The organism is Wenjunlia tyrosinilytica, from assembly GCF_014646055.1.
Taxonomy (GTDB): domain Bacteria; phylum Actinomycetota; class Actinomycetes; order Streptomycetales; family Streptomycetaceae; genus Wenjunlia; species Wenjunlia tyrosinilytica.
In genome coordinates, this window is record NZ_BMMS01000026.1 from 1 (window position 1) to 57,671 (window position 57,671).

Annotated in this window: 33 protein-coding genes; 19 read left to right on the forward strand and 14 right to left on the reverse strand. The window is 71.3% G+C overall.

Translation table 11 applies throughout. The annotated features are described in order from the left end of the window. From IEY86_RS26130 to IEY86_RS26140, 3 genes are all read right to left on the reverse strand, one after another. On the reverse strand, positions 1-518 hold a 518-nt coding region (locus tag IEY86_RS26130), incomplete at its 3' end, for a methyltransferase family protein (RefSeq protein ID WP_308425177.1). A gap of 45 nt (positions 519-563) precedes the next feature. Then, positions 564-1,664, reverse strand: a complete 1,101-nt coding sequence (locus tag IEY86_RS26135; protein WP_229698768.1) for a class I SAM-dependent methyltransferase — start codon at positions 1,662-1,664, stop codon at positions 564-566. Between the two features lie 165 nt (positions 1,665-1,829). Next, the gene (locus IEY86_RS26140) at positions 1,830-2,210 is read right to left on the reverse strand and encodes an antibiotic biosynthesis monooxygenase family protein (RefSeq protein ID WP_189134312.1); all 381 of its coding nucleotides are present in this window, start codon (positions 2,208-2,210) and stop codon (positions 1,830-1,832) included. 361 nt (positions 2,211-2,571) lie between these two features. On the opposite strand from IEY86_RS26140, the gene IEY86_RS26145 reads away from it, so the two are divergent. Continuing rightward, entirely contained in the window at positions 2,572-3,465 is an 894-nt protein-coding gene (locus IEY86_RS26145) for a universal stress protein (RefSeq protein WP_189134313.1), read from the forward strand. A gap of 27 nt (positions 3,466-3,492) precedes the next feature. Here the strand turns inward: IEY86_RS26145 and IEY86_RS26150 are convergent, their stop codons facing one another. Then, the gene (locus IEY86_RS26150; RefSeq protein ID WP_189134314.1) at positions 3,493-4,518 is read right to left on the reverse strand and encodes a 6-phosphofructokinase; all 1,026 of its coding nucleotides are present in this window, start codon (positions 4,516-4,518) and stop codon (positions 3,493-3,495) included. Between the two features lie 486 nt (positions 4,519-5,004). Between IEY86_RS26150 and IEY86_RS26155 the strand changes: the two genes are divergently transcribed. Together IEY86_RS26155 and IEY86_RS26160 are read left to right on the forward strand one after the other, a co-directional pair. After that, a complete protein-coding gene (locus tag IEY86_RS26155) occupies positions 5,005-6,219 on the forward strand; it encodes an MFS transporter (protein WP_373287096.1) in 1,215 nt (404 codons plus the stop codon). Further along, entirely contained in the window at positions 6,216-7,292 is a 1,077-nt protein-coding gene (locus tag IEY86_RS26160; RefSeq protein WP_189134315.1) for a glycoside hydrolase family 88 protein, read from the forward strand. The genes IEY86_RS26155 and IEY86_RS26160 overlap by 4 nt, the downstream gene beginning before the upstream one ends. 35 nt (positions 7,293-7,327) lie before the next feature. Here the strand turns inward: IEY86_RS26160 and IEY86_RS26165 are convergent, their stop codons facing one another. After that, positions 7,328-8,512, reverse strand: coding sequence for an acyl-CoA dehydrogenase family protein (locus IEY86_RS26165; protein ID WP_373287095.1), 1,185 nt, complete (start codon positions 8,510-8,512; stop codon positions 7,328-7,330). 143 nt (positions 8,513-8,655) lie between these two features. Here IEY86_RS26165 and IEY86_RS26170 point away from each other — a divergent pair, with 143 nt between their 5' ends. Together IEY86_RS26170 and IEY86_RS26175 are read left to right on the forward strand one after the other, a co-directional pair. After that, positions 8,656-10,437 (forward strand): CoA transferase, encoded by a 1,782-nt coding sequence (locus IEY86_RS26170; RefSeq protein ID WP_189134317.1) that lies wholly within the window; start codon positions 8,656-8,658, stop codon positions 10,435-10,437. Further along, complete coding sequence (locus IEY86_RS26175; RefSeq protein WP_189134318.1) at positions 10,434-12,116, forward strand: class I adenylate-forming enzyme family protein; 1,683 nt, start codon at positions 10,434-10,436, stop codon at positions 12,114-12,116. Before IEY86_RS26170 ends, IEY86_RS26175 begins: the two co-directional genes overlap by 4 nt. Positions 12,117-12,216: 100 nt before the next feature. Here IEY86_RS26175 and IEY86_RS26180 read toward each other — a convergent pair whose 3' ends face one another. From IEY86_RS26180 to IEY86_RS26195, 4 genes are all read right to left on the reverse strand, one after another. Further along, entirely contained in the window at positions 12,217-13,014 is a 798-nt protein-coding gene (locus tag IEY86_RS26180; protein ID WP_189134319.1) for a metal ABC transporter solute-binding protein, Zn/Mn family, read from the reverse strand. Further along, positions 12,972-13,838 (reverse strand): metal ABC transporter permease, encoded by an 867-nt coding sequence (locus tag IEY86_RS26185; protein ID WP_189134320.1) that lies wholly within the window; start codon positions 13,836-13,838, stop codon positions 12,972-12,974. Before IEY86_RS26185 ends, IEY86_RS26180 begins: the two co-directional genes overlap by 43 nt. Beyond that, complete coding sequence (locus IEY86_RS26190; RefSeq protein ID WP_189134321.1) at positions 13,835-14,470, reverse strand: metal ABC transporter ATP-binding protein; 636 nt, start codon at positions 14,468-14,470, stop codon at positions 13,835-13,837. Before IEY86_RS26190 ends, IEY86_RS26185 begins: the two co-directional genes overlap by 4 nt. A 358-nt stretch (positions 14,471-14,828) precedes the next feature. Continuing rightward, complete coding sequence (locus tag IEY86_RS26195) at positions 14,829-15,239, reverse strand: Fur family transcriptional regulator (protein WP_189134322.1); 411 nt, start codon at positions 15,237-15,239, stop codon at positions 14,829-14,831. Positions 15,240-15,302: 63 nt separating this feature from the next. Between IEY86_RS26195 and IEY86_RS38200 the strand changes: the two genes are divergently transcribed. The 3 genes from IEY86_RS38200 (at position 15,303) to IEY86_RS26210 (ending at position 19,535) form a co-directional block, all read left to right on the forward strand. Next, on the forward strand, positions 15,303-15,770 hold the full coding sequence (locus IEY86_RS38200) for a transcriptional repressor (RefSeq protein ID WP_189134393.1): 468 nt from the start codon (positions 15,303-15,305) through the stop codon (positions 15,768-15,770). Between the two features lie 149 nt (positions 15,771-15,919). After that, the gene (katG, locus tag IEY86_RS26205) at positions 15,920-18,151 is read left to right on the forward strand and encodes a catalase/peroxidase HPI (RefSeq protein ID WP_189134323.1); all 2,232 of its coding nucleotides are present in this window, start codon (positions 15,920-15,922) and stop codon (positions 18,149-18,151) included. 253 nt (positions 18,152-18,404) lie between these two features. Then, a complete protein-coding gene (locus IEY86_RS26210; protein WP_229698776.1) occupies positions 18,405-19,535 on the forward strand; it encodes a PP2C family protein-serine/threonine phosphatase in 1,131 nt (376 codons plus the stop codon). A gap of 565 nt (positions 19,536-20,100) precedes the next feature. Here IEY86_RS26210 and IEY86_RS26215 read toward each other — a convergent pair. Next, complete coding sequence (locus IEY86_RS26215) at positions 20,101-21,462, reverse strand: MptA/MptB family glycosyltransferase (RefSeq protein WP_189134325.1); 1,362 nt, start codon at positions 21,460-21,462, stop codon at positions 20,101-20,103. Between the two features lie 730 nt (positions 21,463-22,192). Here IEY86_RS26215 and IEY86_RS26220 point away from each other — a divergent pair. Beyond that, the gene (locus IEY86_RS26220; RefSeq protein WP_189134326.1) at positions 22,193-23,218 is read left to right on the forward strand and encodes a class I SAM-dependent methyltransferase; all 1,026 of its coding nucleotides are present in this window, start codon (positions 22,193-22,195) and stop codon (positions 23,216-23,218) included. A 475-nt stretch (positions 23,219-23,693) separates the two neighbouring features. On the opposite strand, the gene IEY86_RS26225 is transcribed toward IEY86_RS26220, so the two are convergent. The 3 genes from IEY86_RS26225 to IEY86_RS26235 all read right to left on the reverse strand — a co-directional run bounded on the left by IEY86_RS26225 (position 23,694) and on the right by IEY86_RS26235 (position 26,646). Beyond that, the gene (locus IEY86_RS26225; protein ID WP_189134327.1) at positions 23,694-25,010 is read right to left on the reverse strand and encodes an MFS transporter; all 1,317 of its coding nucleotides are present in this window, start codon (positions 25,008-25,010) and stop codon (positions 23,694-23,696) included. A gap of 55 nt (positions 25,011-25,065) precedes the next feature. Further along, positions 25,066-25,749 (reverse strand): alanyl-tRNA editing protein, encoded by a 684-nt coding sequence (locus IEY86_RS26230; RefSeq protein WP_189134328.1) that lies wholly within the window; start codon positions 25,747-25,749, stop codon positions 25,066-25,068. Positions 25,750-25,836: 87 nt separating this feature from the next. Further along, a complete protein-coding gene (locus IEY86_RS26235) occupies positions 25,837-26,646 on the reverse strand; it encodes a 2OG-Fe(II)-dependent halogenase WelO5 family protein (protein ID WP_189134329.1) in 810 nt (269 codons plus the stop codon). 458 nt (positions 26,647-27,104) lie between these two features. Between IEY86_RS26235 and IEY86_RS38515 the strand changes: the two genes are divergently transcribed. The 10 genes from IEY86_RS38515 (at position 27,105) to IEY86_RS26285 (ending at position 55,390) form a co-directional block, all read left to right on the forward strand. Next, positions 27,105-38,702, forward strand: a complete 11,598-nt coding sequence (locus IEY86_RS38515; protein ID WP_189134330.1) for a non-ribosomal peptide synthetase — start codon at positions 27,105-27,107, stop codon at positions 38,700-38,702. 156 nt (positions 38,703-38,858) lie between these two features. Next, on the forward strand, positions 38,859-46,238 hold the full coding sequence (locus IEY86_RS38520) for a non-ribosomal peptide synthetase (protein WP_189134331.1): 7,380 nt from the start codon (positions 38,859-38,861) through the stop codon (positions 46,236-46,238). Between the two features lie 48 nt (positions 46,239-46,286). Beyond that, the gene (gene gntD, locus IEY86_RS26250; protein WP_189134332.1) at positions 46,287-47,387 is read left to right on the forward strand and encodes a guanitoxin biosynthesis L-enduracididine beta-hydroxylase GntD; all 1,101 of its coding nucleotides are present in this window, start codon (positions 46,287-46,289) and stop codon (positions 47,385-47,387) included. A gap of 6 nt (positions 47,388-47,393) precedes the next feature. Further along, the gene (vioD, locus tag IEY86_RS26255) at positions 47,394-48,635 is read left to right on the forward strand and encodes a capreomycidine synthase (RefSeq protein WP_189134333.1); all 1,242 of its coding nucleotides are present in this window, start codon (positions 47,394-47,396) and stop codon (positions 48,633-48,635) included. 305 nt (positions 48,636-48,940) lie between these two features. Then, positions 48,941-50,191 (forward strand): helix-turn-helix domain-containing protein, encoded by a 1,251-nt coding sequence (locus IEY86_RS26260; protein ID WP_189134334.1) that lies wholly within the window; start codon positions 48,941-48,943, stop codon positions 50,189-50,191. Between the two features lie 357 nt (positions 50,192-50,548). Continuing rightward, entirely contained in the window at positions 50,549-50,755 is a 207-nt protein-coding gene (locus IEY86_RS26265) for an MbtH family protein (RefSeq protein WP_189134335.1), read from the forward strand. A gap of 94 nt (positions 50,756-50,849) precedes the next feature. Next, on the forward strand, positions 50,850-51,884 hold the full coding sequence (gene dpgA / locus IEY86_RS26270) for a 3,5-dihydroxyphenylacetyl-CoA synthase DpgA (RefSeq protein WP_189134394.1): 1,035 nt from the start codon (positions 50,850-50,852) through the stop codon (positions 51,882-51,884). A 41-nt stretch (positions 51,885-51,925) separates the two neighbouring features. After that, the gene (gene dpgB / locus IEY86_RS26275; protein WP_189134336.1) at positions 51,926-52,603 is read left to right on the forward strand and encodes an enoyl-CoA-hydratase DpgB; all 678 of its coding nucleotides are present in this window, start codon (positions 51,926-51,928) and stop codon (positions 52,601-52,603) included. A 39-nt stretch (positions 52,604-52,642) separates the two neighbouring features. Then, positions 52,643-53,977, forward strand: a complete 1,335-nt coding sequence (gene dpgC, locus IEY86_RS26280) for a (3,5-dihydroxyphenyl)acetyl-CoA 1,2-dioxygenase DpgC (RefSeq protein WP_189134337.1) — start codon at positions 52,643-52,645, stop codon at positions 53,975-53,977. A gap of 48 nt (positions 53,978-54,025) precedes the next feature. Next, complete coding sequence (locus IEY86_RS26285; protein ID WP_189134338.1) at positions 54,026-55,390, forward strand: aminotransferase-like domain-containing protein; 1,365 nt, start codon at positions 54,026-54,028, stop codon at positions 55,388-55,390. A gap of 180 nt (positions 55,391-55,570) precedes the next feature. Here IEY86_RS26285 and IEY86_RS26290 read toward each other — a convergent pair whose 3' ends face one another. Beyond that, complete coding sequence (locus IEY86_RS26290) at positions 55,571-57,007, reverse strand: leucine-rich repeat domain-containing protein (RefSeq protein ID WP_189134339.1); 1,437 nt, start codon at positions 57,005-57,007, stop codon at positions 55,571-55,573. Between the last annotated feature and the right edge of the window lie 664 nt (positions 57,008-57,671).

Sequence of the window (57,671 nt, forward strand, 5' to 3'; positions counted from 1 at the left end):
CCGTAGCGGCTCCAGTCCACGCACCGGGCCAGTTCCTCGGCCAGCCTGCCGTTGACGGCGTCCATCGAGGACAGGAACCGGCGCACCCGCCCCGGGTCCTGGTAGGTCCGGGCGAAGAAGTCCCCGTCCTTGGGCTGCTCGACCTGCGGTTCCCCGCTGCGCAGCCCCTCGGTGAGCCTGGTCCATGCCGGGAACAGCGCGGTGCCGGACAGCTCGGCGAACCCGCCGACGTAGCTCGGTCGGCCACGGTCGAGGTACCGCGCCGCGAGCGCGCTGTTGCGGTACCGGTCGTCGCCGGTCCGTTCCAACATGCCCAGCGCGGTCAGCGCCTCGAGGAAATCACCCGCCGCGCGGCGGTGCAGGCCCAGCCGTTCCCGGATCTCCTCGAGACCGGCCGGCCCCTCGGCCAGCGCGGTGAACAGGTCCAGCTCCACGGCGCTCATCAGCGCCCGCGACGCAAAGTAGGCGGTGCCCAGTTCCAAGATCGGGTCAGGGCTCAGGACGTCGTCATCAGCCACGACGGATTCTCCTCCCTCAACGGTGAAGGGTCGGTGGAATGCGGCTCAGCGGGGCGCGGGAACCTCGGCGGCCGCCCGCCCGGTGCCGGCCGCGGACTCCTCCTCGGGCTCACCGGTCGCCGAGCGCTCCGCCAGCAGCACCCGCAGCGGGAGTCCCTTCGGCGCGTGGGTCTGGATCGCGGTGAAGCCGCCGGCCGTCAGAATGCGCTGGTACGCCTCGGCGGAGTGCACCTCGCCGTTCGAGGTCCACGCGAGCATCAGAACCGAGAACAGGTGCGGCAGCGGATCCTGTGCCGGGGACTCCCCACCGGTGACGAAGCCGACGATCGCCAGCCGGCCGCCCGGGCGCAGCGCCTTGGCCGTCCGGCGCAGCAGCTCGGTCGCCTTCTCCTCGGAGAAGTGGTGCAGCACGTTGGTCACCATGGCCAGGTCGTACGGACCGCCCAGCGGGACCTCGAACATGTCCCCGGGCAGGGCGTGCATACGAGCCCGAACGCCCATGCGCTCGGCGTGGCGTGCCGTCACCTCCAGCACGTTCGGCCAGTCCAGCGAGTACACCTCGGCCGCGGGATGACGCTGTGCGAAGGTGAAGCCGTAGTACCCGTGTCCACAGGCGACGTCCAGGACATCGAGCCGGGACCGCCCCCGGGCCCACGGGTCGAGCGCGTCCGCCATGGTCACCGCGGTGGGCGCGGCGACCGCGGTGGCGTACTCGGCGAAGTCCTCCCAGTAGCGGTAGCCCGGAGTCTCCGCGTTCTCCGGCACCACGACGCCGCCGTGCCGCACCGCCTCGCTCAGGCGCCGCAACGCCTCCCACTCCCAGTCGCCGGCCATCACATGGACCATGTCGCCGAGGTATCCGGGCCGGCCGGGGACGAGGCACTGCGCGGCGCCGGATACGAGCCGGAACGCGTTGCCGTCCAGGTCGAGCAGCCGGACGGCGACGAGCGCGTTGAGAAGGATGCGCATGCCACGTGGATCGGTTCCCAACCGGGCGGCCAGCGCCTCGGCGCCCTCCGGCCCGGCGGCGAGTCCTTCGAAGACGCCCAGTTGGACCCCGGTGCGCAGAAGGGAGGTCGTCTTGTACGCCTGCATCATCGTGAGCACATCGTCGCGAGTGAGCTCCTGGCCATGGATGTCGTTCACGTGTTCCACCTTCGGTCGAGGGGACCTGGGATGTCGGGCCGACCGAGCGGACCGGGCGCGGATGCCAGGCGCACCGGGTATGCGGGCGGCGCGTGCGGGTCGTCCTGAAGCCCGGCTGATCGGGGCGGGGAGGCATGGCGTGGACCGATCCGCGGCGGGCGTCCTTCAGAGCGGCGGGCGCCCTGAGCGTGTCGGCGCGGGGAACGGCCCCGCGGCCGAAAGCCGTTCCGTTGCCTGGAGCAGGATCATCGTCACGAAGGAGCCGGCCGACCGGTACGGATGCAGCTTGCTGCGATGCTCGATGTGCGCATCGCTGTGCTCGAAGTCCCGGAACCCGGCCTCGTCGCGCCAGTCGCTGACGATGTAGTAGACGCCGGGATCGTCGTCGGCGCGCAGCAGGGCCTGTCCGAGGTTGGCCTCATGTCCGGCGACCACATCCGTGGTGGCGCGCCAGACCTCTTCGAACTCGCGCTCCCTCCCCGGGAGGATCTCCATGCGCAACTGCACACGGTACGGCTGTGGTCTCTCCTCGGCGCTCGGCTGCATTGTCGTCTCCTCGTCGCTGGTGCGGCGTTGCTGTCGGCCCTTTCGCCACCTTGGGGACCGGCGAGTTGCCCGAGGGTAGGTCGACCGGCGTGGAGGAAGCGTTGAGCAGATCGTGGAGCGGATGCGACGGCACGGCGGTCATCGGCGCGGAAGCGCGGAAGCGCGGAAGCGCAGAAGTGCGGAAGCGCAGAAGCCCAGAAGCCCAGAAGCCCAGAAGCGCAGAATCAATACGGCTCACCGGCCCGTGGGGCCGCCCGGCTCGGCACGGGCAGCCGGATGAGGCCGACCGTGGAACAGTGGAAGTAGCGGCTCGGGGCGTGCGGCGCGTGCGCGGCATCCGGTGAGGCGAATGGAGGGTGCGATGAGTCTGCCGGTGGTAGCGGGGGTCGACGGCTCCGCGCGAAGCCTGGCAGCAGCCGACTGGGCTGCCCGGGAAGCGGTGCTTCGCCGGGCGCCGCTGCGACTGGTGCACGCCGCACCGTCAACGCCCGGTCTGGTCATGCCGGTGACTGCGGCGGAGGTGTGGTCGCAAGTCGGCGAAAAGGCTCTCCAGCACGGGGTCGCCGAACTCGGTGAGCGGTACCCGGACCTCGTCGTACGGGGCGAGCAGGTGTCCGGGCGTCCCGCCGAGACTCTGCTGTCGGCTGCGGCGAACGCCGGGCTGCTGGTGATCGGAGCTCGGGGTACGGGCGGCTTCGACGGCCTCGTGGTGGGGGCGGTGGCCCTGCGTGCCGCGGCGGCGGCCGCCTGTCCCGTGGTGGTGGTCCCCGAGCAGCCGACTCATACCGGTGACGAGGCGGAGTCCCCGGCGGCGGATGGCTGGGCGTGCGTGGTGACGGGTCTTGACCCGCACGAACCGGTGCACGAGACAGCGGACTTCGCCTTCGCCGCCGCCCGGGCGCACGGCGCCCTCCTGCGGGTGGTGCACGCGTGGGCCCTTCCCGCCACCGCCGTGTCCCCGTTGATGCTGGATGTGACGGAGGAGGACCGTGCCACCTGGGAGGACCAGGAGGTCCAGCTGCTCTCGGACGCCCTGCGGGAGTGGCGGGAGAAATACCCGCAGGTCGCCGTGGAGCCCGATGTCAGGCTGCTCCATCCGGAGATGGCGCTGGTGCACGCGTCCTCGGGCGCGGACCTGCTGGTCATCGGGCGGCGCGCCGACCCCCGGGCGCCCGAGGGACGGCTCGGTCCGGTCGCCCATGCGGTGCTGCACCACGCCCGCTGCCCGGTGGCGATCGTGCCGCACGCCGGATGACCGCGCCCGGAACGGCGGCCCGGCCGGTCAGCCGAAGAAGACTTCGAACTCGTCGTAGAGCGAAGGATCGACCGTCTTGCCCCCGACCGTGGCATCAGCGAGGGGGATGCGGACGATGTCCGTACCGCGTACGGCCACCATCATGCCGAAGGCTCCGTCCCTGACCGCGTCGACCGCGTGCAAGCCGAAGCGCGTCGCGAGCCACCGGTCGTACGGGCTCGGCGTGCCGCCCCGCTGGACGTGGCCCAGGACCGTGGTACGGGCTTCCTCCCCGGTGCGGTCGGTGATCTCCTGGGCCACCCATTCGCCGATGCCGGACAGCCGAACGTGCCCGAACTCGTCGACCGTCCGGTCCTTGAGGACCATGTGGCCCTCCTTGGGCACCGCCCCCTCCGCCACGACGACGATCGGCGCGTAGTTGATTTTGAACCGGCTCTCCACCCAGCCGCACACCTGCTCGATGTCGAACGGCCGCTCAGGAATGAGGATCGCGTTGGCGCCGCCCGCGATGCCGGCGTGCAGGGCGATCCAGCCGGCGTGCCGCCCCATCACCTCGACCACCAGGGCCCGCATGTGCGACTCGGCGGTGGTGTGCAGGCGGTCGATCGCCTCGGTGGCGATGTTGACGGCGGTGTCGAAGCCGAAGGTGTAGTCGGTCCCGGACACGTCGTTGTCGATGGTCTTCGGCACGCCCACCACCTGGATCCCCCGGCGGCTCAACTCGGCGGCAACGCCGAGCGTGTCCTCGCCGCCGATCACGATGAGCGCGTCGATGCCGTGCGCGGTGAGCGTGTCCCGCACCCGGCCTTCCCCGTCCTTCTGCTTGAGCGGGTTGGTGCGGGAGGAGCCGAGGATGGTCCCTCCTCGGGGAAGGATTCCGCGCACGGCGGGGATGCCCAGCGGGACGACCTTGTCCTCGATCGCGCCGAGCCAGCCGTCGCGCAAGCCGATGAAGTCGTATCCGTACTCCTGGACGCCCTTGCGCACCACGCTGCGGATCACGGCATTGAGCCCGGGGCAGTCGCCGCCGCCGGTCAGCACCCCTACCCTCATGGGCTTCTCCTTCGTGCCTGCCTGCGCGGCCACCGACGAGGAGCATCACTGGTGACCGCGGGAGAGATCTCGCCCCTGCCTCCAGCCTCCACCCATTCGATCGGCAGTGCCCACTCAGCCGGTACCGAGCACTGCGCGCTGCGCCTACCGGCGCCGGTGGATCAGCGAGGACAGTGCGGCGAGCAACCTTTCCGCCCGAGGTGCGATCGCTATCACATTGGCTACAATTTGATATTGTATTGATATCTCCTGATTCTGGGAGGCGATGCCGCGATGTCTCCGCTCATCCCCGCGTGTCACCGTGGTGCGCCTGCGCCCGGGATGGGCGCGCCTCGACGATCCTGTGCGGACATGTGTCGCACGCCACAACACGCGCGGGAACCCCTGCCCTGATCGAACCGACTGCTGAGGTGGCCCGGGGGACGCGCGGTTGTGGGGATCGGAGACATCGTGGGGGCGGAGCAGGCGGAGCAGGCGGAGCAGGCGGTGCAGGCGGTGCCGACGGCGTCGGCGGCGTCGGCGGCGTCGGCGGCCGGAGCGGACGGTGGACTGACGGCCCTGCTCACCTGCGCGATGGCGTTCTCGATGATGCAGCTCTTCCTGCTCGGAGCTCTGGGCCCGCGCCTGGTGGACGAACTGGGGATCTCGCCGACGGTGCTGGGCCTGACGACGACGATCGGCTTCGGGACAGCGGCTGTGCTCTCCCCCGCGGGCGGGCGGATCGTGGACCGGATCGGCCCCAGGCGGGCGCTCGTTGTGCTGTTGCTCGTGTCCGCGACGGCGCTCGCGCTGATCGGTGCCGCGCCGGGAGCCGGGTTCCTCCTCTCGGCGGTCGCGCTCGGCGGTCTGCCCCAAGCACTGGCCAACCCGGCGACCAACAAGGCGATCCTGGCCGGCGTCGCACCGGTCCGGCGGGGATCGGTGACCGGGATGAAGCAGTCGGGGGTGCAACTGGGCGCCTTCGTCGCCGGGCTTCCCCTGGCGGCGCTGGCCGCGGGTGTCGGCTGGCGTGGGGCGGTGTGGACGGCGGCCGCGACGGCGGTGGTGGCGGCACTGTGGGCGCTGCGCGCGCTGCCTGCCGATCCCGAGGTGAACAGGGCGGGGCCTCGGTCGTCGTTGGTGCCGCGCGGCGCCATCGCGTGGCTGGCGGTGTTCTCCTTGCTGCTGGGCTGCGGAATCGCGTCGGTCAACACGTATCTGGCGTTGTTCGGGGCACAAAGGCTCGGTCTGGGCCCCACCGCGGCCGGTGCCCTGGTGGCGGTGCTGGGCGTGGCGGGGATCGCCGGCCGGGTGGGCTGGTCGAGGGCCGCCCGGCCGGGGCGCGCGGAATGGCTGCCGGGATGGCTGGCGGCCGGTGCGGTGGTGGCGGCCCTTCTCCTGGCGGCCGCGTTGCTCGTGCACCCGCTGGTGTGGCCGGCCGCGGTGGCGGTGGGCGTGTTCGCCGTGTCGGGCAACGCTGTCTCCATGGTGCTGGTCATGCAGCGTGCCGCACCCGGCCGGGCCGGGCAGGACTCGGCGCTCGTCTCCGCCGGGTTCTTCACCGGCTTCGCCGTCGGTCCGCCGGTCCTGGGCGCACTGGCGCAGGCCGGTCACTACGGGCCCGGCTGGCTGCTGGTCGCGGCTGAGTTCGCGGCGGCGTGCGCGGTCGCGACGACGTGGGCGGTGCGGGAGCGGCGGCACCGCGCGGTGGTTGAGGCGTGACCGAAGCGGACTGGGCCGAACGCGCACTCGCGGAGGTCATCGACCGGGTCGCCGTCACCAGGGCTGAAGTCGGTGATCGCTTCCCCTTGTTCGCCGCCCCGGACACCGGCCGGTGGACGACCACCGGCCGGGGTGCGTGGACCGGTGGCTTCTGGGCCGGGCTGCTGTGGCTGCGGGCCCTGCACACCGGCGACGAGGTGGACCGGGCGGCGGCCTCGGCATGCACGGCGCGCCTGGCGGGCTGGGTGGAGGCCGACACCGCCGCCCGAGGTCTGATCCACTGGTACGGAACCGCTCTGGCCGTCGGCGATGCCGGGGCCGAAGGACTGCGCGAGCGGGCCGCCCGGGCCTGCCTGACCGCGCTGGACCCCGAACTCGGCCTCGTTCCTTGGGGATCCGCGTTCGGCGGACCCAGGCTGGTGGCCCGCGTGGACGCGGTCCCCGGCATGGTGCCGCTGCTGGCCACGGCAGGCCGCGAGGGCGCGCAAGCGGCCGCCTCCCACCTCCACCGGCATCTCGACCTGTGCCACGCAGACGGGCTGCCGGTGCCGGCCCTGCGTTTCGAGGCGGCGACGGGATGGCAGCCGTGCGACGATCCGGCTCCTGGCTGGAGCCGGGGACGTGCTTGGCTCCTGCTGGCAGTGGCCGACGCGCTGCACCGCCCGAGCGCGGCCGGGGCAAGGGCGGCCCGATTGGAGGCCGTGGCGGCCCAGTTGGCCGCCGCGCGGGGGAGGACTGCCGGACAGCTCGTCCCCGTGGCCGACGAGGCGCGGCCCGACGGCCCCCTGGACACCTCCGCCGCCGCGATCACAGCGGTGGCGCTGCTGAAGCTCGCCGCCATCCCGGGGCCCCGGTCCGCGGAATACGCCCACCGCGCCGTGGCGATCCTGAGCCGGTTGGCCACCGGGCACCTTTCCGGCGACGGCGGGGCCCGGCCGATGGGCATGCTGCTCGACGGCTGCTACGACGCCCGGCGGGGCATCGCCCCCCGCCACGAACTGGTGTGGGGCGACTTCTTCCTGGCCCTCGGGCTGGCCTGCCTCACCGGAACGGTCGACGTCCGGGCGGTGTAGCCCGCCGTAGCCGGGCACGGCGGACGAGACCCGCCTCACGGTGAGCGCAGCACCCGGCGTGCGACGGATGTGATGTGCAGCTCGTCCGGGCCGTCGAGGATGCGGGCGGCGCGGCCGGTGCGGAAGAGCGCGGGCAGAGGGGTGTCGGGGCCGAGTCCGGCCGCGCCGTGGACCTGGATGGCCGCGTCCGACACCTGCTGGAGCATGCGGGCGGCGGCGACCTTGGCCAGGCCCACCTCGATGTGCGCGTCCAGCCCGGCACCGATCCGGGCCGCGGCCTCGTGGACCAGTGGCCGGGTGGAGCGCACGGCGAGCAGTGACTCGAAGACGTGCTGCTGAACCAGTTGGTGGCCCGAGAGCGGACCGCGCGACCCGGAACGGGTGTTGGCGCGCTCACACATCAGGTCGAAGGCTCTCTGGGCCTGACCGAGCCAGCGCAGGCACCGCAGGGTCCGTCCCAGCTGGAGTCTTTCTCCGGCGATGGCCAGGGCCCGGCCCCGCTCGCCGATGAGGTGGTCGCCGGGGACGGTGACGTGGTCGAGGGCGATCTCCCATTGGCCGCCGGCGCCGAGGACGGGCAGTTCGCGTACGACGCGGAAGCCGGGGGAGTCGGTGGGGACCAGGAGGAGGGACAGCCCCGCGCGGTCCGGGGGCGCTGCGTCGGTGCGGGCCAGGACCGTGACCAGGTCGGCGTCGGCGGCACGGGAGGTGAACCATTTGCGGCCGCTGACGGTCCAACTCCCGTCCGACTCCCGCACCGCGCGCGTACTGGTCATCGACGGATCCGTGCCCGGGGCGTCCGGTTCGGTCATCGCGTAGCAGGCCCGGAGTTCTCCCGCGACCAGCCGCTCGAGGTACTGGTCGCGTATCCGCGTGCGGCCATGGCGTCGCAGCATCAACACGTCGAGCAGGGGCGCCGAGCCCAGGGCCGCCGGTCCGTGGTCGCTCGCGCCCTCGGCCTCCGCCAGCTGGAGGTACCGCGGCAGCGCGAGGCCCTGCCCGCCGAACTCGGCGGGCAACGGCAGAGCCCACAGGCCCTCGTCCATGGCCCGCGCGCGCAGAGAGCGCATCGCTGCCCTTCCGGCGGTGCCGCCGGAGTCCAGAACGGACTCCAGGGGAACGACCCGGCTGCGTACAAAGTCCGCCACCCGCTCAGTCAACTCCACGGCGTCCGGCCCCGGTCCCGGCCGTCCCCGGCCGGCGCTGCCCGCGCTGCCCACCACTTTCCTCCGCTCTGCCGGGAACCCGGGGGAACGGCAGTCCGACTGCCTCTCCGAGGAACTGGTCGGGTGCGACGGCGCCCTGGTTCCCGTGTTCCGCACATTCCAAGCGCCGGCCACCGCCGCGCCAGGAAGGGAGAGGCATGGCGCCACCAGCCACCACGCAGACGGTCCGGCCACTCGACGGGCTGCGCCTCGACACCTCGGGACCACCCGAGCTGACCGGCCTGGTCAGCGAACACCTGCGGCTCCTGGGAGCCCGGACGCCATCGGCACCGGCGGCTTCGGGCCATGCCGGCAGCGCGCATGTCACGCTGACCGGTGACGGCTTCGAGTGCCTTGAAGCCCGGGCCGCCTGGGCGCAGCCGTCGAGCGGGATCACCGACGAGGCGACCGTGCAGGCTGCCACCGGCATCATGGCGGTGCACGGCCGCCGCGACGGTGAACCGCGCGGCCTGGCAGTCGACTACGCCGCCACCGCGACCGCGGTACTCACCGTCCAGGGGCTCCTGGCCGCAACTCTGGGCCAGGCCCGCGGCGGACCGTGCGGCCGAGTGGTCACCGGTGCCGACCGGGCGGGGCTGCTGGCCGTCTCCCAGTACCTTGCCGCGGCCGGTGCCGATGAGGGCGAGGCGGCCGAACTCGCCCCGGGCGGCCCGCCGTTCATCGCGGGCGACGGCACCCTCTTTGAGCTGGAGACCCTCGACCCCGCCGACTGGGCCGCCTTCTGGCGCGCCCTGGACGCGCCCGCCGACGCTATACGGGCCGGCTGGCGGCCCTTCCAGTTCCGCTACGCCACGGCCTGCGCACCCGTCCCGGCCGCGCTGCACGCCACCGCACGCGCCCGCACATGGCACCGCATCCTTGAGGCGGCATCGGACTCAGGTGCCGAGGTCTGCCCGCTGCATACGCTGGCCGACCGCGCCGCCGAACACGACGGGGCCGCCCCGTGGTCGCTCGCAGCCCAGGGATCCGGACACCGCGCCGCCGCGATCCCCCCGACCGCCGCCCAGCCATTGGCGGGACTGACTGTCCTGGAGGCCGGTCGCCGCATCCAAGCGCCACTGGCCGCCCACCTCCTGGGACTGCTCGGCGCGACCGTGGTCCGCGTCGAACCGCCGGGCGGGGATCCGCTGCGCGCGATGCCCCCGGCCTGTTCCGGCATCTCGGCCCGGTGGCTCGCACTCAACCGGGGCAAGCAGGCCGTGGAGATCGACATCAAGTCGCCGTCCGATCGCCTCCGGCTGCGGGAGATGGCTGCGCAAGCCGACGTCTTCCTCCACAACTGGGCCCCGGGCACAGCCGCCCGGCTCGGCCTCGACGCGGGCGACCTGGCCGCCGTGAATCCGGCTCTGGTCTACGCGTACACCAGCGGCTGGGCCGACCGGATGCCCGAAGCCCCCATGGGCACGGACTTCATGGTGCAGGCACGCACCGCGGTCGGGGAGGCCGCACGCCCGGCGGACGAGCCCCCCGCCCCCTCCTTGATGACCCTGCTCGACCTCCTGGGCGGGCTCCTCGGCGGCGAAGCCGTGCTCGCCGGGCTGCTGCTGCGCGAGCGCACCGGCCAAGGCGTCCGGGTCGACTCCTCACTGCTGGGCGCGGCCGACGTCCTCACCGCCCCTGCCCTGCGCCGGGCCGCGACCGGCGGAAGCGCCCGACGCCCGGCCGGGTTCCGAAGGCCCCTGCGTACCGCGGACGGCTGGGTAGCACCCGCTGACGCCTGCGCGGCTGCCGCGGGAACGCACGAGCTGCGCGAATTGCGCACCGGCGAGGCCCTGACGCTCCTGCGTGAGCACGGCCTGGCCGCGACCGCCGTCACCACCGATCTCGCCGACCTGCACCACGATCCGCGCTTCGCCGGCTCGATCGGCCGCGACAAGCACGGTGCCCCAGCCGTTCCCGACCCCTGGAGCTTCACATGACCGTCGCACTGCACGACCTGCTGCCCGCCGGCCTGCGCCGCTCCTGGGTGATCGACGGGACCTGCCCCGACCTCGACATCTACAGCCTCTTCCGCGCCCGCCAGATCGCGGACCTGCACCGCACCGCGATCATCGACGCCAAAGGCGTACTCTGCTACACCGCACTGGACCGCAAGGTGCGATGTCTGGCCACCGGCCTCAGAGACCTCGGCATACGCCCGGGAGACGTCGTCGGCGTCCAACTGCCCAACGGCCGCAATGCCGTCGTCGCCGATCTCGCCCTGGCCGCTCTCGGCGCCGTGGCGCTACCGTTCCCCGTCGGCCGAGGAAGCCTGGAGGCCGAATGCCTGCTCCGTCGAGCGGAGGCCGTCGCCGTCATCGCCTCCATCGAGCACCGAGGCAACCGCCACGCCGCCGACCTGCACACTCTCGCCCCAGCTCTCCCGGCGCTGCGCCACGTCATCGCCGCCGGACCCGGCACCGCACCAGAAGGAACGATTCCTCTCTCCGGGCTGCTGCGCTGCGACCCGGCCGAGTTCGCCCCCGAACGGCCGCACCCGGACAGCGCGGCACGCATCCTCGTCTCGTCCGGCTCGGAAGCGGAGCCGAAGATGGTCGCCTACTCCCACAACGCCCTGGCCGGCGGACGAGGCAACTTCCTCGCCTCGCTGATGCCCGACCAGGCGCCGCCGCGCTGCCTGTTCCTGGTGCCGCTCGCTTCGGCCTTCGGTTCCAACGGCACCGCGGTCACCCTCGCCCGCCACGGCGGAACGCTCATCCTGATGGACCACTTCACCCCCGAAGCCGCGATCGACGCGGTCCGCGAGCACGGGCCCACGCACATCCTCGGCGTGCCCACGATGGTGCGCATGATGCTCGACCGGCTGAAAACCACGGGAGACGAACTGCCCGCCCCCACGGCCCTGGTCCTCGGCGGCTCGGCCCTGGACGAGACCACGGCGCGCAACGCCGCCCGCGCGTTCGGCTGCCCGGTCGTCAACCTCTACGGCTCGGCCGACGGCGTCAACTGCCATACCGGGCTCGGCAGCACGACCCCGGACGCCGACGGCCGGGGCGTCGTGGCCGGACGCCCCGATCCCCGCGTGGCCGACATCCGCATCGCCGACACCGACACCCATGAGCCACTCCAGGACGGCGCGACAGGAGAGATCATCGCGCGCGGCCCGATGACCCCCATGTGCTACGTGGCCTCACCGGACCTCGACGCCCGATACCGCACCCCCGACGGCTGGGTCCGTACCGGAGACCTCGGATTCCTCGACGACAACGGCATCCTGCACATCGTCGGACGGCTCAAGGACGTCGTCATCCGCGGCGGCGCCAACATCAGCCCCGCCGAGGTGGAACGAGAACTGGCCGCTCACCCCCTCGTACGCGATGTGGTGTGCGTGGGGGTTCCGGACGAGGTGATGGGGGAGCGGCTGGCGGCCTGCGTCGTACCCAGCGCCGCCCGGACCCCCACCCTCGATTCGCTGTGCGCGCACCTGACCCAGCGGGGACTGGAACAGCGCAAGCATCCCGAACACCTGCTGGTGGTCGGGGAACTTCCGCTGACCCCGGCGGGCAAGCCGGACCGGGCCGGGCTGCGGCAGCGCCTGACCGGCAGCCCGCCGCCGAAGCGGGAGCCCGCCGCTGTTCCGTTCGCCCGGACCGGCTGAGTCCGGGGGCCGCGCGGCCGCGCGCACGGCACTCGGGGGGCAGTCCGCACGGACTGCCCCCCGAGTGCGCGGGACGGCGGCGCGCGGTGACGCCACGGGCTCAGGACCCCGACATGGCCTTCTTCAGCTTGGCTGCCGCATCGCGGTACACCGGGAGGAGGTCGAGGTCGCTGTTCGGGTAGTTGACGATCTCCACCTGCTTCGCGCCGGAGTCCGGCAGGACCTTCCCCGTCGACATGTGGACGTTGTCCAGGACCAGGGCGGGCTTCTTCTTCGAGAGCTCGGAGAGCTGCGCCGGGGTGACCGCTTCCGGTCCGTAGGTCCCGACCGACGTGGCGCCCGCCAGCTTCGCCGCCCAGCTCGTGAACACCTGCGTGATCACATCGGGGCTCTTCCCGCCGGGCCACGCCGCTTTGAGGTCCTTGGCCAGCGCGGTGTACTGGGAGTCGAAGCCCGTCTTCCACCTCGCCGCGGCGTCCTCGGTGCCGAAACGCTTCGCCAGCTTGTCGACCTGCGACTTCACCTTGTCGGGGTCGTTGTCGAGGCTGACCTCGACCAGATCGGCTTCGGAACCGGCGGCTTCCTTGATCTTCGCGGCGTACGGCTCGAAGGGCGCGTAGAGCACGAAGTCGGCCTTGGCCACGGCGGCGAGGTCGGAGGGCTTCGGGTCGTAGTCGGGCGCGTGGTGAACGGACCGCGGCACGATGACCGTGACGTCCCGGGCGCCCGCGGCCTTGGCGAAGGCGCCTTCCCAGGTGGTGGTCGCGACCACGACCGGCTTCCCCTTCTTGCCTTCGGTGCTGTCCTTGGACGCCGTGTCGCCGCCGCAGCCGGCGGCCAGGGCCAGTGCCGCGCTCAGTGCGAGGAGGGAAGTGATACGGACGCGGGTGCGCGCCATGAGCTGATTCTCCGTTCGGGGACGAGATGAACCGCGAGGACTGCCGCCCCCGCGGTCAGGACGAGGACCGGCCCGGGCGGCCAGTCCAGCCACAGGGCGATGAGGAACCCGGTCAGGTTCACCCCGACGCCGATGGCGACCGCCCAGAGCGTGATCGACTTCAGCGAGGTGCCCAGGCGCCGTGCGGCGAGCGCGGGCAGCAGGGTGAGCGCGTCGACCAGGAGCGCACCGGTGAGTCTGATCGCTCCGGCGACCGAGATCGCGACCAGCACGAGCAGCACGAGGGTCAGTCCGCGCACGGGTACACCTGAACACTGGGCGAGTTCCCTGTCGTACAGCAGCAGTGCCACATCGCGGCGGCGCCACCAGAACAGGCCGGGAACGATGACGGCGAGGACTCCGAGGACGCTCAGGTCCGCGGTGCCCACGGACAGGATCGACCCCCACAGGAGCGCGAAGGCCCCCGAGGCGTTGACGCCGGAGACGGCCAGGACGAGCAGCGCGGCCGCGATCGCCAGACTCATCAGCAGGCCCATCGCGCCGGACAGGCCGTCCGGAGTGCGGGCGAGCGGCGCGACCCCCGCTCCGGCCAGGGCGCAGGCCACCAGCGCGCACACCATGGGGTCCAGGCCGGTCAGGAGGCCGACCGCGATGCCCAGCAGGGCGACGTGCATCACCGCGAACCGGACCGGCATGATGTCCAGTCCGACGACGACGACGCCGATCACCGGCAGGCCGATCGCGGCCAGCAGCAGGGCGAAGCCGGCCCGCTGCACTGGCAGGAGCCGCAGGAGTTCGCCGATGTCGGCGGTGGCGAGGGTCACCGGACCTCCCGCAGTCGTCCGGCGGCCATCTCCAGGACCCGGTCGCAGCGGTCGGCCAGTGACCGGTCGTGAGTCACGACGATCAGCGTCACCGGCAGTTCGGTGAGGACGTCGGCCGCCTTCTCCTGGCCGGAGAAGTCCAGGGCGGCGGTGGGCTCGTCGGCGAGCAGCACCTCGGCTCCGGCGGCCACGCATCCGATCGCCCGGGCGAGATACATCCGCTGCAACTGCCCGCCGGACAGGGTGTGCAGGGGGCGCTCGGTCAGCGCCCCCACGCCCAGGCGGGCCGCGGCTTGGGTGGCCTCCCTCGGAGCCGCACTGCCGGCCAGCAACTCCTTTCCCAGCAGGGGGAATCGTCCGGTCGCCGGCTTCTGCGGGATCCAGGCGCACACTCGCCTGCGCCACGCCCATTCCGCCGGTGAACGGGTGTCCCGGCCGCCGACCAGGATCGAGCCGGTCACCTGACGGTGCAGGCCCAGGACGGCACGCAGCAGGGTGGTCTTTCCCGAGCCGTTGGTCCCGGTCAGCGCCACGCGTTCTCCAGCGGCGATCTCCAGATCCACGTTCGCGACCGCCTCGACCCGGCCATGGCGGCAGGCGACCTCCCGCATGCGCACATTGAGCCCGCCCATCACACGCCCCTCACTCGCCCGTTGCCGCCGGGGAGAAGGCGGGGTCCGCGCCCTCCCACGCGGCAGTAGTCGGATGACGGGCGTGCCGGGTTCCCGCGAACCCGGATTCCACGGGGCCGCGGCTACCGGTTGCGGCTCGCGCTCGAAGCGGGCTCGAATCACCGCGTGCGCCGTGGGGAATTCCGGCGGACGGGTCGCCGGGCGCGCGCCCCGAGGCCCCCGCGATGGCATCATGAGGCAACCTGGGCGGGTGGTTGTCGAAGCGGAGGTGAGAGTGCTGCACGCAGCGGGATTACGTGGTCCCGCGCCACACGGCGCGGCCTCTGCCCGGACCGGGCAGGCATTGCCTGATGCGGCGTCAGGCGCAGGCTGGGCACAGCCCGCGGTAGGTGACCTCGACGTCGGACACCGTGAAGCCGAACCGTTCCTCCGCGGGGAGGTCCACCAGCGGATCGCCGGTCGGGTGGACATCGCGGATGGTGCCGCAGCTGGAGCACACCAGGTGCTGGTGCGGGTGGTGTGCGTTGGGGTCGTAGCGCTTGGCGCGGCCGTCGGTGGAGACCTCTGTCACCTCGCCCAGGGAAACCAGCTCGCCCAGGGTGTTGTAGACGGTCGCCCGGGAGATCTCGGGCAGCCGCCGCGCCGCGCGGGCGTGCACCTCGTCGGCCGTGAGATGCACGTGGTCGCCGTCGAGGACCTCCGCAACGACACGCCGCTGGGAGGTCATCCGCCAGCCGCGTCCTCGCAGTCGCTCCAGCAGGTCGCTCATATCGGTTCACCTATTCAGGTTCAGTGGGTTACCTGAAGTTTATCAGTGGACGTCCGAGTCTCGATGAGATACGGCTTTGGCCCGCTTCTTGACTTGGACTCTGTCCATTGTAGGATCGGTTCCGGCGATAGCCAAGGGACAGGAAGACTCCAGTACCGCAGGGGACCAAGACGTGACGGGATCATCGCCGAGGAGCCGCGCGGCGCCGGCCTGCGGCCGCCCGCGTGGTGCTGCTCGACGCCGTGCGGACCGTCCGGGACGCGACCACCTCGGCGTCGAGGCGATCGCCGCCGGGGTGCGCGATCACGTGGACCGTATGTGGGCCATATTTGCCTTCACGTCATCGTCCTTCACGTCGTGTGTACGACCCTCGGCGCGCTTACCACAGCGCGACTCGTACGCCGCAGCGAACCGGTCGGCAGTCCGGCCGGGTTCGAGGGACGCGTCGGGGACAACCACCACCATGTCCTGTGCCGGTCGTGCGGTGTCGTCGCTGACGTCGACCGCGCGGCCGGCGCGGCCCGCGGCTGACCGCACCCGACGGCCACGGCTCCTCGATCGGCTTCTCGATCGACGGGGCCGAGGCCATCCACCGAGGTCATCTCCTGGGGCCTGTGCCTCAACTGTTCGACCGCCCGCAGTTCTGAGCACCATGATCCGCCCAGTCCGGAAGGATTCCCATGTCCGAGAACCATGACGCAATCGTCGTAGACGCGAAGACGGAGGGCGGAGGTGGCTGCCCGGTCGCGCACGGGCGAGCTCCGCACCCGACTCAGGGCGGCGGAAACCGCCAGTGGTGGCCGGAGCGGCTCAACCTCAAGATCCTCGCCAAGAACCCCGCCGTGGCCAACCCCCTCGGCGAGGAGTTCGACTACGCGGAGGCGTTCAAGACCCTCGACCTCCCGGCGGTGAAGCAGGACATCGCGCAGGTGCTCACGACCTCGCAGGACTGGTGGCCGGCCGACTTCGGCCACTACGGCCCGTTCATGATCCGGATGGCGTGGCACAGCGCGGGCACCTACCGGATCAGCGACGGCCGCGGCGGCGGCGGGGCCGGCCAGCAGCGCTTCGCCCCTCTCAACAGCTGGCCGGACAACGGGAACCTCGACAAGGCCCGCCGCCTGCTGTGGCCGGTCAAGAAGAAGTACGGCAAGAGCCTCTCGTGGGCCGACCTGATGATCCTCGCCGGCAATGTCGCCCTGGAGTCGATGGGCTTCGAGACCTTCGGCTTCGGCGGCGGTCGTGCGGACGTCTGGGAGCCCGACGAGGACGTCTACTGGGGTCCTGAGACCACCTGGCTCGGCGACGAGCGCTACACCGGCGACCGGGAGCTGGAGAACCCCCTCGGCGCGGTCCAGATGGGCCTCATCTACGTCAACCCCGAGGGCCCCAACGGCAACCCGGACCCGATCGCCGCGGCCCGCGACATCCGGGAGACGTTCCGCCGGATGGCGATGAACGACGAGGAGACGGTCGCCCTGATCGCGGGCGGTCACACCTTCGGCAAGACCCACGGCGCGGGCCCCGCGGACAACGTGGGCGCCGACCCGGAGGCCGCCTCGATCGAGGAGCAGGGACTCGGCTGGAAGAACGCCTACGGCACCGGCAAGGGCGGCGACACGATCACCAGCGGTCTCGAGGGTACCTGGACGAACACCCCGACCACGTGGGACAACAGCTTCTTCGAGATCCTGTTCGGCTACGAGTGGGAGCTGTTCAAGAGCCCCGCCGGCGCGCACCAGTGGAGGCCGAAGGACGGCGCCGGGGCCGGCACGGTCCCCGACGCTCACGACGCGTCGAAGAACCACGCCCCGACGATGCTGACGACCGACCTCTCGCTCCGGTTCGACCCGGCCTACGAGCAGATCTCGCGGCGCTTCCTCGAGAACCCCGACGAGTTCGCGGACGCCTTCGCCCGGGCGTGGTTCAAGCTGACCCACCGCGACATGGGCCCGGTCGTGCGCTACCTCGGCCCGGAGGTCCCCACGGAGACGCTGCTGTGGCAGGACCCCCTGCCCGCCGTGACGCACGAGCTCGTCGACGCCGAGGACATCGCCTCCCTCAAGAGCCAGATCCTCGCCTCGGGCCTGTCGGTGCCCCAGCTCGTGTCCACCGCGTGGGCGTCGGCCTCGTCCTTCCGTGGCAGCGACAAGCGCGGCGGCGCCAACGGCGCGCGCATCCGCCTCCAGCCGCAGAGCGGGTGGGAGGTCAACGACCCCGACCAGCTGGCGACGGTGCTGGGCATCCTTGAGGGGATCCAGAACGCCTTCAACGCCGCCGGGACCGGCGGCAAGCGGATCTCGTTCGCCGACCTGATCGTGCTCGCCGGCGGCGCGGCCGTCGAGCAGGCCGCCAAGAACGCCGGCTTCGACGTCGAGGTCCCCTTCACGCCGGGCCGCGCGGACGCCTCGCAGGAGCAGACCGACGTGGAGTCGTTCGCCGCGCTCGAGCCGACCGCGGACGGGTTCCGCAACTACCTCGGCAAGGGCAACCGTCTGCCGGCCGAGTACCTGCTGCTCGACCGGGCGAACCTGCTGACTCTGAGCGCCCCCGAGCTGACGGTCCTCGTCGGTGGCCTTCGGGTGCTGGGCGCGAACTACCAGCAGTCGGCCGTCGGCGCCTTCACCACGACCCCCGGATCCCTGACCAACGACTTCTTCGTCAACCTGCTCGACCTGGGCACGACGTGGAAGGCGACGTCCGAGGACGCGAACACGTTCGAGGGCCGCGACGCCGCCACGGGCGAGGTCAAGTGGACCGGCAGCCGCGCCGACCTCGTCTTCGGGTCGAACTCCGAGCTGCGCGCGCTCGCGGAGGTCTACGCGAGCGATGACGCCAAGGAGAAGTTCGTGAACGACTTCGTGGCGGCGTGGGACAAGGTGATGAACCTCGACCGGTTCGACCTCGTCTGACCATGACGTCCAGGTCGGCCCCCGCGGGGGCCGACCTGGACGTCCTCGGTGGGAGGAAGGCGTGCTCGGCGTTCCCGGCTTCGCCACACCGGACGCACGCGGCACCCTGGCCGACGCGGAAGCCGTGCTCACGGTCACCGCCGGAGAGGTGGTGCACCGCGCAGGGTGAGCCGGCCCTTGGCCAGGTACCCCTGCCGTCGGCCGCCCCGAGGCTCAATGTCCACTTCGCTCGGATATGATGCGTTTTGTGATCATGCTCGAGCGACTGCGGGGCCGTCGTCCTGCCTCCGGCGGCCGGTGGGATGCTTCCCTGCTGTCACCGGTGGTCCTCACCATCCTCGTCGCCGCACTGGCGTTCTCCACGCCGAGGCAGATCGCCTTCAGCCGCCTCCTGCCGGCAGCACCCGCCCTCGCCGCGGCGATGTGGCCCGTGCTCCCCACGATCCTGCTGGGAACCTTCTGCCTGCTGGTCATGATCGGCCTCGGCTTCATCTACACCGACCTGGGGACGCAGTACACCTCGGCTGCGATCGTCGCGGTCACCTTGGCGGCCGCCTACGCGAGCCATGTCCGACTCCAGCGGGAGGAGACACTCCTCAACGTCCGGCTCGTCGCCGACGCGGCCCAGAAGGTACTGCTGCGTCCCCTGCCGCCCCGCATTGGGGGCGTCGAGATCGAGTCGCTGTATCTGGCGGCCCAGGAGCAGGCCCGGATCGGCGGCGACTTCTACGAAGTGGTCGGCACGCCGTACGGGGTCCGGCTGCTCATCGGTGACGTACGCGGCAAGGGCCTGTCCGCCGTGGGGGCGGCCTCGGCGGTGATCAGCTCCTTCAGGGAGGCCGCGTACGACGAGCCAGACCTGAGCGGCATCACCCATCGGCTGGAGAGCAGCATCATCCGCCACAGCGCTGCCTTCCCGGGACAGGACCTGCCGGAGCACTTCGCCACCGCGCTTGTCGCCGAGATCCCGCCCGGCGGTGGCCGCCTCAAGCTCCTCAACTGCGGGCACCCGCCGCCGTTGCTCGTGCACGGGGGGGAGATCCACGTCCTGGATCCCACCACCGCCTCGCCGCCCCTCAACCTCGCGGCGCTCATCGGAGACCACTACTGCGTCGACAGCGTCTCCTTCGCCCCGGGCGACCAGCTACTGCTCTACACCGACGGGGTGACGGAGACCCGGGACCGCGCCGGCGAGTTCTTCCCGCTGCCGGACTGGCTGCGGAGCCAAGGCCCGGGGTCGCCCCGTGAGCTGCTCGACCGGCTTCACCAGGACCTGCTCCACTACAGCGGCGGAAGGCTCGACGACGACATCGCGGCCCTCGCTGTGACATTCCCGAGCACCGGGAGCACCGGCAGCACCGGGGTCCAGGAGCCTCTCGCATAGGCGGCTGGAAGCGCCGGGCGGGCTCGCCGGACGGCCGGGCACGGCGGTTCGCGGCGCATGGTTCACCCGGCCTTCGCCGGGGCCGAAGCGATTCGAGGTGGAGACCGAAGCATTCCCGCGCGGAGGGCAGTTGCGGGTTGTTGCGCCGCCGCGGCTTTGGTGAGGTTGAAGCGATTCCACATCGCGACGATGGGAATCGAACCTTCACGAGGTGGCCATGCATCCCCCGAACCTTCCGCCGGAATGGCGCTGTTCTCCCATCCCGCCCAATCTCATGTCTCATGCGGCGTTCCTGGACGCGTTCCGGCGCCTTTCCATGGGATCGGCCGAGCGACCCACGCCTGGGAAGGTGGCTTCCCCCAGGAATGTGCGGCACGGCTGACCGCTGCGCGTCACCACTCACCGCGGAGCACTGCCACCGCGCCGCGCACCCGGTACCCGCAGGTGTGGGCCACCGCACGGTGGTTGAAGCACTCGCCGAGTACCACCGCACCACCTGAGCACCCAGCCGGGGCACACTCCCGCCGGCCCGGGCAGTACCTTCACCCCATGGCCGCGAGCGAGGTCACCAGGTCCAGCCGTGGCCGCCGCTGTTGTGCAGGAGGGCGAGGGAGACGGTCGCCACCGTCAGCCAGGGGACCAGTGGGTTGCGGGGCAGCCTCGCGGCCAGGGCCCAGGCCATCGCCGTGTACCAGGGCATGGTCCAGGGCGCCACGAGAAGCCAGGCGCAGTTCAGGACCAGAGGGCCGGTGACAGTGTCCGCCGGTTCCCGCAGGACCCGGCGCCGTATCACCGGTGTCATCGCGAGCATGAGCACCGGCCACAGGGCACTGATGACCGCGGCCACCACCGCCGGGCCGACGACCGTGCCGCCCAGGCTTCGCAGCACCCCCCACGGCGAGAGGTCGGAGACGAGGCCGGAGGCGGCGGACAGCGGCGCCAACGCGTGCAGGCCGTAGGCCCCGTACAGGCCGACCAGCGTGAGAGCGGCGGTCAGTGCCAGCCGGACGACCCGCCACGGCCCGTTGTCGCGAAGCACCGGCCACGCCAGACCGGCGCCGAGCAGCACGGCGCTGACCTTGAACCCGCAGGCCAGGCCGATGAGAACACCGGCGAACACATCGTGCCGCAGCCGTGTGCCCCGGCGGAGCTGGTGGACGGCGCAGACCGCGAGAGCCGCCATATAGGTGTCCAGATGCCCTCCCGCGACCAACTGCCCGATCAGGATCGGATTGGCCACCCACAGCAGCCCGGCTCTGACCTTGTCCTCGCACGTCCGCAGCAGCAACTGCCCCACGGCGAGGAAGACCGCGCCATTGGCGATCATGAGGATCCAGATCGTCACCCAGGGGTGGACACCGCCGATCAGCGCGGCGCCCGCCTGCGCCCATGTCGCCATCGGTCCGTACACCGAGGGTGTGTGCACCCAGACATCGCTCACCAGCGAGGCATAGGCTCCGCCGAGATCAGCCGGGGTGGACACATATGGGTCTGCCCCCATGGCCGCGATCCGCCCGTAGGCGGCGTAGCTGGCCATGTCCGCGGAGCCCACCGGGGTGAGGCCGACGAAGACCGCCACCGCGGCGACGCCTGCACGGCGCAGCGTGCGGGGGCTGGGTGACCAGCCCCGTTTCGCTGCGCCCAGCATTCCGGCCAGCCCCAGCCCCGACAGGACGAGGGCCGAGAACGTCAGGAGCGTGGAGACCAGCCCGGGCATCGGGAACGGCAGGGAGAGCGGCAGCCGCACATCGAGGGTGTGGTTGTTCGGCGCGCACGCGGCTGTCAGCGCGAGCAGCCCCGTTCCACCCACCGACAGGCGCACGGCCACGCGAGGCCGGGTGAGCGGCCCCTCGACGAGTCGGCCGACGAGCGCCGCGGTACGGCTCCCCTCGCCGGCGAACGGAACCAGAGCCAGCGGCGCGGTCACCGGCGGCCGCCGTCGTGTGCCATCGCGGGAACTTCAGTCATGGCACATTCGCTCTTTCGGACGGGACGGACGTCGGCCCTCAGTTGTCCCAGCACCTGATGGCAGCCGTGCGACAAGGAGACGAACGCGCCGCGACCGCGCATCGGAGACAAGGCGACGCGCGGCGCCCCGGCACTCGATCGGTACCGATGGGCGGCGGCGTCGGCCCGATCTCTGCGCAGCTTCGGAACTCGAGTCGTAGTGACCGACGGGTCGGCGATACGGCATCGCCAACCCATCACCTGATCGGCGACCCTGGACCTCCCCGACCATCTGGTTGAGCCCGGGGCCACCGCGGTCATCGACTGAATGAGGGTCGTGACAACGAGCGCTCCATGGTGCTGACAAGCAGAGCCCGTGCCATTGCGGCGGCAGGGACGGGGGGCACCGTCCGACGATCGACTCGATCCTGGATGAATGGGCAGGTAGGGGAGTGGTTTTGGCACCTTCGGCGCGGTCGGGGCCCGCTCGATGACGTCTTGTCATCCACTCGGGCATCATTTGTCATAGCTCTGGACACCATGTGTCATGGATGGCTACCGTGTGACCCGACGTCAAGGTTCGGCCGGGCCACCGGTACACCGCCCGGCGTGCCGCCGGGCGACGTGCGGCGAAACGCTCTACCACCCGTGACCGGCTGGGTGGATCCCGTGTCAGCAGTCAGTGATCGTGGAACGAGGGTGGAAAAATCGTGACATCTGAAAGCGCGAGGCAGCGTCAGCTGACGGACGAGATCGCGGCGAGCGGTGAGGCTCCGGCGATCGCGGCGGCAGCGGCCCTGCTCGAAATGGGAGACCGCCTCGGCGTCCTGGACGTCATCATTCCCGGCAAGGAGTTCACCGTCCGGGAGTTGGCGGAGTACGCCGACCTTCCCGAGACGGGTGTCGCCCACTACCTCGAGGCGATGGAATCCGCGGGAGTCATCATCCACTCGCCGTCCACCGCCGGAAGCTTCGTGACTGCCCCGGACTACGACCGCATTCAGCACCAGGCCGGCTACGTGTCATGGGTGATGAACGCGAACCGGCCGTTCATCGAGAACGCCCGTGAGTACCTCTCCGACCCCGGAAAGGCCAGCGGCGCCTACATCCGCGACGGCCGTCAGGTCGCGGTCAGCTCCCAGTGGATGGGGTCGAAGGCGTTCTACCCCGCCGCTCTCGGGACGATATTCGAGGCCAAGCCGGAGCGGATCGCCGACCTGGGAGCCGGTACCTGCCGTCTGCTCATCGAGGTCCTTCAGCAACTCCCCGGCTGCTGCGGCGTCGGACTCGACCTGGACGCTCCCTCCTGCAACGCCGCGAAATTGGCGGGCGAGCAGGCCGGAGTCAGCGACCGTCTGACGGTCGTCGAGCGGTCGATCCAGTCGATCGCCACCGACCCCTCGCCGGTCGAGGGCAGCGATGTCATCCACGCCGGTTTCGTCTTCCACGACATGATGCCGGAGGAGGAGGATGTCGCCGACGCTGTCTTCGCGAACTGCCGTGAGGCGCTGAGGCCGGGCGGCATCATGGCCATCACCGAAGCGGTTCCCTACCTGCGCAACGAGCGGGAGCGCCGGTTCAGCTCCATCGTGACCTACTACCACCGTGAGTTCATGAAGCGGAAGCTTCTCACCGAGGCGGAGTGGGAGGCCAAGCTGCGGGACGCCGGCTTCAACGACGTCAGGACCGTGGAGCTGGGCTTCCCGACCGGTCGCCTCTTCGTGGCGACGCGGTAGCCGCACCCGACGCGCGACACGGGCGTGGGTTCCGGGCACGAACCGAATGGTTCGGCACGGACCCCACGCCCGTCGTCGTTCCCGAGGGAAGCCGCGGCCGGCGCCACACGCCAAACCCCCGAACCCCCGAACCCCCGAACCCCCGAACCCCCGAACCCCCGAGACCCCGGAACGCCGGACGCCGGACCCCAGAACTCCGGACGCCGGACGTCTGACATCGGACGTCTGACATCGGACACAACAGTGCCCCGGACACAGGCCCCGACACAGTGCCCCGGACGCAGGCCCCCGGGCCCCGACTTCGTACGGCGCCGCGGGACGGTCACATCGCACGCGCACGGCGAAGAGGGGAGCGCACCGCCTTCGTACACCGTGATCGCTGGGCACCCGCGGGATGCGGGGCGCGTGCCCCCGCACAACACCGCGGCCCCGGTGGATTTCCGGGGCCGCGGTGTTCGGGCGATCGGATCAGGCGCTACTGAGGCCAGCGGGCCTGCGCCACCGCGCGATCCGTCAGCCCGTAGAGGGTGACCGCCCCCTGGAGGGCCGCCAGGGCGAGGATCGCGGTGGTGGTGCCGGTGAACTGCAGAAGTAGGCCGGCGCCCATCGTTCCCAGGGCGGGACCGGACTGGAGCACGGTCATCGTGGCGACGATCGTCCTGCCTCGCCGGTCCTCCGGCACCTGGCGCAGGATCATGATGTCGATAAGCACCCGCAGGGCGGGTGTCGTCAGGGTCGAGAACACCAGCACGCCGAAGACCCACCACGAGCCGAACGGCACCGCCAGCAGCGCCATCGCGACGGCCACGGTCACCGAGACCAGCAACAGCAGCCGCCCCGGCGCCATCCAGTCGTGCAACGGCTTGACCAGCGGGGAGCCCAGTAGCATGCCCACCGCGGTGCCGGTGAGGGCGAGGCCCACGGCTCCCGGCGCGGTGCCCTGGGACTGCAGTTTCACGACGACCACCAGCGTGACCGCGGTGATGACGAGATAGAACGTCCCGATCAGCAGCAGGGCGCCGCGCAGCGCGGGCTGCCGCACGAGTTCGCGCACGCCCGCGAGGACGCCCCCGGAATCCTCGGCGGGGGACGGCTCCCCGCCGTCCTCGGGCTCGTCCGCGTCGACGGGCTTCCCGCCGCGGGGCGGGACACGGACGATGAGGGCGCACAGCAGGGAAAGGCTGAACGTGCCCGCGCACGCGATGAACGGCAGCACACGGGAGACGCCGTACAGCGCGCCACCGAACGCCGGCCCGACCAGGCCCGCCGCGCCTTCGCGCACCTCGTCCTGAGTGAGCGCCTGAGTGAGTTGTTCGTCGGGAACCACGGCACGGACCAGCAGCATGCGGACCGGACCGCCGAAGGCCGTTCCCAGGCCCAGGACCAGGGCCACCAGCAGGAGATGCGCGACGGTGAGCGCGTCCATGGCCAGGGCCACGGCGACCGAGGCGGTGGCGCCGGCGCGGGCTCCCTCGGCGCCGATGAGCACGTACCGGTGGTCCCAGCGGTCGGCGAGCGCGCCGATCGGCAGTCCGAGGACCAGGATGACGATGAGCTGGGTGAAGCCGAAGAGACCGGCCAGGGCGGGCGATCCGGTCATGGCGAGCACCAGCAGGGGGTAGGCGATGTCCGCCGCCTCGACGCCGAGCGTGGTGCTGGAGGCGCCGATCCAAAGGAGCTGGAACCGCCAGTTGCGGCGCAGCGGAACGAGCGGGGGCCGGTTCGCGACCGGGTCCTCCTCTGCCGCCGGTGCGGGGGACACCTCGAGTGGCTCGGTCTCGGACTGGCTCATGGCCGCTGGTCTTCCTGTTCGCCGATGGGGACGGATGTGTCTCGGTGCCGGCGTGCTAGGTGGTCGGGGCGTGCTCGGCCTCGTAGCCGACGCGCATGCGTCCGCCCTTCACCTTGATGGACCGGATGCGCACCTCGCGCAGAAAGGACAGATCGGGGACGTGGGTGCCTGCGCAGGGCTCGGTGTGCAGGCCCTCGATGGTGACGTTGCGCACCCCGTCCCGGTGGTCGGCGGTCACGGCGGTCGCCGCGCGCACTGCCTCGTCGAACTGCTTGTTCAACTGCTCGGTGAGCGCGTCGCGGTCGACCTCCCGGTCGTCCAGGGCGTAGTCGACGCGGGCCTGTCCGGGGAAGTGGCTGTTTCCGACGTGGGCGAAGCCGAGTCGGCTGACGAACGCGTGCACCAGATGGCCGGCCGTGTGCAGGGCGGCGTGCAGGCGGCGTACGTCGGCGTCGACACGGGCGACGGCGTCCGTTCCCGGCGCGGGGACCGCGCCGGAGTCCTCAGCGGCTTCGGGCAGGTCGAGGACGACCCACCCGGCGTCGTCCCGGCGCGGCCGGGCGGTCAGGCCGCCCACCGTCCCCCGGTCCGCGGGCTGCCCGCCGCCCTGGGGGTGGAAGATGTTCTCGGCGAGAGCGACCCAGACGACACCGGAGTCATCCCGACCGGACCTCGCCACCGTGGTGGCGACCTCGGTCGCATAGGTGTCGGTGAGGTACAGGTGGTGCTGCAAGACCATTACCTACTTCTGCTGATACGGGCCGCGCCCGGGGACAGGGAGCGGGTGACAACGGCGGGGACGAGCCTCGGGCGCGGGGCCGTGCGCTCACGACCACAGGCACAGGGGGCCGCGGCCCGTGATCCCGATGAAGAAGGAGAGTGTGACCCGGCGTCCACCGCCCTCCACGGGCTCCACCAGGTGGTAGTTGCGCGGGTCGAACAGGACCGCGTCCCCCAGGTCGGCGCGGATGATCGCGGCGGGCTCGCCCTCCACCAGCGCCCGGTCGTACCCGTATCCGTCCCGCTGGTCCTCGTCGCGCGGGCGCCAGCGCCGCCGGTACGCCACGGCCTCACCGCCCTTGAACGGGGTCGAGAGGTGGCAGTTGAAGGCGATCTGCGCGATGGGCGACTGGTCCATGACACCGCCGAACTCACGGATGACCTCGTCGAAGTGCATACGGGCGCCGTTGTTGATCTCCCGGATCATGCCGGCGAACATGTCCCGGCCACCCGACGTGGCGGGCCGGACTTCGTCGCCCCAGACCTCCGCGAGCGTCTTCGCCGCGATGTCCAGCGGGTCGCTGCCGTTCAGCAGCCGGGACCGCACGCGCGTGGACTGTTCCGCGTGCTCCCAGTACGCGTCGTGCAGCTTGCCGTCCCCGTAGAAGTCGTAGGCGGCCGGCCCGAGTTTGGCGATCCTGGGCTGGACGAGCTGCTCGTCGTACGTGCCCATCTCGCAGGTCTCCAGCGCGCGCATGACCTCAACACACTGATCGGAGTCGAAGAAGTTCCTGATCCGCACGGAGCCGACGGATCCCGCGGCGAGGGACGTGATGTGATCCGCGGTCAGCCGGTCGGCTACCTCGGTGGAAAACAGAGTGGGTATGGCTGGAGAGCTGACATGGGCGGTACTCACGGCTGCGGACTGCTCCCTTCCGGCAAGGGTGGGCACGGTCGGTCGGAACTGCTGAGGAGTGGGCCAGGACTGGCCTGCCCGCCCGGTCCCGTCGACCCCGCTCCGTGCGGGCCCTGAGGCCTGGTCGCACTGGCGTCGGGGGACACGCTAGCCATCCGTGACAGGACATGTCCAGCGTCGTGACAATTGGGTGTCAAGGGAATGACAGCACCCTCTCCGTGGGTAACTCCTGGTACCGGCGCGTCCGCGGCCGCTCCGGCGCTGTCCTCTGCGCCCCTTCGGTGATGCGGTCTTGACGGGAATGTCATTGCGCATGCCGCTTGCTGTCATAATTTCTGGACGCGTGATGCCAACCTGACTATGGTGATGCCGGATCAGGATGCAGGACCAGGATGCAAGCAGAGAGATCTTGGACGGCGTCTTCGGGATGCGGCCGACCCCACGATGGAGTAAAGAGAATGCCTGACTCTCGGGACCAGAAGCTGACCCAGGACACTGCGGCCGAGCGCGTCCGGATCCTGGGGGAGTGGAACGACACCCAACGGCCGGTCGAACCCGTGACGTTGCCGGAGCTGTTCCAGGCGCAGGTGGAGCGCACCCCCGACGCTCCGGCGTTGGCCTTCGAGGACGACGAGTTGTCCTACGCGCGGCTCAATGCCGAGGCCAATCGGCTGGCCCGGCTCCTGCTCGACCGGGGCGTGGGCCCGGAGTCGGTCGTGGCGGTCGCGGTGCCGCGCTCGGTGGAGTTGGTCGTCGCGCTCCTGGCGGTGCACAAGGCAGGTGCCGCCTATCTGCCGCTGGACACCGACTACCCCGCCGAGCGCCTCGCGTTCATGCTCGGTGACGCGCGGCCGACATGCGTACTGACCACGAGCGCGGTGGAACTGCCGCAGTCGGCCGTACCGCGGGTGCTGCTGGACACGCCGGATGTCCTGGCGCCCTACGCCGATCACCGCCTCTCGTCCACGCCTGCTCCGGGGAATCCGGCGTATGTCATCTACACCTCCGGCTCCACCGGGCGGCCCAAGGCAGTGGTGATCGCCCACTCCGGCATAGTCAACCGACTGCTGTGGATGCAGAACGAGTACGGACTGACCGCCGCGGACCGGGTCCTGCAGAAGACTCCGTCGAGCTTCGACGTCTCGGTCCAGGAGTTCTTCTGGCCCCTGATCACCGGGGCCACTTTGGTGGTGGCCAAGCCCGGCGGGCACCGCGACCCCGCCTACCTGGCCCGGCTGATCCAGTCGCGGCGGATCACCGCGCTGCACTTCGTTCCCTCGATGCTCCAGGTCTTCCTGGACGAGCCTGCCGCCGCCGGGTGCGCGAGTCTGCGGCTGGTGCTGTGCAGTGGGGAGGCCCTGCCGCAGCGGTTGGCGCAGCGCTTTCACCAGGTGCTCGGTGCCAGCCTGCACAATCTGTACGGCCCCACGGAAGCCTCCATCGACGTGAGCTCGGCGCAGTCCGTTCCCGGCCGTTCCTCCGGATCGGGTCTGGTTCCGATCGGCCGGCCGGTGTGGAACACCCGGCTCCATGTCCTGGATGCCGCTCTGGAGCCGGTGGCGCCGCAGATGCCGGGGGAGCTCTACCTCGCGGGTGTGCAGCTGGCCCGTGGATATCTGAACCGTCCGGGTCCGACCGCGGAGCGCTTTGTGGCCGATCCCTTCGGTGCGGCGGGTGCCCGGATGTATCGCACGGGAGATCTGGTCCGGTGGACGTCGGACGGTGAGCTGGACTTCATCGGCCGGGTCGACGAGCAGGTGAAGATCCGCGGGTTCCGGGTGGAGCTCGGTGAGGTCGAGGCGGTGCTCGCGGCGGATCCGGCGCTGGCCCAGGTGAAGGCGGTGGTGCGCGAGGACCGGCCCGGTGACCAGCGCCTGGTCGCCTATGCCGTCCCCGTCGCCGGTGCCGTCCCCGATCCGGAGGGGCTGCGCCACTGCCTGGCCCGCACACTCCCGGAGTACATGGTGCCCTCCGCGGTGCTGGTGCTGGAGGCGCTGCCGCTGACCCCGAACGGCAAGCTGGACCGCAGGGCGCTTCCGGCGCCGGACTACTCGGCCGAGGTCGACGGCGCGGGCCCGCGCACCCCGCAGGAGGAGATCCTGTGCGGCCTGTTCGCGGACGTCCTGGGCCTGGATTCGGTCGGGATCCATGACAACTTCTTCGACCTCGGCGGCCACTCGCTGCTGGCCACTCGGCTGGTCAACCGCGTCCGCACGGTCCTGGGTGTGGAATTGGGGGTCGGCGGGCTCTTCGAGGCACCCACCGTGGCCGGGATCGCAGCGGTACTGGCCGAGCACGGCGGCGGGGTGGAACGTCCGGTGCTCCGGGCATCCGCCGACCGCGGGCAGCGGGTCCCGGTGTCGTTCGCCCAGCGGCGACTGTGGTTCCTGTCCCAGGTGGAAGGGCTCAGCGCCACCTACAACATCCCGCTCGCCCTTGGCCTCACCGGTGATGTCGACGCCCGCGCGCTGGAAGCCGCGCTGGGCGATGTGGTGGACCGGCACGAGAGTCTGCGGACGGTCTTCGAGGAGGTGGACGGAGAGCCGGTCCAGGTCATCCTGCCCGCCGGTGAGATCCCCGTCGAGCTCAGGCGGCTCGATGTCGCACCCGAGGGGCTCCAGCAGGCCGTGACCGAGGCCTCCCACCGGACGTTCGACCTCGGCGCCGACCTGCCGCTGCGCGCGTGGCTGATGCGGACCGGCGAACATGAGAGCACTCTTCTCCTGGTGCTGCACCACATCGCCGGTGACGGCTGGTCCTTGGGCCCCCTGGCCCGCGATGTCGGCACCGCGTACGAGGCCCGTCTCGACGGCCGTGAGCCGCAATGGCCCTCGCTGCCGGTCCAGTACGCCGACTACGGCCTGTGGCAGCGTGGACTGCTCGGCGACGAGAGCGCCCCCGACAGTGTCGCGGCCCGCCAGATCGACTACTGGCGTGCGACGTTGGCGGGAGCTCCGGAGGAGCTCGAGCTCCCGAGGGACCGTCCTCGCCCGGCGGTGCCGACCAACCGCGGCGCCAGGGTGACCACGCACATCAGCGCCCCGCTCCACCGCAGGCTGACCGCGGTGTCACGAGAGTCCAAGTCCACGCTGTTCATGGCGCTCCAGGCAGGGCTGTCCGCGTTGCTGACGCGCCTCGGCGCCGGCACCGACATACCCATCGGCTCCGTGATCGCGGGTCGCACCGACGACGCGCTCGATGATCTGGTCGGCTTCTTCGTCAACACCCTCGTGCTGCGCACCGACACCTCCGGGAACCCCTCCTTCGGTGAGCTCCTGGCACGGGTCCGGACCACCGATCTGGCTGCCTACGCCCACCAGGACCTACCGTTCGACCGCCTGGTCGAAGCCCTCAACCCCGCCCGCTCCCGCTCCCGCCACCCGCTCTTCCAGGTCGCGCTAGTCCTCCAGAACAACGCCGCCGCCGAGTTCTCCCTGGGCGACGGTGTCACCGTCGGCGAGGGAGAAGTGCCGCTGCCCGGCCCGCACTTCGACCTGTGCCTCAATCTGCGCGAGCAGCGTGACGACGACGGCGGTCCCGGCGGTGTCCGGATTCACTTCGAGTACGCCGCAGACCTCTTCGACCGCGGCACGGTGGAAGCCCTCGCCGCTCGCTTCGTGCAACTGCTCGATGAGCTGTCGGCCCATCCGGATCTGCCCATCGGCAGTGCCGAGATCCTCACCCCGGCCGAACGCGAGCTGATCCTGGGGGAGTGGAACGACACCGCGGTCGCCGTGTCCGGCGGCGGGCTGAACGAGGTGTTCCTGGCACGGGTGGCCGAGGCCCCGGACGCGCTCGCGGTGGCGAGCGACGTCGAGCGGCTGACCTACCGGGAGCTGAACGCGCGCGCCAACCGTCTCGCGCACCGGCTCATCGCCGCGGGCGTCGGCCGGGAGTCGGCGGTGGCGGTACGCCTGGAGCGCTCGGTCGACGTCGTCGTCACGAGCCTGGCCGTCGTCAAGGCCGGTGGCGCCTATCTGCCGCTGCCCGCCGGGTACCCGGCCGAGCGGATACGCCTGGTCATGAGCGACACGGGCGCCCGCATCCTGATCGTCGACCCCGCCAACCGCACCCACGCGGCAGCCGGTGCCGCCGAGGAGCTGGGCGCCGCCGTGCTCGTCGTGGACGGCGAGGAGGGACTGAAGGACCGGCCCACCAGCGACCCGGACCTACCGGCCCACCCCGACGATCTGGTCTGCCTGCTGCACACCTCCGGCTCCACCGGCACACCCAAGGGCGTGGCGATCACCCACCGCAATGTGGCGACCTTCGCCGCCGCGCCGGACTGGAAGGACGCCTCGCAGGAGCGCGTGCTGCTGCACTCCGCGCACGCCTTCGACGCCTCGACGTACGAGATCTGGGTGCCCCTGCTCACCGGCAACCAGATCGTCGTCGCCCCGCCCGGCGTCCTCGACACCGAGACGTACGCACGCGTCATCACCGAGCACAGGGTCACCGGCCTGCTCGTCATCACCACCTTGTTCAACCTGCTGGCCGAGGAGATCCCCGAGGTGCTCGGCGGGCTCGGCAGGATAGTGACGGGTGGCGAGGCCGCCTCACCCCGTGCGATGCGCCGCGTGCTCGAGCACGGCCCCGACCTCAAGCTCATGCATGTGTACGGGCCCACCGAGTGCACGGTGCTCGCCACCAGGGCGGTGGTGGCCGCCACGGCCACCACCGGCACCGCGGTCCCCATCGGCGGACCGATGGACAACACCCGGCTCCTTGTCCTGGACCGGTATCTGCGGCCGGTGCCCGTCGGTGTCACCGGTGAGCTGTACATCGCCGGCACCGGTCTCGCCCGTGGCTATCTGAACCGCCCCGGGGTGACGGGTGAGCGCTTCGTGGCCGATCCCTTCGGCCCCGCGGGCACCCGGATGTACCGCACGGGCGACCTCGTCCGCTGGACACCGGACGGAGAACTCGACTTCGTCGAACGGGCCGACGGGCAGGTGAAGATCCGCGGGTTCCGCGTCGAACTCGGGGAGATCGACGCGGTGCTCGCCGCCGATCCGGCGCTGGCCCAGGCCAAGGTGGTGGTGCGCGAGGACCGGCCGGGCGACAAGCGCCTGGTCGCCTATGCCGTCCCCGCCGCCGGTGCCGCCCCCGATCCGGAGGAGCTGCGCCGCTCCCTGGCGGCGACCCTGCCCGAGTACATGGTGCCCTCCGCGGTGCTGGTCCTGGAGGCGTTGCCGCTGACCCCGAACGGCAAGCTGGACCGCCAGGCGCTTCCGGCGCCGGACTACTCGGCCGAGGTTTCCGGTGCGGGCCCGCGCACCCCGCAGGAGGAGATCCTTTGCGGCCTGTTCGCCGCACTCCTCGGCCTGGAGACGGTCGGGATCCACGACAACTTCTTCCACCTCGGCGGCCACTCCCTGCTCGCCACCCGGCTGGCCAACCGCATCCGAGCGGCCCTGGCCGAGGAACTGGCCGTGGGCAGCATCTTCCAGGCGCCCACGGTGGCCGGGATCGCGGCACTGCTGGCCGGGGACGGCGGCGGCCCGGAGCGTCCGGTGCTGCGGGCGTCGGGTGAGCGCGGGCAGCAGGTGCCGCTGTCCTTCGCCCAGCGGCGACTGTGGTTCCTGGCGCAGATGGAGGGACCGAGCGCCACCTACAACTGCCCGTTGGCCCTGCGCCTGACCGGTGATGTCGATGCCCGCGCGCTGCAATCCGCGCTGAGTGATGTGGCGGGCCGCCACGAGAGTCTGCGCACGGTCTTCCGGGAGGTGGACGGGGAGCCCGTCCAGGTGATCCTGTCCGCGGATGGCACTTCGGTGCAGCTGATGCCGGTGGATCTGGCACCGGAGGAGCTCCAGGAGGCGATGGCGGCTGCCTCCCGTCGGCCGTTCGATCTCGGCGCCGACCTTCCGGTGCGTGCCTGGCTGTTCCGCACGGGTGAGAGCGAAAGCACCCTTTTGCTGGTCCTGCATCACATCGCGGGCGACGGCTGGTCGATGAGACCACTGGGGCGTGACCTCGGGATCGCCTACGCGGCCCGGTTGGAGGACCGGGAGCCGCGGTGGCCAGCCCTGCCGGTGCAGTACGCCGACTACGCGCTGTGGCAGCGCGAACTTCTCGGCGACGAGAACGACCCGGACAGCGTCTGCGGCCGCCAGCTCGCCCACTGGCGCGAAGCGCTCGCCGATCTGCCCGAGGAGCTCGAACTGCCGTGGGACCGTCCCCGCCCGGCGGTGCGCGGCCACGAGGGTGACGTGGTGGCGCTGGAGGTGCCCGCGGACACCCACCGTCGGTTGCTCGCCGTGGCCAGGGACAACCACGCCACCCTGTTCATGGCCGCGCAGGCGGGGCTTTCGGCGCTGCTGACCCGGCTGGGGGCCGGCACCGATGTCCCGATGGGTTCCGTGGTCGCCGGACGCGGCGATGACGCCCTGGACGATCTGGTCGGCTTCTTCGTCAACACCTTGGTGCTCAGGACCGACACCTCCGGGAACCCGTCCTTCGGTGAGCTCCTGGAGCGGGTCCGCGCCACCGACCTCGCCGCCTACGCCCATCAGGATCTGCCCTTCGACCTGCTCGTCGAGGCCCTCAACCCGGTCCGCTCCCGGGCCCGCCACCCCCTCTTCCAGGTCGCGCTCGTCCTGCAGAACAACGCCGCCGGGGACTTCTCGCTCGGCGGCGGTGTCACCGTGGGCGAGGCGGAGAGCCTGCTGCCCGGGGCACAGTTCGACCTCTGCCTCAACCTGCGGGAGAGGTACGACGAGGAGGGCCGGCCCGACGGCCTTCTCATCGAGTTCGAGTACACCGTCGACCTGTTCGACCGGAGCACGGTCGAGGTACTGGCGGCTCGCTTCACGCAGTTGCTGGAACAGGTCTCGGTCCGCCCCGATCTGCCCATCGGCCATGCCGAGATCCTCACCCCGGCCGAGCGCGGCCTTGTCCTCGGGGAGTGGAACGACACCGCCCGGCCCCTGCCCGGGACAACCGTCCTCGGACTCTTCGCGGAGCACGTCGCCCGCACCCCCGGCGCCACGGCCGTCGAGCACGGCGCCGTCCGCCTGAGCTACACCGCGCTGGACCGCTCCGCCGGGCGCGTGGCCGCGCTCCTGCGGGCACGGGGGATCGGCGTGGGTGACGTGGTGGCCCTGGCAGTGGAGCCCTCGACCGACCTGGTGGCCGCCGTCGTCGGTGCGCTCAAGGCGGGTGCCGCCTTCCTGCCCGTCGACCCGAAGATCCCACCGGCGAGACTCCGGACGATCCTGGACGACGTCTCGCCCGCCGCGGTCCTGAGCCAGTCGCGAGTGCTCGACGCCCTGCGTGACGCCGTCTCGGGCCTGGAAGTGATCAGCCTCGACGATCTCGCGGATGCCGAAGGAGCCCAAGGAGCCCAAGGAGCCCAAGCAGCCCAGGGAGCCGAAGGGCCCGACGGGCCCGACGGGGCGGCTTCAACCACGGCTTCGCGGCAGAGCCCGGTGCCGCCGCCCACCGAGCCGGGCCCCGAGGATGTGGCCTGCGTCTTCTACACCTCCGGATCGACCGGACGCCCCAAGGGAGTGATGTTCACCCATGGCGCGCTGCTCAACTACACACTGACCATGGTCGACGCGTTCGCGCTCACCTCGGCGGACCGCATGCTCCAGGTGGCGTCCCCCGGCTTCGACGTCCTTCTCGAGGAACTGCTGCCGATACTCGCCGCGGGAGCGGCCGTCGTGATCCCCGAGACGCCCGTACTCGCCGCCGGAGCCGACCTCGCGGGCTACGTCGAGGAACACGGCATCACCGGGCTGGAGCTCACCACCGCATACTGGCTCGAATGGGCCCATGAGCTGCACACCACCGGCCGCCGACTGCCCAGCAGCTTCCGCTTCGTGGCCACCGGCGGCGAGCGGATTCTCCCCGATCGCCTCCTGATGTGGGAGGAACAGCCGACCGAGCTGATCCACGTCTACGGGCTCACCGAGGTCTCCTGCACCTCCACCGTCTGCCGGCTCGGCTCCGCCGCCGGGAGGGCGGAGACCTTCGCCGCTCCCATCGGCAAGCCCCTGTGGAACACCCGGGTGTACGTCCTCGACCAGCATCTCCAGCCGGTCCCCGTCGGGGTCACCGGTGAGCTCTACATCGGCGGCACCGGCCTGGCCCGAGGCTATGTGAACCGTCCGGGTCCGACCGCGGGACGCTTTGTGGCCGATCCCTTCGGTGCGGCGGGTGCCCGGATGTATCGCACGGGAGATCTGGTCCGGTGGACGTCGGACGGTGAGCTGGACTTCGTCGGCCGGGTCGACGAGCAGGTGAAGATCCGCGGGTTCCGGGTGGAGCTCGGTGAGATCGAGGCGGTGCTCGCGGCGGATCCGGCGCTGGCCCAGGTGAAGGCGGTGGTGCGCGAGGACCGGCCCGGTGACCAGCGCCTGGTCGCCTATGTCGTCCCCGTCGCCGGTGCCGTCCCCGATCCGGAGGGGCTGCGCCGTTCGCTCGCCGGGGCGCTGCCGGAGTACATGGTGCCCTCCGCCGTGGTGGTACTGGAGGCGCTGCCGCTGACCCCGAACGGGAAGCTGGACCGCAGGGCGCTTCCGGTACCGGACTTCTCGGGTGAGGTTTCCGGTGCGGGCCCGCGCACCCCGCAGGAGGAGATCCTGTGCGGTCTGTTCGCCGGGCTCCTGGGCCTGGATTCGGTCGGCATCCATGACAACTTCTTCGACCTCGGCGGCCACTCGCTGCTGGCCACTCGGCTGGTCAACCGCGTCCGCACGGTCCTGGGCGCGGAGTTGGGGGTGGGCGGGCTCTTCGAGGCGCCGACCGTGGCCGGGATCGCGTCCGTGCTGGCGGCGCACGGCGGCGGGATGGACCGTCCGGTGCTCCGGGCGTCGGCCGATCGCGGGAGGCATGTCCCCCTGTCCTTCGCCCAGCGCCGGCTGTGGTTCCTGGCCCAGGTGGAAGGCCCCAGCGCCACCTACAACATCCCGCTGTCCCTGCGCCTGACCGGTGATGTCGACGCCCGCGCCCTGGAGTCCGCGCTGGGTGATGTGGCCGCACGGCATGAGAGCCTGCGGACGATCTTCCGGGAGGTGGACGGGGAGCCCGTCCAGGTGATCCTTCCCTCCGCCGAGGCGCTCGTCGAGCTGACGCGGGTGGAGCTCGCACCCGAGGAGCTCCAGGAAGCGGTGACCGCCGCCTCCCACCGCACCTTCGACCTCAGCGGCGATCTGCCGCTGCGCGCGTGGCTGTTCCGGGCCGGTGCCGAGGAGCATGTGCTCCTGCTGGTCCTGCATCACATCGTCGGTGACGGCTGGTCGATGGCGCCGCTCGGTCAGGACCTCGCCACCGCGTACGAGGCCCGGCTGAAGGGCCGGGAGCCGCAGTGGCCGCCGTTGCCGGTGCAGTACGCCGACTACACCCTGTGGCAGCGCGCACTGCTGGGTGGCGAGAACGAACCGGGCAGCATCGGGGGCCGCCAACTCGCCTACTGGCGGCAGGCATTGGCCGACCTGCCGGAGGAACTGGACCTGCCGAGGGACCGTCCCCGTCCGGCGGTACCCACCTACGCGGGCGACTCGGTGGCAGTGGAGATATCCGCGGACACCCACCGGCGGTTGCTCGCGGTGGCCGGGCAGAGCGGGGCCACGCTGTTCATGGCCGTGCAGGCGGGGCTGTCGGTGCTGCTGTCCCGGCTCGGCGCGGGCACCGACATCCCCATCGGCTCCGTGGTCGCGGGCCGCACCGACGAGGCACTGGACGATCTGGTCGGCTTCTTCGTCAACACCCTGGTGCTGCGCACCGACACCTCGGGAAACCCGTCCTTCGGTGAGCTTCTGCGGCGGGTCCGCTCCACGGATCTGGCCGCGTACGCCCACCAGGACCTGCCGTTCGACCGCCTGGTCGAAGCCCTCAACCCCGCCCGCTCCCGCTCCCGCCACCCCCTCTTCCAGATAGCGCTGGCCTACCAGGACACACCCGAAGTCCGTCTCTGCGTCGACGGGCTCAAGTCCGAGGTGCTCCCCGCAGAGTTCCCGGTGGCCAAGTTCGACCTGACCTTCGACGTCCTCGAGCACAAGGGGGAGGACGGCAGCGCGAGGGGAATCGATCTGGCCGTCGACTACGCGGTCGACCTGTTCGACCGTGACACCGTGGAGGCGCTGGCGGCACGTTTCACGCAGTTGCTCGATGAGCTCTCCCGGCGTCCTGATCTGCCCATCGGCAGCGCCGAGATCCTCACCCCGGCCGAACGCGAGTTGATCCTCGGGGAGTGGAACGACACCGCGGTCCCGGTCTCCCGCGGTTCGCTGACCGGGGTGTTCGGGGCGCGAGTGGCGCAGGCCCCGGACGCGGTCGCGGTGGCGAGCGACGTCGAGCGGCTGACCTATCGGGAGCTGAACGAGCGCGCCAACCGTCTCGCCCACCGGCTCATCGACGCGGGCCTCGGCCGGGAGTCGGCGGTGGCGGTCAGGCTCGAGCGGTCCGTCGACGTCGTGGTGGCGAGTCTCGCCGTCGTCAAGGCCGGCGGCGCCTATCTGCCGCTGCCCACCGGCTACCCGGCCGACCGGGTCCAGGCGGTCATGCGGGACACCGGCGCCCGCCTGCTGGTCGTCGATCCCGCCAACGCGACCCATCCCGCGGCCGAGGCCGCCCGGCAACTGGACGCCGCCGTGGTGGTGGTGGACGGCGAAGCCGGCCTGGAGGGTCGGCCCGGCAGCGATCCGGCCATCCGTATCGAGCCCGACCACCTGGCATGTGTGCTGCACACCTCCGGGTCCACCGGCACCCCGAAGGGGGTGGCCGTGACGCACGACAACGTGGTCGCCTTCGCCGCCGACCGCGGCTGGCGGGACGGTTCACAAGAACGTGTCCTGCTGCACTCCGCCCATGCCTTCGACGCGTCCACCTACGAGATCTGGGTTCCCCTGCTCACCGGCAACCAGATCGTCGTCGCCCCGCCCGGCGCCCTCGACACCACGACGTACGCGCGACTCATCTCCGAACACGAGGTGACCGGCGCGGTCATCACCACCTCCCTGTTCAACCTGCTCGCCGAGGAGATACCGGACGCGATCGGCAGGCTCGGCAAGATAGTGACCGGGGGCGAGGCCGCCTCACCGCACGCCATGCGCCGGGCGCTCGAGCACGGCGCGGACGTCAAACTCATGAACGTCTGCGGACCCACCGAATGCACCGTGCTCGCCACATGGACCCGGGTCACTTCCGCGACCCGCGGGGGAGCCACGGTGCCCATCGGCAGGCCCAGGGACAACACACGTGTCCATGTCCTGGACCGGCGCCTGTCTCCGGTCCCCGTCGGGGTCACCGGAGAGCTGTACATCTCCGGCACCGGACTGGCCCGCGGATACCTCAACCGCTCCCGCGTGACCGCGGAGCGGTTCGTGGCCGACCCGTTCGGCCCCCCGGGCACCCGGATGTACCGCACGGGCGACCTGGTCCGCTGGAGACCGGACGGTGAACTCGACTTCGTCAACCGCGTCGACGGACAGGTGAAGATCCGCGGATTCCGCGTCGAACTCGGGGAGATCGAGGCGGCTCTCGCCGCCGATCCCGCCGTCGCCCATGCCGCGGTCGCCGCCCGCGAGGACCGGCCGGGGGACAAACGCCTGGTCGCCTACGTGGTGCCCGCTCCCGGTGCGGTCCCGGACCCGGACCGGATGCGCCAGGAACTGTCCGGCACCCTGCCCGAATACATGGTGCCCTCCGCGGTGGTGGTGCTGCAGGCGCTGCCGCTGACCCCGAACGGCAAGCTGGACCGCGGAGCCCTTCCGGCCCCCGAGGTCGCCACCGAGGCCTCCGGCGCGGGCCCGCGCACACCCCACGAGGAGATCCTGTGCGGCCTGTTCGCCGATGTCCTCGGCCTGGAGGCGGTCGGGATCCACGACAACTTCTTCCATCTCGGGGGGCACTCCCTGCTGGCCACCCGACTCGTCAACCGCATCCGCACCGCCCTGGCCAAGGAACTGGCGGTGGGCAGCTTCTTCCAGGCCCCCACGGTCGCCGCAGTCGCGGCCCTGCTGGCCGCTTCGGAACCGGACGAACGTGCGCCGGGCCGCAAGCGCACCCCGCCCTCGCGGCCGGTCCTCCGGCCGAGGAACCGGGGCTGAGCCCGTCCACAGCACCGCGACCGGTCGCCTCACCCGCGAAAGGGCAGTGACCGACCCCGTGTCCTGACCGGTCCGGTGCTCCTCCTCCCGCCCCGAACCGCGCCCGTCCGCGGCGCTCCACCGTGCCCGAGGCCCCTTCTCCAGGAGACAGATCCGATGACGGTCCAGCTTTCTTTCGCGCAAGCGCGCCTGTGGTTCCTGCACCGCCTCGAAGGCCCGAGCCCGACGTACAACCTGCCGCTCGCGCTGCGGCTGACCGGCAAGCTCGACCGGGAGGCCCTCAGCGGCGCGCTGGCCGATGTGGTCGAACGGCACGAGATCCTGCGGACGGTGTACCGCGAGGTGGGCGCCGAACCCGTCCAGGTGATCCTCGGCACCGAGGACGCCCGCCCCGAGTTGACCGTCGTCGAGGTGAGCGCCGAGAAGCACCTGGCGTCCGCGCTGGAGGAGAAGGCGGGGCACTGCTTCGACCTGGCCGCCGACGTGCCGCTGCGGACCTGGCTGTTCGAGCTCGGTCCCGAGGAGCATGTGCTCCTCCTGCTGATGCACCACATCGCCGCGGACGGCTGGTCGATGGGGCCTTTGGGACGGGATCTGGGACTGGCGTACGCGGCGCGGCTGGAGGGCCGGCAGCCGGGGTGGGCCGAACTGCCGGTGCAGTACGCCGACTACGCGCTGTGGCAGCGCGAGCTGCTCGGCGACGAGAACGACCCCGACAGCGTGGCGGGTACCCAACTCGCCCATTGGCGCGCGGCGCTGGCGAACCTGCCGGAAGAGCCGGCGCTGTTCACCGACCATCCGCGACCGCCCGTCTTCGGCCACCGCGGGGAGATCGTCGGGTTCGGGATCGACGCGGCCACCCATGCCGGACTCCTCGATCTGTGCCGGGCGACCGGCGCCACCGTGGCCATGTCGGTCCAGGCCGTGGTGTCGGTCCTGCTGTCCCGGCTCGGAGCGGGCACGGACATCCCCATCGGTACCGCCGCCGCCGGCCGCACCGATGAGGCGCTGGACGATCTGGTCGGTTTCTTCGCCAACACCCTGGTGCTGAGGACCGACACCTCCGGCGATCCCACGTTCCGCCAACTCCTCGCACGGGTCCGGGACATCGCCCTGGCCGCGTACGACAACCAGGACCTTCCCTTCGACCGCCTGGTCGAGGCCCTGAACCCGACCCGGTCGCTCTCGCGCCACCCGCTCTTCCAGACGATGGTGGCCCTGCGGACCAACGAGGTCGACGCGTTCGGATTCGGAGGACTCGAGGTCCGCGTCGAGGACATCCGCTCCGGTATCGCGCAGTTCGACCTGTCGATCACCCTCCAAGAGAACCACGGCGCGGACGGCTGCCCGGACGGCCTGACGGGCACCCTCGAATACAGCACGGATCTGTGGACCGAGGACTCCGCCCGGTCGATGGCGGGCCACTTGGCGTCACTGTTCTCCGCGGTGGCGGCCGAGCCGGATCAGGCGATCAGCCGCGCTCGGATCCTGTCCGAGGCCGAGCGTGCCCGGATCCTCGGGGACGGGCACGGTCCGGCCGGTGAGATCCCCTCGGCGAGCATCACCGAGCTGTTCCGGGCGCAGGCCGAGCGGACACCGGACGCGGTCGCCGTGGTCTTCGACGGTGCCCCGGTCTCCTACCGCGAGCTCGACGAGCGGTCCCGGGCCCTGGCCCACCGCCTGATCTCCTCGGGGGTGACGCCCGAGAGCAGGGTCGTGATCCTCCAGGAGCGCTCCGCCGATCTGATCGTCTCCATCCTGGCCGTCCTCGAGGCGGGGGCCGTCTACGCGCCGCTGGACGTGCGCTCGCCCGCGAGCCGGATGGCCTCCGTCCTTGCCGACACCGCCGCCCGCGTGCTCCTGACGGACCGGGCGATGCTGGGCCACGAGTTCCTCGCCTCAACTCCCGCCGATGCGGCGCGGATCCTGGTCGTGGACGATCCCGGGTCCGTCGCGCCGGACCCGGCCGCACCCGGGGCCGCGGCCGTACGGGGTGACACCGGGGGCCCGCTCGTGCGCACGCATCCCGAGCAACTGGCCTATGTGATGTACACCTCCGGGTCCACCGGGACGCCCAAGGGCATCGGCATCACCCACCAGGACGTGGTCGCGTTCGCGCTGGACCAGTGCTGGCGCGGCGTCGACCACCGGATACTCCTGCACTCCCCGGTCGCCTTCGACGCCTCGACCTACGAACTGTGGGTCCCGCTCCTCACCGGCGGGCGCGTCGTCGTGGCCCCGCCCGGTGACCTCGACCCGCACGCGCTGGCGGCCATCATCCGCGAGCAGGAACTCACCAGCGTCCTGCTCACCGCGGGCCTGTTCCGCGTCGTCGCCGAGGAGGTCCCGCAGACCTTCGCGGGCCTTCGGGAAGTGCTCACCGGCGGCGATGTGATCCCGGTGACGGCGGTGCAGCGGGTCCTCGACACCTGCCCGGACACGGCGGTCAGGCCCACCTACGGCCCCACGGAGACCACGCTGTTCGCGACCCAGCATGTGCTGCGGGCACCGCACCGGGTGGGCCGTACCGTGCCGATGGGGCGGCCCATGGACCAGATGCGGGCCTATGTCCTGGACGCCGCCCTGGAGCTGGTCCCGACCGGGGTGACGGGGGAGCTGTACGTGGCCGGTGCCGGTCTGGCGCGCGGCTACCCGGGACTGCCGGGCCTGACGGCCGGGCGCTTCGTCGCCGACCCCCACGGTGCGGCCGGGTCGCGTATGTACCGCACCGGCGACCTGGTCCGCTGGAGCCGCGAGGGCATGCTGGAGTTCGTCGGCAGGGTCGACGAGCAGGTGAAGATCCGCGGATTCCGTGTGGAGCCCGGAGAGATCGAGTCGGTCCTGGGCGGCCTGGAGGATCTGGCCCAGATCGCCGTGGTGGTCCGCGAGGACCAGCCCGGTGACAAACGGCTCGTGGCGTACGCGGTGCCCGCTCCCGGCGCCGAGCCCCCTCGCCCCGAGTCGCTGCGCGAGCGTGCCGCCGCCGTGCTGCCGGACTACATGGTCCCCTCCGCCTTCGTCGTCCTCGACACCCTGCCGATCACCCGGAACGGCAAGCTCGACCGCAGGGCCCTGCCGGTCCCCCGGGCCGCCGACACCAAGGGCCGAGGTCCGCGCACGCCGCGGGAGGAGATCCTCTGCGAGATCTTCGCGGAGGTGCTGGGACGGGCCCGGGTCGGTATCGACGACAGGTTCTTCGACCTCGGCGGCCACTCGCTGCTCGGCACCCGCATGATCAGCCGGATCCGCAATGTCCTCGGCGCCGAACTCGGCATCCGCGACCTCTTCGAGGCGCCCACGGTGGCCGCCCTCGCGGCCAGGATCGAGCAGTCGGGGGCCACCGGGCCCACCGTCCGGCCGCTCCGCTCGCGGGCGAAGCGCCCCGAAGCGCTGCCCCTGTCCTACGCCCAGCAGCGCCTGTGGTTCATGCACCGTCTCGAGGGCCCCAGCGCCGTCTACAACCTGCCGCTGATGGTGCGGCTGACCGGCAGGCTGGAGCGGTCCGCGCTGGATGCCGCGCTGAGCGATGTGGCGCACCGCCACGAGGTCCTGCGCACCGTCCTTCGTGAGGTCGACGGTGAGCCACGTCAGATCGTCCTCGCCGAAGCCCGTATCGAGCTGACCGCACACACCGTCGCGGAGGAGGAGCTGACCGCGGCGGCCGAGGCGGCATCCCGCCGGCCCTTCGACCTGGCCGAGCAACTGCCGGTACGTGCCTGGCTGTTCGAGCTGGGCCCCGAGGAACACGCCCTTTTGCTCGTCCTGCACCACATCGCCGCCGACGGCTGGTCGATGGGACCGCTCGGACAGGACCTGTCGGCCGCGTACGCCGCCCGGCTGGAGGGCCATGAGCCGGACTGGACGGCGCTGCCGGTCCAGTACGCCGACTACGCGCTGTGGCAGCGGGAGCTGCTCGGGGACGAGAAGGACCCCGGAAGCGTCGCCGGCCGCCAACTCGACTACTGGCGGCAGGCCCTGGCGGGTGTGCCGGAGGAGCTGGAGCTGCCGCGGGACCGCCCCCGTCCGGCAGTTCCCAGCCACCAGGGCGACTCGGTGCCGCTGGAGGTCTGCGCGGACACCCACAAACGACTGCTCGCGCTGGCCAGGGAGAGCCAGGCCACCTTGTTCATGGCCGTGCAGGCGGGGCTCTCGGCGCTGCTGACCCGGCTCGGCGCGGGCACCGACATCCCCATCGGCTCCGTGGTCGCGGGCCGCACCGACGAGGCACTGGACGATCTGGTCGGCTTCTTCGTCAACACCGTGGTGCTGCGCACCGACACCTCCGGAGCCCCGACGTTCCGCCGGCTCCTCGAGCGCGTGCGGGACACCGACCTGGCCGCCTACGCGCACCAGGACCTCCCCTTCGACCGCCTGGTCGAGGCCCTCAACCCCACCCGCTCGCTGGCGCGCAACCCCCTGTTCCAGACCACACTCATCCTGCACAACCAGAGCACCGAGTTCGCGATGGCGGGGCTCGAGGTCCGCAATGAGAACGTCGGCGCGTACGTGGCCCAGTTCGACCTCCAGTTCCACCTGGACGAGCGGTACGACGCCGATGGATCAGCGGCCGGGTTGCGGGGCGGCATCATGTTCAGCACCGACCTGTTCGACCGGGAGACCGCGCAGGCCCTGGCCGAGCGGCTGGTCCGGCTCCTGGACATCGTCACCGCCGACCCCGGACTGCCCATCACCGGCGTGGACCTGCTGTCCGAGCAGGAGCGCGAACTCGTCCTCCACACCTGGAACGGCCCCCGGCGGCAGGTGCCCGACCAGGACCTTGCACGGCTGTTCGAAGCGTGCGCCGCGCAGCGGCTCGACGCCGCGGCCGTGTGCGCGGACCGTACGGTACTGACGTACGGCGAGCTGAACACCCGCGCCAACCGCATCGCGCACCGGCTGGCGGATCTGGGCATCGGTCCGGACCGGACCGTGGCCACCCTTCTGGAGCGCTCGCCCGACGTGGTCGCCACCACGCTGGCCGTCGTCAAGGCGGGCGGCACCTACGTCCCCCTGTCGTCGGGCTACCCGCTCGAGCGGATGCACTACGTCATGGAGGGCACCCGCGCGTCCGTTCTGGTGGTCGACGCCTCGACGCGCGGCCACGAGCTGGTCGAGCGGGTACGGCAGGGCGGCACCCGGATCGTCGGCCTGGACGATCCCACGCTGGACGACGAGCCGTCGGACAACCTCGGCGTGACCGTCCACCCCGACCACCTGGCCTATGTGATCTACACCTCCGGCTCGACCGGGGCTCCCAAGGGAGTGGGAGTGACCCATCGCAACGTCGCCGACCTGGCCGCCGACGAGTGCTGGTCCGGCGGTGCGCAGCGGGCCGTCCTGATGCACGCCCCGCACGCCTTCGACGCCTCGACGTACGAGCTGTGGGTGCCCCTGCTCACCGGGGGCCGGGTCGTCGTGGCGCCCGTCGGCTCCCTGGACACACGCGAGTACGCCCGGGTCATCACCGAACACGGCGTGACCTCGGCCCTGTTCACCCCCGTGCTCTTCAATCTCATGGCCGAGGAGGAGCCACGGGCCCTCGGACGGATGCGGCAGGTGTGGACCGGAGGCGACAATGTGCCGGTCAGCGCCGTGCAGCGGGCCATCGACCTGTGCCCCGACACGCAGATCGTCGCCACCTACGGCCCCACCGAGACCTCGGTCATCTGTTCCTGGCACCCCATGCGCGCCCCGCACCGGGTCGGCCGCTCGGTGCCCATCGGGCGGGCCATGGACAACACCCGCCTCTATGTGCTCGACGAAAGGCTCGCCCCGGTGCCGGTGGGTGTCCCCGGCGAGCTGTACATCGCCGGACCGGACCTGGCACGCGGGTACATCGGCCGCCCCGACCTGACCGCGGGCCGGTTCGTCGCCGATCCGTTCACGCGGGAGCACGGCTGCCGTATGTACCGCAGCGGCGACATCGTGCGGTGGGCCGGGGACGGAGTGCTGGAGTTCGTCGGCCGGGCCGACGGCCAGGTCAAGGTCAGGGGCTTCCGCATCGAACTCGGTGAGGTCGAGGCGGCGCTGGCCCAGGACCCCGGACTGGTCCAGGTGGCGGCGATGGTCCGGGAGGACCGTCCGGGCGATCGGCGGCTGACCGGCTACCTCGTCCCCGCCGAGGGGGCGAGCGTGGATGTCGCCGCTGTCCGGGAAAGGCTCGCGGCAGGACTGCCCGAGTACATGATCCCCTCGTCGTTCGTCGTCCTCGACACCCTGCCGCAGACGCCCAACGGCAAGCTCGACCGCAAGGCCCTTCCGGCACCGGCGGCGGCGAGCACACAGGGCCGTGACCCGCGCAACCCCACGGAAAGGGTCCTGTGCGGCCTGTTCGCCGACGTGCTGGGCCTGGAGCGGGTCGGTATCGACGACAACTTCTTCGACCTCGGCGGCCATTCGCTGCTCGCCACCCGGCTGGTCAACCGCGTCCGCGGCGCCGTCAACGCCGAGATGGCGGTCGGCACCCTGTTCGCCGCTCCCACGGTCGCGGCGCTCTGCGCGGCACTGGGCGCGGGGACCGGCGCGGCCGCGGCCGCGCCGGAGGAGGAGACCGACGGCGCGCTGGAGACCGTCCTCCCGCTGCGGCCGTCCGGCCACGGCACACCCCTGTTCTGCATCCACCCCGGCGGGGGCATGGGCTGGTGCTACGCCGGGTTCACCCGGTACGTGGACGAGGACACCCCGGTCTACGCCTTCCAGTCCCGCGGCCTGGCGCGGCCCGTGCGGCTGCCCCGCAGCGTGGAGGAGATCGCGGTCGACTACCTCGCGGAGATCCGGAAGATCCAGCCCGAGGGCCCCTACCAGCTGGCCGGATGGTCGTTCGGCGGCGCGGTCGCGCACGCCGTCGCCACCGATCTGAGGGCAGCGGGGGAGGAGGTCGCCCTGCTGGCTCTGCTCGACGCCTATCCCGGCGGCGCCAACGGCGAGTACGAGGTGATGGACGCCCGGGACGTCCTGCGCCTGGCCTTCGACGGCGTCGACGTGCTCGAGGGCACCGCCGACGCCGACGGAACCGTGACGGCGGCCCGGGTCCTGGAGCTCCTGCGCGAGCGCGGCAGCATCCTGTCCGGCCTCGACGAGCGCGCCGTCGCCGCGTTGATGGAGGTCACCGTCAACAACGTCCAGCTCATGCGGGAGTTCGCCCCGAAGCGGTACGACGGGCAGGTCCTGCTCTTCCAGGCCGGGCGGGAGAGGCACCTGGACGCCACGACCGCGTCCGCCCTCTGGGCTCCCCATGTCGGCGGTCTGGAGCACCACATCGTGGACTCCACGCACGCCGACATGACCAGGCCCGAGGCGCTCGCCGTGATCGGCCCGGTCCTGGCGAGCCGCATCGCGCAGGCGGGCGGGGCCGCCCCGGCCGCCCAAGCGCCTTCCGCCCCCGCCGCCCAAGCGCCTTCCGCCCCCGCCCGGACCCGCCAGGCGCCGACCGGCCAGGCGCCGACCGGCCAGGCGCCGACCGGCCAGGCGCCGACCGGCCAGGCGCCGACCGGCCAGGCGCCGACCGGCCGGGCGCCGGGCGCCACGAGCCGCTGAGCCCCGCCCGCTCCCCGAACGTCACCAACCGACCGGAGGCACCACCGCATGTTCCGCGAGAGCCGCACCACCGCGCCCGATGCCGGGAGCAAAGCGCCGACGTCCGACACCGATCCCGTATCCACCCGGCCGACCGGGGTCCACCGATACCGGTTGAGCCCGAGCGAGTCGGGCGAGGCCTTCGCCCTCGCGAGCAGCCTGGCCAACGAGTACCGGCGGGTGGACAACCCGCGCTTCCTCGCCGACGTGAGTGTGATCGCCCACGATCTGCCCCGAGGGGTCAGACTGGCCGTCAACACCGCTCGCCTGGACGACCGCAAGCACGGACTGGTGATCTGCGGCAACCGGGTGGACCAGGCCGGGCTGGGTCCGACGCCGGCCCGCTGGCAGCTCGCGGACACCCCGGAGAGCAGGGCCCACGGGTTTCTGATCATGCTCTACGGCTCGCTCCTCGGCGACGTCATCGCCTGGGCCACCCAGCAGGACGGGCGGATCGTGACCGAAGTCGTGCCCACGCCCGGCATGGAGGAGAGCCTGGTCAGCTCGAGCAGCCGCAAGGAGCTCGGCTGGCACACCGAGGACGCCTTCTCGCCCTACCGCGCGGACTTCGTGGGCCTGCTGTGCCTGCGCAGCCCGGAGCTGACCGCCACCACGCTGGGCCACCTCGACCCGGCGGCGATGCCCGCGGAGGTGATGGACGTGCTCACCCAGCCCCGTTTCCACATCGTTCCGGACGCCTCGCACGACGCCACGCTCAACTCCTGCCCGGCCGCCGACCGGCGCGCCGAGGCATTCCGCCGACTCGACGAGGTCCGCCGCCGACCGCCGCTGATCCCGCTGGTCACCGGGCACCCCGGCGCTCCGGTGCTGCGCATCGACAGCGACTACGTGGCACCCGCCGAAGGAGACGAGGAGGCGGCGCACGCGCTCAAGTGGCTGATCGACCACCTCGACGGCAGTCTCTACGACTTCCCGCTCGGCCCCGGCGACATGGGCTTCATCGACAACCGGAACGTGGTCCACGGCAGGCGCCCGTTCCGCCCCCGGTACGACGGCACCGATCGATGGCTCAAGAGGATCAACGTCGTCGAGGACTTCAGGCGCACCCGCCCGGGCCGCGCGGACATGACCACACGAGTGATCGGCTGACCCGAGATGCCTTCCACCGACCCGCTACTCGTGCGCACGGTTCTCGACGAGGCCTCCGGCCACCGGATCCCGCCCGTGGGCGATGTCTCCCCCCGCGCACTCGGTGACATCGAGCCGGCCCTGCTGGAGGACTGGTTCCGCACCCGCTACTTCGACGCCCGTATCGATGTGTCCAGTTCGGGTGCCCAGAACTACACCCTCGGCCGGCTGCGCACCATGCTCGGCATCGGGACCGAGGAGCTCGACGCGCTCATGTTCCGCGACAGCCCGTCGCTGGGCTGCGAGCCCCTGCGGGCCGCGGTCGCCGCCCGCTACGCCCCCGACCGGCCCGAGCGCGTCATGGTCACCCACGGCTCGACGGAGGGCATCTTCCTCGCCCTGTCCGCGATCGTGCGTCCGGGGGACGAGGTGGTCGTCCTTCGGCCGGTGTACCAGTCGCTGTCGTCGGTGGCGGCCGCGCTGGGCGCGACCCTCAAGGTGTGGGAGCTGCGGCCGGAGGACGACTTCGAACCGGACATCTCCCGGCTGCGGGACCTGTTGGGGCCGCGGACGCGGGCGGTGCTGGTGAACTTCCCGCACAACCCGACCGGCGCCATGCCGGAGCCCGCCGCCCACCAGGAGCTGCTGTCCCTGGTCGAGTCCCATGGCTGCCATCTGCTGTGGGACGCGGCCTTCGCCGAACTGGTCCACGAGCGCCCGCCGCTGCCCGACCCGGCCGCCTCACTCGACCGCTGTGTCTCCTTCGGCACCCTGTCGAAGGCGTTCGGGCTGCCCGGCCTGCGCATCGGCTGGTGCATCGCGCCCCCGGACGTCCTCGCGGCGATGGTCAAGCTGCGCGACTACGTCACCATCAGCACCTCCCCGCTCAACGAGCTGATCGCCACCAGGGTGATGGAGCGCGCGGACAGGACGCTCCGACCGCTTCGGGAGCAGGCGCGCCGCAATCGGCGGGTCCTCATGGACTGGGCGGCGCAGAACTCCGCTCTGGTCGGCCTGCCGACGCCCCATGGCGGAGTGAGCGCCTTCCCGCTCTTTCCCGACGTGCCCGACATGACGGGGCTGTGCGAACGCCTTCTGGAGGACGACGGGGTGCTGGTCGTCCCCGGCGAGTGCTTCGGGCACCCGAACCGGCTCCGTATCGGGTTCGGCGGTCCGACCGAGGAGCTTCGCGGCGGACTGGACGCGGTGGCCCGTGCGGTGGCGGAAGCCGTGGCGCCGCTGCGTGGATCGCGCCGACCGGAAAGCTGACCGGAATTGCGGTGCCTTTCCGGCATTGCCGCACGTCTCGATGTGGATACTATGACCAGCCGTGGCGGCGTCAGTCACTACGGTGGCATAAACTGTCAATGGCGATGACGTGTTGTTTGTACCGGTGGACCAGGGGGTTCGATCCCAACGGTGGTCGGCGCTGTTTCATCAGCTCGCACCGGCTGCTGAGAATATCGTGGCCACCGACTCCGGCGGGGGCCGGACCATGTGCTGGTCGGCGGAGGTGACCGGGACGACAGCTGATCGGCTCGAACACCGCTTGGCGTGCGCCTCCCATTCACGGCATGGAAAGCAGCGAGACGATGAACTACCTGGCACAGCCGGCATTCGGCCAGCTGCTCGGCCGGCTCCGGCGCGAGAAGGGCCTGTCCCAGGCGGACATCGCCGGTGACGGGGTCTCCTCCAGTTATGTCTCGCGGCTCGAGTCGGGGCATCGCGCACCCACCGCCCAGGCCGTGCGGCACCTGTCGGTGCGCCTGGACGTCCCCGAGGACGCCTTCCTGGCCCGTTCGCCGCAGATGATCCCCGCCCTGCTGGCCGAGGGCGTCGCCGCGCTGGAGGACTCCCGCCACGTGGCGGCGGTGGAGGCGCTGACCGCGGCCGCCGAGGAAGCGGGGGACGTCGCCCCCGAGCTGCTGTGGCAGGTCCTGTGGAATCTGGCCAGGGCGCATGAGCAACTGGGTGAGCACGCGGAGCGGCAGAAGGTGCTGTCCCGGCTGCTCGCCGTCGGCGAGACGCTGAACTCACCCGTTCTGCAGGTGAAGGCCCTCGTCGGGCTGTCCACCTGCGCCCAACTGGCCGACAATCCCGAGGAGGCCGTCGCGCTGGCCGACCAGGCCCTCGCGCTCAGCGAGCGGCATCCGCAGGTCTCCCGCGCCGACGAGGCCCGGATCCTGCTGGCGCTGGTGGCCGCGCAGTCCCAGGCGGGGCGGTGGTCCGAGGCCCAGCGGCATGCCGAGCTGGCGCTGGAGATCCCCTCGGGCGAGCTGGGACCGCTGCGCGCGCAGGTGCTGTGGACCGCCGCCACGGTGGCCGCCCGCCAGGGACACACGGACCAGGGGCTCGCCCGGCTGGAAGAAGCCCTCGGCATCGCCGACCGGAAGGAGAGCCCGCTGCTGTGGGGCCGGTTGAGGCTGGCCGCGATCCCGCTGGCCCTGCGTGTCCAGGAGGAGGTGACCTCCCAGGTGGACCAGTGGTGCCGGGAGGCCGCGAACGTCGTCGACCTGCTCGGCGACCGGGCGGACGAGGCCCGGATGAAGGCCGTTCAGGCGCGAGTGGCCTTCCACCGGGGAAACCTGGAGTCGGCGGCGGAGCTGGCCCGTGACGTCCTGGCGGATCCGGATGCCCTTCCCCACCAGGACCGGATGAGGGTCGAGATCCTGCTGCACCAGGCCGAGATCGGGCTGGGGCGGCCCGACGAGGCCGTGGCGGCCCTGCGATCGGTCGCCGAGCGGCTCCAGGCGTCCGCCAGCCTCGATCTGGCGACGGAGGCATGGAAGGCCCTGGCCGAGGCGCTCGTCCGAGCGCAGCGCTGAGCCGGCCGCCTCCGAGCCGGTCATCCGAGTCGGCCGCCTGAGCCGGCCGCCGGGCCTCGTTCCGCCGTCGGCGCGTCCGTCCAACGGCCCGCGGTCCGGGGCCCCATGGCCGCCCGGTTGGGCCAACTCCCCGGCCCACCAGGGCTGTCATCACTACTGGCAATTCTTGTCATGACGCCTTGACTGAAGTTGACATCGCGTCTAGTGTCGCCTGTGACGTCAGGGTGTGTCGTCGGGCCGCCCCGGCTGTACGCAGCGGCCGCCTCCGGCGTGCCGCCGCACGACGTGCGCGCACCGCGGCACCTCTCACTCGCATCTCATCCGCAGCTCAACTGCTGATCCAACTGGAGGGCGGAAGTGTCCAATCCGTTCGAGGACGACTCGGCCGAGTACAAGGTTCTGATCAACGACGAGGGCCAGCATTCCCTCTGGCCGGCGTTCGCCCGGGTGCCGGACGGCTGGACCGTGGCCCTCGACGACTCTTCCCGGCAGGACTGCCTGGGATACATCGAAGAGCACTGGACCGATCTGCGCCCCTTGAGCCTCATCGCCGCCAGTTCCTGACGGCCGGCCGACGACCACATGCCTGCTTTCCGGCAGCAGATGCACCGAGGTGCGCAGCGTGATCACTGATGTGCGAACTCCGTCCCCTCGTCTGATGGGGCTGGGCACGGCGAATCCCGCGACCAGCTATTCGCAGGAGGACATCCTGCGGATCTTCGGGATCAAGGACCCGCGGGTCACCTCCCTCTTCCTCAACAGCCATATCGACCGGCGGCATCTGCACCTTCCGCCGTTGGACCCGGACGGCTCGCCACGAGTGGAGACACAGGGCGAGCTTCTGCTCAAGCACCGGACCGACGGGATCGAACTCGCCGCGCAGGCGCTCCAGTCCTGCCTCAAGGACATGGGCGCCGATCTCGGGGAGGTCGGCTACCTGTGCTGTGTCACGTCCACGGGAATGCTGACGCCGGGATTCAGCGCGCTCCTCATCAAGGAACTCGGGCTGCCGGTCACCTGCGGTCGGCTGGATGTCGTGGGCATGGGGTGCAACGCCGGACTCAACGGCCTCAATCCCACGGCCGCGTGGGCGAGCAGCAACCCGGGCCGGCTGGCGGTCATGATCTGCGTGGAGGCGTGTTCCGCCGCGTACGTCTTCGACGGGACCCTGCGGACAGCGGTGGTCAACGGCCTGTTCGGTGACGGCGCCGCAGCCGTCGGCGTCATCGCCGCCGACAGCCCGGCCGCCGAGGGGCCCGCGGTGCTCAAGTTCAGCAGCCGTATCATCCCGGACGCGGTCGAGGCCATGCGCTACGACTGGGACGAGGTCCACGGCAAGTTCAGCTTCTTCATCGACCGCGATGTGCCGTACGTCGTCGGTGCGCACGCCGAGGAGGCGGTCGCCAACCTGCTGCGGGGAACCGGTCTTCGGCGCAGCGACATCACCCACTGGATCGTGCACTCCGGCGGCAAGAAGGTCATCGACGCGGTCAAGATCAACCTTGGGTTGGCCTCGTACGACCTGCGGCACACCTCATCGGTGCTCAGGGACTACGGGAATCTCTCCAGCGGATCGTTTCTCTTCTCCTACCAGCGGCTCATGGCGGAGGAGGTCGCCCGGCCCGGCGACTACGGAGTGCTGATGACCATGGGGCCGGGTTCCACGATCGAGACAGCACTCGTCCAGTGGTAGCAAACTCCCTCGAACGAATATCAGGGCGGGCGAATCATCTGATGGCAATTCACCAGGAGACCGACTTCACCGTCGAGATCCGCAGCGCCGACATCCTTGAGGCTTCCACGGTCCGCAGGATCGCCGAGATCTGCGACCGCGTGGAGGACGCCCGGACCGGTGATGTCCTGCTGGTGCAGGTGCGTGGCGACGACGGCGGTGACACGGGGCATCCGCGCTCGCGCGACCTCGACATCCATCTCGTCAACAAGTGGGAGCGGGCGCTGCGCAGGCTGGAGCGGCTGCCTGTGGCGACGGTGGCAGTCGCCACAGGTGAGTGCGCTGGTCCGGCCGCCGAGGTCCTGCTGACGACGGACTACCGTGTGGCGGCTCCGGACCTGGTGCTGCGGCTGCCCTCCTCGGGCGGCGCTCCCTGGCCCGGCATGGCGCTGTTCCGTCTGGCGACCCAGATCGGGGTCCACCGGGCACGTCGGTCCGCGCTGTTCGGCGCCGCGACAACAGCCGAGAAGGCACTCGCCCTCGGGCTCGTCGACGAGATCACCGACGATCCCGAGGAGGCCGTCGGCGTCGCCGTGAAGAACTTCCAGGGCGCCCGGGCCGGCGACATCTCGGTGCGCAGGCGACTGCTGATGGACGCCATGAGCTCGACCTTCGAGGACGCGCTCGGCTCCCATCTGGCCGCGTGCGACCGGGCCCTGCGTCCCGCCGGGCAGCTCTGAACAAGCGGACACCACTGCGACCGGACGGGGATCAAGGCAATGTCACCACCCACTGGAGCCAACGCCCCGCTCCTGACCGGGGACTTCACCGCGGACACCGCGGCGGTCGGCGCACAGCTGAGCACCGCGCGGGAGCAGTTGGCCGAACTGCCCCCGCGCCGGGAGCGATCACCCGAGCAGCACACCCTGGGGGAAGCGGTCCTCGACCGCGCGAGGGCCGCCCGGCTCGGCTTCGTCCGAGCGCACGGGCAAAGGCTCCACGACGAACTCACCGACGCGGGGCGTACGGCGCCGCGGCTGCCCGAACTGGCCTTCGGGGCAGCCGATCTGCTCCCCGGGCTGGCCCCCACTCGTGAGGTGATCGCCGCCGAGCGGCGCAGGATCCAGCCGGACAAGGAGGGGCACGAGGTCGACCAGGGCATTCTGTTCTGGGGTCTGCTGCGTGCGCGAGTGGCCGGCTCCCGGCTCATGGACGCCATGCGCCGGCCGACGCCCAGGGCACTGGCCGCACTCGAGGAGTTCCGCCGCGCGGGTGCCGCGGAGCTCGGCACGGTCACCGTGGAGCGCCGGGACGGAATCGGCCATGTCACGGTCCACAATGTGAGCTGCCTGAACGCCGAGGACAACGCCCTCGCCGACGACTTCGAGACCGCCGTCGACCTTGTCCTGCTCGATGACAGCGTGCATGTGGGGGTCGTGCGCGGGGCCCGGATGACGCACCCCCGCTACGCGGGACGGCGGGTGTTCAACTCCGGCATCAATCTGACTCAGCTGTACAACGGGCAGATCTCCTTGGTCGATTTCCTGCTCCGCCGCGAACTCGGCTACATCAACAAGATCCTGCGCGGAATCCGCACCGAGGCCGGTGACCCCGCCGCTCCCGACGAGTGCGTCGAAAAGCCCTGGGTCGCCGCCGTCGACACCCACGCCATCGGCGGTGGAATGCAGCTGCTCCTCGTGTTCGACCATGTGATCGCCGAGACCGGGGCGTATTTCACCCTGCCCGCGGTCCAGGAGGGCATCGTCCCGGGAGCGGCCAACTTCCGGCTGAGCCGCGTGGTCGGGCACCGCCTCGCCCGCCGGATCATCCTGGGCGGCAGGAAGGTCCGGGCAGCGGACCCCGAGGCCCTGCTGATCTGCGACGAGGTGGTCGAGCCCGGGCGGATGGACAAGGCGGTGCGGTCCGCCGCCGAGCGCCTGGACAACCCTTCGGTGGCCGGCAACCGCCGGATGCTCACCGTCGCGGACGAGCCCGCCGAACGCTTCCGTGAGTACATGGCCGAGTTCTCCCTGGAACAGTCCCGCCGCCTCTACAGCCGCGATGTGATGGACAACCTGGAGAGGACCTGGATCAGCCGCGCACAGCGGCGCTGACCTCGGCCGGGCACCCGGCGTCTCAAAACTTTCGTGAAGGGCGTGAACATGGCCGATCATTCGGTGCTTTCCCGGGAAGCCGTACTCGAGATCGACCGGTCGGCGCTGCATGCCGCCGTCGCCGATCCCGTCATGGAGTCGGTGACCTTCCTGACCGAGGTGATGTCGAAGTTCCCCGACGCCGTCTCGTTCGCACCCGGTGCGCCGCATGAGAGCTTCTTCGGCAGCGTGGACATCGCACGCCACATCGAGAGCTATGTCGGGTACCTGTGCCGGGAGCGGGGGCTGACCCGGGCCCAGGCCGAGCGGCGGGTCTTCCAGTACGGGGCCACGCCCGGTCAGATCAACGAGCTGGTGGCGCGGGCGCTGCGCACCGACGAGGGCATTGACGTCCCGCCCGAGGCGGTGGTGGTCACCGTGGGCTGCCAGGAGGCCATCTTCATCACCCTGCGCGCCCTGCACGCCGGCCCCGAGGACGTCCTCCTCGTGGCCGACCCCTGCTACGTCGGAGTCGTCGGCGCCGCACGCCTGCTGGGCATCGAGATCCGGGGTGTCGAGCAGCCGGCGGACGGGTTCGACGTGGCCGCGCTGCACCGCGAGTGCCTGGCCGTCCGCGCGGAGGGCAAGCGTCCCAGGGCCCTGTACCTGGTGCCGGACTTCTCCAACCCCTCCGGTGCGCGGCTCGACCTGGACGCCAGGAAGGCCCTGCTCGAGGCAGCGGCCGAAGAGGATCTGGTGATCCTGGAGGACAACCCGTACGGCTTCACCGCGGCGCAGGGAACGCGCCTGCCCACCCTGAAGGCACTGGACCGCAACCGCCGAGTCGTCTACCTGGGCACCTTCGCCAAGGTGTGCCTGCCCGGAGCCCGAGTCGGTTTCGCGGTGGCCGACCAGCAGGTGCGCGGGCCAGGTGAGCGGCCACGTCTGCTGGCAGCCGAACTCGCGGCGGTCAAGAGCATGGTCACGGTGAACACCTCCCCGATCGGCCAGGCGGTCATCGGCGGCATGCTGGTCGAGTCCGGGGGCTCGCTGCAGGCGATGATCCGGGAGAAGTCCGAGTTCTACCAGCGCAATCTGAAGCTGCTGATCGACGCCCTGGAACGGCACTTCCCACCAGATGCGCGGGCCAGGGAGGGGATCCACTGGGAAACACCGGAGGGCGGGTTCTTCCTGGTCATGACGCTTCCCTTCACCGCGGACGACGCGATGGTGGAAGTGTCCGCCCGCGACTTCGGCGTCCTGTGGACCCCCATGAGCCACTTCTTCGTCGGCGGGAGCGGAGGACTGCGGCAGATACGGCTGTCGCTGAGCTATCTGGACGACGATCGGATGGAAGAGGGCGCCGCCCGGCTGGCGGCGTTCGTCCGAAGCCGGACCGAGACCCGGAACTGCCTTGTCACCACGTCGGGATAGTCCGGGAACCCGCCGCGGGCCCCCGGACCGGACGGAGCGCTCGCACATGCCTGGCTCCCCGTGCGGCCGCCCCGGGGCGGGTCCGCGCTCATACCCCCCGCCACCGCGTCGTCAGCTGTCGGTCGGCGGGTCCGTCCACCCGCGCCGGGTCGTACGGCTGATGGGTTCCGGGGATGCTGGTCACCGGGGAACGTGTCTTCGGTCGTCCAGGGTCCGTCCGCCCCACCCGCTGATGTCCAGCTCCTCCAGGGTGCGGATGTCCCACACGCTGGTGAGCAGGTCGCCGCTGGGCTCGGGCTGGACCGGCCATCGCGTCACCCCGCTCAGGCGCAGGACACGAAGGCTGGGGAGCCTGGCCAGTTCGGGAAGCCGCCGCAGGTGGGCCGACAGCGACCCTCGAAGGTCCAGTTCCTCCAGCGAGGTCATCGCGATCAGCTCGTCGGGGATCTCCGACAGGAAGATGCCCGACAGGTCCAGGGACCGCAGGCCGGACAGCCGTGTGACGACCCAGGGGAAGTCCACCGGCGAGCCCGGCTGCCGCGGGCACATGCTCGCCAGGTCCAGCGTTCGCAGTGCCTGGAGCCCGGCGATGGAGTCGGGCAGGGGGCATGTCAGCCGGGCCGCGCGCAGCACCTCGAGGCGGGAGAGGTCGCCCAACTCGTCGGGCAGGGCCTCGAAGCGGTTTCCGGAGATGTCGAGGACACGCAGGTTGCGCAGTCGGCCGATGGCCTCGGGCAGCCGGGTCAGACCCATCCCGGAGATGTCCAGTTCCTCCAGCGCGGTCAGCTCACCGATGTGGTCGTCGAGGATGCCCGGATCGTTGTCGCCGGCCAGTGAGAGGTAGCGCAGATGACGGAACGCGAGCAGCGGCGCGGGCGCCTTGCCCGGTGTGTGCTCGGGGAGTTGGGGCTCGGTGGCCTCGACGGCGCCCGGCGGCGGGGGGCCGAGTGACTTCAGCACCCTCAGCCCGCGCGGCTGGATGCCCGGACGCAGGATCGGCTCTCCGGCACGCAGTGTCCGGCTGATCCGGTGCTCGTCGACCTGACCCTTGTCGAGCAGTTCCGGCAGCACGATGTCGGCCAGCTCATCGGCGGTGAAGTCGACCGGGCAACTGGTCCGGCAGGGGTCCGCGGCGACCACGGCTTCCGGCCGCGCGGCGAAGGACATGGTGAAGAACAGTGTGTTGACCACGATCTGAGCGCGGGTACGCCCCTTGACCACGAGGCGTCCCCGGTCCTGTCCGTGGTGGCCCTGGATACGGCCGGCGACGACGAGATCGCCGCCCACGACGACGTTCGGGCAGCCGGAGAGCAGCACATTGCGGGCCCGCAGGTTCCCGGTGACGAGGAAGAAGCCACCACTGCCCTCGTCCCACCAGTCGAGGTCCGCGTCGATGGTCAGATCCCCGTCGACGATCACGTCGTAGGGGATCCGGTGGGAGTCGGCCTCCGGCGCCAGGTTGCCCGCGATGCGCAGGCCGCCCCGGTAGAGCCGGACCTCCCGCTCGCCGGTGAAGTCCTGGTCGGGGCACTCGGCGCCGGTGGACAGGCCGAACCGGTCGAGTGCCTCCGTGACGGGCACCTTTTCCCAAGTGGACGTCAGCTGCTCGAAAGACATGTTCCCTCACGTTCTGTGGTCCGGGCTGTCCGGAGCACGCACGGCGTCGCCGTGTCGAGCCTCCGGCCAGTGGAGCGGGCACACCTGACAGCCTTGCTGTGTTGCGGGCGGTCGACGCGCGCCGGTTGATGCGCGTAGAACCAAGCTGGCAGGGTCGTTCAGGGTGGGGGACGGGCATCCGCGGGCTTCGCGGCAGGGGGCATCGGGCACCTTCACGTTCACGGGCGGCAGCGGGTGGCGGCTCAGCAGCGGTCGGACGGTTGGGGAGGGGCGACGACCCGCGGGCGTCGCCTGGCCGACTTGGGACGAATCGGGCCTGGACGGGACCGTGGGAACCGCGTGGGCCGACCGGACGGCCGGGCTCGGCGCGGGCCGCCCGACCCGGCGGGCAGCCGTACCACGGTGGAGCGACCAGGGGCGCGCTGAACTTCCGGGCCGCGTCCGGGGGCCGGTGGATCCCTTCCGGGATCCCGGTCGTGAGTGTCCCGGCCGTCGGATTCTCGCGGGTGGCCTCAGAGTCGGGAACGGGGACCCGTCGAGGCCGTCGGAGGCGAGGTACACGCCGTGACCGGCGCCGGGGGCGTCGGCGCGCCTCCCGCCGGGCAGCGCCCGTCGAAGGCGCCGTCCAGCGCGAAACCCCGAGCGTCGGGGACGGTCACCGCAG

What these genes read in the sequence shown, in the direction of transcription:
- IEY86_RS26170 (WP_189134317.1), top strand. Translation starts at nt 8,656, where the DNA reads ATGGCGCCACCAGCCACCACGCAGACGGTCCGGCCACTCGACGGGCTG.
- IEY86_RS26145 (WP_189134313.1), top strand. Translation starts at nt 2,572, where the DNA reads ATGAGTCTGCCGGTGGTAGCGGGGGTCGACGGCTCCGCGCGAAGCCTG.
- IEY86_RS26175 (WP_189134318.1), top strand. Translation starts at nt 10,434, where the DNA reads ATGACCGTCGCACTGCACGACCTGCTGCCCGCCGGCCTGCGCCGCTCC.
- IEY86_RS38515 (WP_189134330.1), top strand. Translation starts at nt 27,105, where the DNA reads ATGCCTGACTCTCGGGACCAGAAGCTGACCCAGGACACTGCGGCCGAG.
- IEY86_RS38200 (WP_189134393.1), top strand. Translation starts at nt 15,303, where the DNA reads ATGAGATACGGCTTTGGCCCGCTTCTTGACTTGGACTCTGTCCATTGT.
- dpgC (WP_189134337.1), top strand. Translation starts at nt 52,643, where the DNA reads ATGTCACCACCCACTGGAGCCAACGCCCCGCTCCTGACCGGGGACTTC.
- IEY86_RS38520 (WP_189134331.1), top strand. Translation starts at nt 38,859, where the DNA reads ATGACGGTCCAGCTTTCTTTCGCGCAAGCGCGCCTGTGGTTCCTGCAC.
- gntD (WP_189134332.1), top strand. Translation starts at nt 46,287, where the DNA reads ATGTTCCGCGAGAGCCGCACCACCGCGCCCGATGCCGGGAGCAAAGCG.
- IEY86_RS26190 (WP_189134321.1), bottom strand. Translation starts at nt 14,470, where the DNA reads ATGGGCGGGCTCAATGTGCGCATGCGGGAGGTCGCCTGCCGCCATGGC.
- IEY86_RS26140 (WP_189134312.1), bottom strand. Translation starts at nt 2,210, where the DNA reads ATGCAGCCGAGCGCCGAGGAGAGACCACAGCCGTACCGTGTGCAGTTG.
- IEY86_RS26150 (WP_189134314.1), bottom strand. Translation starts at nt 4,518, where the DNA reads ATGAGGGTAGGGGTGCTGACCGGCGGCGGCGACTGCCCCGGGCTCAAT.
- dpgA (WP_189134394.1), top strand. Translation starts at nt 50,850, where the DNA reads ATGGGGCTGGGCACGGCGAATCCCGCGACCAGCTATTCGCAGGAGGAC.
- vioD (WP_189134333.1), top strand. Translation starts at nt 47,394, where the DNA reads ATGCCTTCCACCGACCCGCTACTCGTGCGCACGGTTCTCGACGAGGCC.
- IEY86_RS26210 (WP_229698776.1), top strand. Translation starts at nt 18,405, where the DNA reads ATGCTCGAGCGACTGCGGGGCCGTCGTCCTGCCTCCGGCGGCCGGTGG.
- IEY86_RS26290 (WP_189134339.1), bottom strand. Translation starts at nt 57,007, where the DNA reads ATGTCTTTCGAGCAGCTGACGTCCACTTGGGAAAAGGTGCCCGTCACG.
- IEY86_RS26180 (WP_189134319.1), bottom strand. Translation starts at nt 13,014, where the DNA reads ATGGCGCGCACCCGCGTCCGTATCACTTCCCTCCTCGCACTGAGCGCG.
- IEY86_RS26260 (WP_189134334.1), top strand. Translation starts at nt 48,941, where the DNA reads ATGGAAAGCAGCGAGACGATGAACTACCTGGCACAGCCGGCATTCGGC.
- IEY86_RS26225 (WP_189134327.1), bottom strand. Translation starts at nt 25,010, where the DNA reads ATGAGCCAGTCCGAGACCGAGCCACTCGAGGTGTCCCCCGCACCGGCG.
- katG (WP_189134323.1), top strand. Translation starts at nt 15,920, where the DNA reads ATGTCCGAGAACCATGACGCAATCGTCGTAGACGCGAAGACGGAGGGC.
- dpgB (WP_189134336.1), top strand. Translation starts at nt 51,926, where the DNA reads ATGGCAATTCACCAGGAGACCGACTTCACCGTCGAGATCCGCAGCGCC.
- IEY86_RS26285 (WP_189134338.1), top strand. Translation starts at nt 54,026, where the DNA reads ATGGCCGATCATTCGGTGCTTTCCCGGGAAGCCGTACTCGAGATCGAC.
- IEY86_RS26230 (WP_189134328.1), bottom strand. Translation starts at nt 25,749, where the DNA reads ATGGTCTTGCAGCACCACCTGTACCTCACCGACACCTATGCGACCGAG.
- IEY86_RS26195 (WP_189134322.1), bottom strand. Translation starts at nt 15,239, where the DNA reads ATGAGCGACCTGCTGGAGCGACTGCGAGGACGCGGCTGGCGGATGACC.